General features: G+C 60.4%; 51 protein-coding genes (2 of these 51 cut by a window edge). 25 read left to right on the top strand and 26 right to left on the bottom strand.

Features of this window, described 5'->3' with window-relative positions; translation table 11 throughout:
- Positions 1–1053 carry the 5' portion of a methionine--tRNA ligase gene (gene metG / locus AC06G5_RS24580; protein ID WP_413426126.1) on the bottom strand. 999 nt of this gene lie to the left of the window's left edge, so 1053 of the gene's 2052 nt are visible here — the first part of the coding sequence; the start codon lies at positions 1051–1053; the stop codon falls past the left edge of the window.
- Positions 1054–1235: 182 nt separating this feature from the next.
- Between metG and apbC the strand changes: the two genes are divergently transcribed.
- The gene (gene apbC, locus AC06G5_RS24575; RefSeq protein WP_413428922.1) at positions 1236–2330 is read left to right on the top strand and encodes an iron-sulfur cluster carrier protein ApbC; all 1095 of its coding nucleotides are present in this window, start codon (positions 1236–1238) and stop codon (positions 2328–2330) included.
- Positions 2331–2464: 134 nt separating this feature from the next.
- On the opposite strand, the gene AC06G5_RS24570 is transcribed toward apbC, so the two are convergent.
- Positions 2465–3223 (bottom strand): SDR family oxidoreductase, encoded by a 759-nt coding sequence (locus AC06G5_RS24570; protein WP_413427918.1) that lies wholly within the window; start codon positions 3221–3223, stop codon positions 2465–2467.
- 165 nt (positions 3224–3388) lie between these two features.
- Here AC06G5_RS24570 and AC06G5_RS24565 point away from each other — a divergent pair, with 165 nt between their 5' ends.
- The 4 genes from AC06G5_RS24565 to groL all read left to right on the top strand — a co-directional run bounded on the left by AC06G5_RS24565 (position 3389) and on the right by groL (position 6901).
- Positions 3389–4120 carry a HugZ family pyridoxamine 5'-phosphate oxidase gene (locus AC06G5_RS24565; RefSeq protein ID WP_057396773.1) on the top strand — a complete coding sequence of 244 codons (732 nt, stop codon included), beginning with the start codon at positions 3389–3391 and terminating at the stop codon, positions 4118–4120.
- 66 nt (positions 4121–4186) lie between these two features.
- Positions 4187–4663, top strand: a complete 477-nt coding sequence (locus AC06G5_RS24560; RefSeq protein ID WP_108228577.1) for an FxsA family protein — start codon at positions 4187–4189, stop codon at positions 4661–4663.
- A gap of 248 nt (positions 4664–4911) precedes the next feature.
- Positions 4912–5205, top strand: coding sequence for a co-chaperone GroES (locus tag AC06G5_RS24555; protein ID WP_007985847.1), 294 nt, complete (start codon positions 4912–4914; stop codon positions 5203–5205).
- 49 nt (positions 5206–5254) lie between these two features.
- Entirely contained in the window at positions 5255–6901 is a 1647-nt protein-coding gene (gene groL, locus AC06G5_RS24550; protein ID WP_413427917.1) for a chaperonin GroEL, read from the top strand.
- A gap of 243 nt (positions 6902–7144) precedes the next feature.
- Here the strand turns inward: groL and AC06G5_RS24545 are convergent, their stop codons facing one another.
- Together AC06G5_RS24545 and AC06G5_RS24540 are read right to left on the bottom strand one after the other, a co-directional pair.
- Complete coding sequence (locus AC06G5_RS24545) at positions 7145–7888, bottom strand: phosphatase PAP2 family protein (protein ID WP_413427916.1); 744 nt, start codon at positions 7886–7888, stop codon at positions 7145–7147.
- Between the two features lie 54 nt (positions 7889–7942).
- Positions 7943–9892: an LTA synthase family protein gene (locus AC06G5_RS24540; protein WP_413427915.1), complete on the bottom strand. Its 1950-nt coding sequence runs from the start codon at positions 9890–9892 to the stop codon at positions 7943–7945.
- 202 nt (positions 9893–10094) lie between these two features.
- On the opposite strand from AC06G5_RS24540, the gene colR reads away from it, so the two are divergent.
- The 5 genes from colR (at position 10095) to AC06G5_RS24515 (ending at position 13813) form a co-directional block, all read left to right on the top strand.
- Entirely contained in the window at positions 10095–10778 is a 684-nt protein-coding gene (colR, locus tag AC06G5_RS24535) for a two-component system response regulator ColR (RefSeq protein ID WP_007985839.1), read from the top strand.
- On the top strand, positions 10768–12042 hold the full coding sequence (locus AC06G5_RS24530; protein WP_413427914.1) for a sensor histidine kinase: 1275 nt from the start codon (positions 10768–10770) through the stop codon (positions 12040–12042). Before colR ends, AC06G5_RS24530 begins: the two co-directional genes overlap by 11 nt.
- A gap of 154 nt (positions 12043–12196) precedes the next feature.
- Positions 12197–12865 carry a class I SAM-dependent methyltransferase gene (locus tag AC06G5_RS24525; RefSeq protein WP_413427913.1) on the top strand — a complete coding sequence of 223 codons (669 nt, stop codon included), beginning with the start codon at positions 12197–12199 and terminating at the stop codon, positions 12863–12865.
- 4 nt (positions 12866–12869) lie between these two features.
- On the top strand, positions 12870–13583 hold the full coding sequence (locus AC06G5_RS24520) for a lipopolysaccharide kinase InaA family protein (protein ID WP_008018518.1): 714 nt from the start codon (positions 12870–12872) through the stop codon (positions 13581–13583).
- A gap of 2 nt (positions 13584–13585) precedes the next feature.
- Positions 13586–13813 carry a hypothetical protein gene (locus AC06G5_RS24515; protein ID WP_413427912.1) on the top strand — a complete coding sequence of 76 codons (228 nt, stop codon included), beginning with the start codon at positions 13586–13588 and terminating at the stop codon, positions 13811–13813.
- Positions 13814–14009: 196 nt separating this feature from the next.
- Here the strand turns inward: AC06G5_RS24515 and AC06G5_RS24510 are convergent, their stop codons facing one another.
- From AC06G5_RS24510 to AC06G5_RS24480, 7 genes are all read right to left on the bottom strand, one after another.
- Positions 14010–17036, bottom strand: a complete 3027-nt coding sequence (locus tag AC06G5_RS24510) for a multidrug efflux RND transporter permease subunit (protein WP_413427911.1) — start codon at positions 17034–17036, stop codon at positions 14010–14012.
- A 13-nt stretch (positions 17037–17049) separates the two neighbouring features.
- Complete coding sequence (locus AC06G5_RS24505; protein ID WP_413427910.1) at positions 17050–18198, bottom strand: efflux RND transporter periplasmic adaptor subunit; 1149 nt, start codon at positions 18196–18198, stop codon at positions 17050–17052.
- Between the two features lie 201 nt (positions 18199–18399).
- Positions 18400–19500 carry a DUF1513 domain-containing protein gene (locus AC06G5_RS24500; protein ID WP_480458501.1) on the bottom strand — a complete coding sequence of 367 codons (1101 nt, stop codon included), beginning with the start codon at positions 19498–19500 and terminating at the stop codon, positions 18400–18402.
- 14 nt (positions 19501–19514) lie between these two features.
- Positions 19515–20579 carry an imelysin family protein gene (locus tag AC06G5_RS24495; RefSeq protein ID WP_413704076.1) on the bottom strand — a complete coding sequence of 355 codons (1065 nt, stop codon included), beginning with the start codon at positions 20577–20579 and terminating at the stop codon, positions 19515–19517.
- Positions 20580–20606: 27 nt separating this feature from the next.
- A complete protein-coding gene (locus tag AC06G5_RS24490) occupies positions 20607–22034 on the bottom strand; it encodes a di-heme oxidoreductase family protein (RefSeq protein WP_413427907.1) in 1428 nt (475 codons plus the stop codon).
- A 290-nt stretch (positions 22035–22324) separates the two neighbouring features.
- Complete coding sequence (locus AC06G5_RS24485) at positions 22325–23680, bottom strand: imelysin family protein (protein WP_413427906.1); 1356 nt, start codon at positions 23678–23680, stop codon at positions 22325–22327.
- Between the two features lie 255 nt (positions 23681–23935).
- Positions 23936–25987 carry a putative bifunctional diguanylate cyclase/phosphodiesterase gene (locus tag AC06G5_RS24480; protein ID WP_413427905.1) on the bottom strand — a complete coding sequence of 684 codons (2052 nt, stop codon included), beginning with the start codon at positions 25985–25987 and terminating at the stop codon, positions 23936–23938.
- Positions 25988–27122: 1135 nt separating this feature from the next.
- Between AC06G5_RS24480 and AC06G5_RS24475 the strand changes: the two genes are divergently transcribed.
- Positions 27123–27386: a DUF6124 family protein gene (locus AC06G5_RS24475; protein ID WP_413425185.1), complete on the top strand. Its 264-nt coding sequence runs from the start codon at positions 27123–27125 to the stop codon at positions 27384–27386.
- A gap of 178 nt (positions 27387–27564) precedes the next feature.
- Here the strand turns inward: AC06G5_RS24475 and AC06G5_RS24470 are convergent, their stop codons facing one another.
- The 3 genes from AC06G5_RS24470 to AC06G5_RS24460 form a co-directional block, all read right to left on the bottom strand.
- Positions 27565–28161 (bottom strand): superoxide dismutase, encoded by a 597-nt coding sequence (locus AC06G5_RS24470; RefSeq protein ID WP_007986065.1) that lies wholly within the window; start codon positions 28159–28161, stop codon positions 27565–27567.
- Positions 28162–28325: 164 nt separating this feature from the next.
- On the bottom strand, positions 28326–28928 hold the full coding sequence (locus AC06G5_RS24465) for a LysE/ArgO family amino acid transporter (RefSeq protein ID WP_413425187.1): 603 nt from the start codon (positions 28926–28928) through the stop codon (positions 28326–28328).
- Positions 28929–28934: 6 nt separating this feature from the next.
- Positions 28935–29336, bottom strand: a complete 402-nt coding sequence (locus tag AC06G5_RS24460; RefSeq protein WP_413425189.1) for an ACT domain-containing protein — start codon at positions 29334–29336, stop codon at positions 28935–28937.
- Between the two features lie 96 nt (positions 29337–29432).
- On the opposite strand from AC06G5_RS24460, the gene AC06G5_RS24455 reads away from it, so the two are divergent.
- From AC06G5_RS24455 to AC06G5_RS24445, 3 genes are all read left to right on the top strand, one after another.
- On the top strand, positions 29433–30326 hold the full coding sequence (locus tag AC06G5_RS24455; protein ID WP_413425191.1) for a LysR family transcriptional regulator ArgP: 894 nt from the start codon (positions 29433–29435) through the stop codon (positions 30324–30326).
- A gap of 54 nt (positions 30327–30380) precedes the next feature.
- Positions 30381–31373 carry an NAD-dependent epimerase/dehydratase family protein gene (locus AC06G5_RS24450; protein WP_480458498.1) on the top strand — a complete coding sequence of 331 codons (993 nt, stop codon included), beginning with the start codon at positions 30381–30383 and terminating at the stop codon, positions 31371–31373.
- Between the two features lie 116 nt (positions 31374–31489).
- Positions 31490–32362 (top strand): ATPase, encoded by an 873-nt coding sequence (locus AC06G5_RS24445; protein WP_480458496.1) that lies wholly within the window; start codon positions 31490–31492, stop codon positions 32360–32362.
- Between the two features lie 220 nt (positions 32363–32582).
- Here AC06G5_RS24445 and AC06G5_RS24440 read toward each other — a convergent pair whose 3' ends face one another.
- Together AC06G5_RS24440 and pobA are read right to left on the bottom strand one after the other, a co-directional pair.
- Positions 32583–34100, bottom strand: a complete 1518-nt coding sequence (locus AC06G5_RS24440) for an MDR family MFS transporter (RefSeq protein WP_413704080.1) — start codon at positions 34098–34100, stop codon at positions 32583–32585.
- Between the two features lie 78 nt (positions 34101–34178).
- Complete coding sequence (gene pobA, locus AC06G5_RS24435) at positions 34179–35363, bottom strand: 4-hydroxybenzoate 3-monooxygenase (RefSeq protein WP_413425268.1); 1185 nt, start codon at positions 35361–35363, stop codon at positions 34179–34181.
- 190 nt (positions 35364–35553) lie between these two features.
- Here pobA and AC06G5_RS24430 point away from each other — a divergent pair, with 190 nt between their 5' ends.
- Positions 35554–36450, top strand: coding sequence for a helix-turn-helix domain-containing protein (locus tag AC06G5_RS24430; RefSeq protein WP_413425199.1), 897 nt, complete (start codon positions 35554–35556; stop codon positions 36448–36450).
- A 9-nt stretch (positions 36451–36459) separates the two neighbouring features.
- Here AC06G5_RS24430 and AC06G5_RS24425 read toward each other — a convergent pair whose 3' ends face one another.
- The gene (locus AC06G5_RS24425; protein ID WP_413425201.1) at positions 36460–36636 is read right to left on the bottom strand and encodes a hypothetical protein; all 177 of its coding nucleotides are present in this window, start codon (positions 36634–36636) and stop codon (positions 36460–36462) included.
- Between the two features lie 208 nt (positions 36637–36844).
- Entirely contained in the window at positions 36845–37750 is a 906-nt protein-coding gene (locus AC06G5_RS24420) for a LysR family transcriptional regulator (RefSeq protein ID WP_480458494.1), read from the bottom strand.
- A 224-nt stretch (positions 37751–37974) separates the two neighbouring features.
- On the opposite strand from AC06G5_RS24420, the gene AC06G5_RS24415 reads away from it, so the two are divergent.
- Both AC06G5_RS24415 and AC06G5_RS24410 read left to right on the top strand, forming a co-directional pair.
- Complete coding sequence (locus tag AC06G5_RS24415) at positions 37975–38853, top strand: MBL fold metallo-hydrolase (protein ID WP_480458492.1); 879 nt, start codon at positions 37975–37977, stop codon at positions 38851–38853.
- A gap of 33 nt (positions 38854–38886) precedes the next feature.
- Positions 38887–39501, top strand: coding sequence for an NAD(P)-dependent oxidoreductase (locus tag AC06G5_RS24410; protein WP_413425207.1), 615 nt, complete (start codon positions 38887–38889; stop codon positions 39499–39501).
- A gap of 124 nt (positions 39502–39625) precedes the next feature.
- Here the strand turns inward: AC06G5_RS24410 and AC06G5_RS24405 are convergent, their stop codons facing one another.
- Positions 39626–40507, bottom strand: a complete 882-nt coding sequence (locus AC06G5_RS24405) for a LysR substrate-binding domain-containing protein (protein ID WP_413425209.1) — start codon at positions 40505–40507, stop codon at positions 39626–39628.
- Positions 40508–40666: 159 nt separating this feature from the next.
- Between AC06G5_RS24405 and AC06G5_RS24400 the strand changes: the two genes are divergently transcribed.
- From AC06G5_RS24400 to AC06G5_RS24375, 6 genes are all read left to right on the top strand, one after another.
- Positions 40667–42304 (top strand): 5-guanidino-2-oxopentanoate decarboxylase, encoded by a 1638-nt coding sequence (locus AC06G5_RS24400; protein ID WP_413425211.1) that lies wholly within the window; start codon positions 40667–40669, stop codon positions 42302–42304.
- Positions 42301–43749, top strand: a complete 1449-nt coding sequence (locus tag AC06G5_RS24395) for an aldehyde dehydrogenase family protein (protein WP_413704085.1) — start codon at positions 42301–42303, stop codon at positions 43747–43749. The genes AC06G5_RS24400 and AC06G5_RS24395 overlap by 4 nt, the downstream gene beginning before the upstream one ends.
- Before the next feature lie 304 nt (positions 43750–44053).
- Complete coding sequence (locus tag AC06G5_RS24390; RefSeq protein ID WP_413704086.1) at positions 44054–45157, top strand: extracellular solute-binding protein; 1104 nt, start codon at positions 44054–44056, stop codon at positions 45155–45157.
- Between the two features lie 166 nt (positions 45158–45323).
- Entirely contained in the window at positions 45324–46232 is a 909-nt protein-coding gene (locus tag AC06G5_RS24385; protein ID WP_057396286.1) for an ABC transporter permease, read from the top strand.
- Entirely contained in the window at positions 46229–47077 is an 849-nt protein-coding gene (locus AC06G5_RS24380; RefSeq protein WP_413425216.1) for an ABC transporter permease, read from the top strand. The genes AC06G5_RS24385 and AC06G5_RS24380 overlap by 4 nt, the downstream gene beginning before the upstream one ends.
- Positions 47078–47234: 157 nt before the next feature.
- The gene (locus tag AC06G5_RS24375; RefSeq protein ID WP_413425218.1) at positions 47235–48290 is read left to right on the top strand and encodes an ABC transporter ATP-binding protein; all 1056 of its coding nucleotides are present in this window, start codon (positions 47235–47237) and stop codon (positions 48288–48290) included.
- Positions 48291–48421: 131 nt separating this feature from the next.
- On the opposite strand, the gene AC06G5_RS24370 is transcribed toward AC06G5_RS24375, so the two are convergent.
- Positions 48422–49351 carry an AraC family transcriptional regulator gene (locus AC06G5_RS24370; RefSeq protein WP_413425220.1) on the bottom strand — a complete coding sequence of 310 codons (930 nt, stop codon included), beginning with the start codon at positions 49349–49351 and terminating at the stop codon, positions 48422–48424.
- A 339-nt stretch (positions 49352–49690) separates the two neighbouring features.
- On the opposite strand from AC06G5_RS24370, the gene AC06G5_RS24365 reads away from it, so the two are divergent.
- Positions 49691–50044, top strand: coding sequence for a putative quinol monooxygenase (locus AC06G5_RS24365; protein ID WP_413425222.1), 354 nt, complete (start codon positions 49691–49693; stop codon positions 50042–50044).
- A gap of 41 nt (positions 50045–50085) precedes the next feature.
- Positions 50086–50316, top strand: a complete 231-nt coding sequence (locus AC06G5_RS24360; protein WP_085714463.1) for a hypothetical protein — start codon at positions 50086–50088, stop codon at positions 50314–50316.
- Here the strand turns inward: AC06G5_RS24360 and AC06G5_RS24355 are convergent, their stop codons facing one another.
- The 6 genes from AC06G5_RS24355 to AC06G5_RS24330 all read right to left on the bottom strand — a co-directional run.
- The gene (locus tag AC06G5_RS24355) at positions 50317–50946 is read right to left on the bottom strand and encodes a flavin reductase family protein (protein ID WP_413425224.1); all 630 of its coding nucleotides are present in this window, start codon (positions 50944–50946) and stop codon (positions 50317–50319) included.
- Between the two features lie 237 nt (positions 50947–51183).
- Positions 51184–51375, bottom strand: coding sequence for a hypothetical protein (locus AC06G5_RS24350; protein WP_480458488.1), 192 nt, complete (start codon positions 51373–51375; stop codon positions 51184–51186).
- 225 nt (positions 51376–51600) lie between these two features.
- Entirely contained in the window at positions 51601–52920 is a 1320-nt protein-coding gene (locus tag AC06G5_RS24345; protein WP_413425228.1) for an MFS transporter, read from the bottom strand.
- 314 nt (positions 52921–53234) lie between these two features.
- Positions 53235–54560, bottom strand: a complete 1326-nt coding sequence (locus tag AC06G5_RS24340) for a sigma-54-dependent transcriptional regulator (RefSeq protein WP_413425230.1) — start codon at positions 54558–54560, stop codon at positions 53235–53237.
- Positions 54554–56320 carry an ATP-binding protein gene (locus AC06G5_RS24335; protein ID WP_480458485.1) on the bottom strand — a complete coding sequence of 589 codons (1767 nt, stop codon included), beginning with the start codon at positions 56318–56320 and terminating at the stop codon, positions 54554–54556. The genes AC06G5_RS24340 and AC06G5_RS24335 overlap by 7 nt, the downstream gene beginning before the upstream one ends.
- 229 nt (positions 56321–56549) lie before the next feature.
- A protein-coding gene (locus AC06G5_RS24330) for a SpvB/TcaC N-terminal domain-containing protein (RefSeq protein ID WP_480458483.1) crosses the window boundary here: on the bottom strand, positions 56550–56662 show its end. 4522 nt of this gene lie beyond the right edge of the window; the window shows 113 of its 4635 coding nt (coding positions 4523–4635); its start codon lies beyond the right edge, outside the window; it ends in the stop codon at positions 56550–56552.

The following is a 56662-nucleotide window of genomic DNA, read 5'->3' as shown; positions in this document are numbered from 1 at the left end:
CGGCGACAGGTGATCCAGGTAGGTGCGGGCCTTGATGAAGGTGCCGCGGGACTTGGACATCTTCTGGCCGTTGACGGTCAGGTAGCCGTGCACGTTGATTCCGGTCGGCTTGCGGTAGCCGGCGCCTTCGAGCATGGCTGGCCAGAACAGGGCGTGGAAATTGACGATGTCCTTGCCGATGAAGTGGTACAGCTCGGCGGTGGAGTCCTTGCCCCAGAACGCGTCGAAGTCCAGCTCCGGCGTACGGTTGCACAGGTTCTTGAAGCTCGCCATGTAGCCGATCGGCGCATCCAGCCACACGTAGAAGTACTTGCCCGGCTCGTCGGGAATCTCGAAACCGAAATACGGCGCATCGCGGGAGATGTCCCACTGTTGCAGGCCGGCGTCCAGCCATTCGGCGATCTTGTTGGCCACGGCATCCTGCAGTGTGCCGCTACGGGTCCAGGTCTGCAGCATGGCCTGGAAATCCGGCAGCTTGAAGAAGAAGTGCTGGGAATCCTTGAGCACCGGGGTGGCGCCGGAGATCGCCGACTTCGGATCCTTCAGGTCAGTTGGTGCGTAAGTCGCGCCGCATTTTTCGCAGTTGTCGCCGTACTGGTCTTCGGTGCCGCATTTCGGGCAGGTGCCCTTGATGAAGCGGTCGGCCAGGAACATTTTCTTTTCCGGGTCGAAATACTGGGTGATCGAGCGCGTGGCGATGTGCCCGGCGTCACGCAGCTTCAGGTAGATCTGGCTCGACAGCTCACGGTTTTCTTCGGCGTGAGTGGAGTGGAAGTTGTCGAAGTCCACCAGGAAGTCGGCAAAGTCGGCGCTGTGTTCAGCCTGGACGTTGGCGATCAGTTGTTCCGGGGTGATGCCTTCCTTTTCCGCGCGCAGCATGATGGCCGAACCGTGGGCGTCGTCGGCGCAGACATAGATGCATTGATTGCCGCGGTGCTTCTGGAAGCGCACCCACATATCGGTCTGGATGTATTCCAGCATATGGCCGAGGTGAATCGAACCATTGGCATAGGGCAGGGCGCTGGTGACGAGGATCTTGCGTGGCTCGGACATGGGGCTCGGCTACTTGATGAAACGGAGGTCGGCCACTATAAAGCGCCGGCGCATATTTTTCACCCTGTGAGCCTGTTTCATTGGATGAGTAACGGGTCGATGCAATTTTTTGAGCATCCCGTCGAGCGCTCAGAACAGGTACGATACCCGTCATCTTTCCAGTCCTGTTTTCGGAGTTGCCCATGAGCGCCGTCAATCGCGCAGCGGTGGAAGCCGTCCTTCGCCAATACACCGACCCTTACCTGAACCAGGACCCGGTCAGCGCCGGGTGCGTGCGCAACATCGAGATCCAGGGCGACCGCGTCAGCGTTCAGCTCGAATTGGGTTACGCCGCCGGCCTGTTCAAGAGTGGCTGGGCGCAGATGCTGGAAATGGCCATTCAGGGGTTGGATGGCGTGGCAAGCGCCCGTGTCGAGATCACCAGTGTGATTGCCGCACACAAGGCCCAGGCACAGGTTCCGGGGCTGGCCAATGTCAAGAACGTGGTGGCCGTGGCGTCCGGCAAGGGTGGCGTGGGCAAATCCACCACGGCGGCCAACCTGGCCCTGGCCCTGGCCCGTGAAGGCGCCAAGGTCGGGATTCTCGATGCGGACATCTACGGCCCGAGCCAGGGCATCATGTTCGGCATACCGGAGCGCACCCGTCCCGAGGTCAAGGATCAGAAATGGTTCGTCCCGCTCAAGTCCCATGGCGTGGAAGTGATGTCCATGGCCTTCCTCACCGATGACAACACGCCGATGGTCTGGCGTGGTCCGATGGTCTCCGGCGCCTTGCTGCAATTGGTGACGCAGACTGCGTGGGGCGATCTGGACTACCTGGTCATCGACATGCCGCCAGGCACCGGTGACATCCAGCTGACCCTGGCGCAGAAAGTGCCAGTGGCCGGTGCGGTCATCGTTACCACCCCGCAGGACCTGGCATTGCTGGACGCGCGCAAGGGCGTGGAAATGTTCCGCAAGGTCAACATTCCGGTGCTGGGTGTGGTGGAAAACATGGCGGTGCATATCTGCTCCAATTGCGGACATGCCGAGCATCTGTTCGGTGAGGGTGGTGGCGTCAAGCTGGCCAACCAGTATGGCGTCGAGTTGCTGGCCTCGTTGCCGCTGTCGATGGTCATCCGTGAACAGGCCGATGGCGGCAAGCCAACGGTGATCGCCGAGCCTGACAGCCAGATCGCCATGGTCTATCAGGAACTGGCCCGCCATGTCGGCGCGCGGATCGTGTTGCAGGAAGCGTTGACGCCGGCGATGCCGAACATCAGCGTCAGCGACGATTGATATTCGCCAGATAAACACTGACCAAATGTGGGAGCGGGCTTGCTCGCGGAAGCGGTGTGTCATTCAACCGATAAGTTGACTGATCTATCGCCTTCGCGAGCAAGCCCGCTCCCACATTGGTTTTTGGGTTGGCCTTAGAGACGCAACCCGCCATCCATCTCCAGAATACGGCCGGTGTAGTAGTCGTTCTCAAAGATGTATGCCGCCGAGTGGGCGATCTCTTCAGGTTTGCCCATGCGCTTGAGCGGGATTCCGGCGGTCATTTTTTCCAACGCTTCGGGCTTCATGCCCAGGGTCATTTCGGTTTCGATGAAGCCCGGCGCAATGCCGGCCACGCGAATACCGTAGCGCGCCAGTTCCTTGGCCCAGGTCACGGTCGCGGCGGCGACACCGGCCTTGGCGGCGGAGTAGTTGGTCTGGCCGACGTTGCCGGCGCGGGAAATCGACGAGATATTGATGATCGCGCCGACGTTTTTCAGCTCGACCATCTTCGCCGCGACTTCACGGGTGCACAGGAACACGCCGGTCAGGTTGACGTCGATGACCGCCTGCCACTGGGCCAGGCTCATTTTGGTCATTTCGCCATCCTTGACCTTGAGTAACAGGCCGTCACGCAGGATCCCGGCATTGTTGATCAAGCCATGGATCGCGCCGAAGTCTTCAGCGACCTGGGCAACCATGTGAGTCACTTGCTCTTCGTTGGCCACGTTGCACAGGTAGGCGCGTGCCTCGACACCCTGGGCCTTGCAGGCTGCGACGGCGTCATCGAGTTTTTCCTGGTTCAGGTCCACCAGCGCGAGTTTCGCGCCCAGGCCTGCGAAATACTCGGCCATGGAGCGGCCTAAACCCTGGCAACCGCCAGTGATAATGATTACTTTGTCAGTGAGTTGCATTCGCATGCCCCCGGTAGCAGGTCTGAGTGGTTTCCTTGATGAGAGCCTCTCGATCTGCACCTGATGTGGCCTGGCTGCACATGAGAACTGCCCCCGATGGCGTGCTGGGACTTTCACCAGCAGCTCGTCCGTTTTTATGACGGATTCTATTTAAGGAGTCATAAATTGAGCGTTGAAGCGGCTAAGCATGCACGAGAATTGCTTCTCAAGGAATACCGTGGAGTGCTCTCGACGCACTCCAAATCGATGCCCGGTTTCCCGTTCGGCTCCGTGGTTCCGTACTGCCTGGACGAGCAGGGCCGGCCGCTGATCCTGATCAGCCGCATCGCCCAGCACACCCACAACTTGCAGAAAGACCCGAAATGCTCGCTGTTCGTGGGCGAGCGTGGCGCTGAGGATGTCCAGGCCGTTGGTCGACTGACCTATCTGGCCGAAGCGCAGCAGCTCGAAGACGAAGCCGCCATCGAAGCCGCCTCCGAACGTTACTACCGCTATTTCCCGGAGTCGCAGGGTTATCACAAGGCCCACGATTTCGACTTCTGGGTGCTCAAGCCTGTACGCCACCGGTATATCGGCGGTTTTGGCGCGATTCATTGGGTCAATGACCTGACCCTGGCCAACCCTTTCGCCGGCAAGGTTGAACTGAGCATGGTCGAGCACATGAACGCCGATCACGCCAAGGCCATCGCCCATTATGTCGAGCTGGCCGGGTTGCCGACAAACGTGCCGGCGCAAATGGCCGGTATCGACGCCGAAGGTATGCACCTGCGCATCGGTCAAAGTCTGTACTGGTTGCCGTTTCAAGCGCCTTGTAATACGCCGACACAAGTCCGGGAGGCCTTGGTTTCTCTGGCTCACGCCGAACATTGGCCGAAAAATGAAGTGGCCGACGCTTGAATTCACGAAACGGCGACGTCATCTAAGGTGAACTGGCAAGGCATTCTTGCGTTGAGGAACCATTTGATGCGCCCTTTTTTGTTGCTCTTTCTGCTGTTCCCGGTGTTGGAGCTGTTCGTATTCGTCAAGGTGGCAGGGTCCATCGGGTTTTTCCCGGCCCTGCTGCTGATCATTCTCGGCTCGATGTTCGGTGTGTTCGTGCTGCGCATCGCCGGCCTGGCCACGGCCCTGCGTGCCCGTGAAAGTCTGAGCCGCGGCGAACTGCCGGCCCAGACCATGCTCGAAGGCCTGATGCTGGCGTTGGCCGGTGGCCTGCTGATTCTTCCGGGTTTCATCAGCGATGTGATCGGCCTGTTCATGCTGCTGCCGTTCAGTCGTCGCCTGCTGGCGGGTAAAATGCGCCAGCGCGCCGAAGAGCAGGCGATGCGTCAGCGAGCGTTCGCCGACGACCTGCAGGCACGCGGCGGTCCAGCCCCCCGCGAGCCACTGGGGCGTGAGCCGACAGTGATCGAAGGCGAGTTCGAACACCGAGATACCAAGTAATGGCACTCCACACACGGCACCTTCGGGTGCCGTGTTCGTTTGCGGGGCATCGACCTGAAAATTTTTTCATCGCCGCCCTTGTAATAAGCTTATGCGCCCTTATGTAACGGTCACCGCAAGGTTTCTGGCGAACACGCCAGACAGACTTCCGCGGTTCGCTTGACGAACCGCAACCGGCATCGCCGGCCTTTGTTAAACCCGCCGGGACTACACCGGCCGATGAAAACCACAATTAGGAGAGATCGACAATGAAGCTTCGTCCTCTGCATGACCGCGTCGTCATCCGTCGCAGCGAAGAAGAAAAGAAAACCGCTGGCGGTATCGTCCTGCCAGGTTCGGCTGCTGAAAAAGCCAACAGCGGCGAAATCCTCGCTGTAGGCACCGGCCGCGTACTGGAAAACGGTGAAGTGCGTGCACTGTCCGTGAAAGTGGGCGACAAGGTTGTGTTCGGTCCTTACTCCGGCAGCAACACTGTGAAAGTCGACGGCGAAGACCTGCTGGTAATGAGCGAGAACGAAATCCTCGCTGTTATCGAAGGCTGATACCCCCGTTCATTTTCCGCTACTACAAAGTATTTAAGGAATATCGATCATGGCTGCTAAAGAAGTTCTGTTTGGCGATTCCGCCCGCAAGAAAATGCTCAAAGGCGTTAACGTCCTGGCTGACGCGGTAAAAGCGACCCTGGGCCCGAAAGGCCGTAACGTGATCATCGAGAAGAGCTTCGGCGCTCCGACCATCACCAAGGACGGTGTTTCCGTCGCCAAAGAAATCGAACTCGAAGACCGTTTCGAAAACATGGGTGCGCAGCTGGTCAAAGACGTTGCCTCCCGTGCCAACGATGACGCTGGTGACGGTACTACCACCGCTACCGTTCTGGCTCAGTCGATCGTCAACGAAGGCCTGAAAGCCGTCGCTGCCGGCATGAACCCGATGGACCTCAAGCGCGGCATCGACAAGGCGACCATCGCCATCGTCAAAGAGCTGAAAAACCTGTCCAAGCCATGCGCTGACACCAAGGCTATCGCTCAGGTTGGTACCATCTCCGCCAACTCCGACAACTCCATCGGCGACATCATTGCCGAAGCCATGGAAAAAGTCGGTAAAGAAGGCGTGATCACCGTTGAAGAAGGCTCGGGCCTGGAAAACGAACTGTCGGTTGTTGAAGGCATGCAGTTCGACCGTGGCTACCTGTCCCCGTACTTCGTCAACAAGCCAGAGACCATGGTCGCTGAGCTGGACGGCCCGCTGATCCTGTTGGTCGACAAGAAGATCTCGAACATCCGCGAAATGCTGCCAGTGCTGGAAGCCGTTGCCAAAGCCGGCCGCCCACTGCTGATCGTGGCCGAAGACGTTGAAGGCGAAGCCCTGGCGACTCTGGTTGTGAACAACATGCGTGGCATCGTTAAAGTCGCAGCCGTCAAGGCTCCAGGCTTCGGCGATCGTCGCAAGGCCATGCTGCAGGACATCGCCGTTCTGACCGGCGGTACCGTTATCTCCGAAGAGATCGGCCTGAGCCTGGAAAGCGCAACCCTGGAAAACCTGGGCAGCGCCAAGCGCGTGACCCTGTCCAAGGAAAACACCATCATCGTTGACGGTGCTGGCGTACACGGCGACATCGAAGCACGCATCACTCAGATCCGTGCTCAGGTTGCCGAAACTTCCTCGGACTACGACCGTGAAAAACTGCAAGAGCGTCTGGCCAAGCTGTCCGGCGGCGTTGCAGTGATCAAGGTTGGCGCTGGTTCCGAAGTAGAAATGAAAGAGAAGAAAGCCCGCGTTGAAGACGCCCTGCACGCTACTCGTGCTGCCGTTGAAGAAGGCGTGGTACCTGGCGGTGGCGTTGCGCTGATCCGCGCTCTGCAAACCCTGAACGATCTGAAAGGCGACAACGCTGATCAGGACGTAGGTATCGCTGTTCTGCGTCGTGCCGTTGAAGCACCGCTGCGTCAGATCGCTGCCAACAGCGGTGACGAGCCAAGCGTTGTGGTCAACGAAGTCAAGAGCGGCAAAGGTAACTTCGGTTACAACGCTGCGACTGGCGAATACGGCGACATGATCGAAATGGGTATCCTGGATCCGACCAAGGTCACCCGTTCCGCGCTGCAAGCTGCATCGTCGATCGGCGGTCTGATCCTGACCACCGAAGCCGCTGTTGCTGATGCACCGAAGAAAGACGGCGGTGCTGGCGGCGGTATGCCAGACATGGGCGGTATGGGCGGCATGGGCGGCATGATGTAAGCCAGCCTTACCCCCGTACGAAAAAACCCCGTCTGCGAAAGCAGGCGGGGTTTTTTATTGCCCGGAATCCGAAGCTAACATCGATCCATTGTGGGAGCGGGCTTGCTCCGGGCGGCGTTCCGACGAAGGCGGAGTGTCAGCCGACATGGATGCTGAATGACACTCCGCCTTCGCGAGCAAGCCCGCTCCCACAGGGAACTGCATAAATCCTGTGGGAGCGGGCTTGCCCGCGAAGGCGTCGGCTCAGACGCTGACGGGTTGAGCCTTGGTGACTTTTTCGGACTTGGAGGCCGGTCGATACAGAACGCAGTAATACGACCCCAGGCAAATCAGCCAGCAGAACACCGCTGTCCACACGTTGTGCGAGAAGAAGTGCGCGCCCTGCATCATCCGCCCGATGGAGAACACCGAGCCGAGGGCGAAGGCGAAGACAAACGCTGCGCGCGCCATGCGCGGGCGACGGTCACGCAATACGAAAAACAGGGCAAACAGGGTGAAACCGGTGGCCGCATGGCCGCCGGGCCAGCAACGTCCCGGTTTTTCGGTGTGCGGGCGAGGGCTCAACAGTTCGCTGTACGTCTCGTGACCGCCGAACTGCTCAAGGCTCCAGGGGCATTGCACTGCGGTCACCGCTTTCATGGGCGTGACAAAGGAAGTCGCCAGGCCCAGGGACAGTACCAGGCAACCCAGTTCGCGCTTGAACGGTTTGAGCCTGGCCATGAAGAACGAAGTGATGTAACCGAGTATGGCGAACACCGAAAATGCAATGACTACCTGCTTGGCGCGGGTATGCAGGATGTTTTCCAGGAAGTAACTGTGCCGTCCGATGAAGTCACCCGCGACCGGGTCGTAGAAAAGCTTGGCAAGGTCCATGTCCAGTGAGGTCAGTTCGAGCAACACCAGAGTGATCGCCGCAACGGCGGGAACCCCCAGACACACCCAGAAATTGAGCGGGCGAGGGGCGGGGCGGACAGCAGTTGATGACATGGTGGATCCTGAACAAAGGAAAAAGCCCCGGGGCATCAGCCCGGGGCGATTCGGTTATCGTTCGCCGACTTGACCGGCACCCTCCTTGGGCGCCTTCCAGCCAAGCAGCTGTTGCTTGAAGCCATAACTGGCAGTTTGGTAATAGGTGATTGCGCGGGTAATCAGTGGGTCACTGGCGGTAGACCGGGACTCGCGACTTTCAGTCAGCGCGTCATCGTGACGACGCAAGCCCTGGCGGGGGCTCAAGATCGCCAGGTCCTTGCCGTCGAACAACCCCAGGTGCTGGTAGTTACCGAGCACCACGCGTGGTGGCAGCGGGTTGTCCTGCAACAGGTTACGGCCAAAGAATGTCGATTCATAATCCAGATTGAGCAAACCCAGCAACGTTGGCGCCAGATCGATCTGGCTGGCCAATTGTGCAGTTTCCCGAGCTTCGATCAACTTGGGCGCATAGATGAACAGCGGAATCTGATAGTTGGCGATGGGCAAGTCTTCCTTACCGGCGCTGCCTGCGGTGTGGTCGGCGACAAAGACGAAGATTGTATTGTCAAACCAGGGTTTTTGACGCGCCTGATCGAGAAACTGACCGATGGCGTAGTCGGTGTACTTCACCGCACCGTCACGGCCGTTGCCGGACTTGATGTCGATCCGGTTGTCCGGATAGGTGTAAGGACGATGGTTGGACGTCGTCATCAGTTGCAGCAGGAATGGCTGCTGCCTGGCGTAGTCGGCATCGGCCAGTTTCAGTGTCTGCCTGTAGAGATCTTCGTCGGCCATGCCCCAGGCATTCTTGAAGTGAATCTCCGACTCCTCGACGCTGCTCTGGTCTACAACGCGATAACCGTTGCCGCTGAAGAACGCATTCATGTTGTCGAAGTAACCGCGCCCGCCATAGACAAACACACTGTCGTAGCCCACGGCATTGAGTTGCTGGCCAAGGCTGGCAAAGCCGCTTTCACGACCCACGCGCTTGACGATCGAGCGGCCGGGTGTCGGCGGAATCGCCAGGGTGATGGCTTCCAGGCCGCGGTCGGTGCGGGTGCCGGTGGCGTAGAAATTATTAAAATACAGGCTCTGCTTGCGCAAGGCATCAAGGTAGGGGGTCAGGTTACGGGTGTCACCGTTGCTGCCCATGTACTTGGCGCTGAAGCTTTCAATGGTGACCAGCACGATATTGGGTTTACGCGGTGCGCCCGGGTTATCGATCTGCCGACGAATGTCCTGCGGGTCCTCACCCACGAAGCGGGCATTGGGTTCTGCCAGTTCGGCGCGTATCTGCTGGGCAACCACGGCCGACGGTAGTGTGCTGTAGAACTGCGGGTAGTCCAGTTCGTTGTTGCGGAATGCCGCGAAGAATTGATACGGGCCATTGCTCGCCAGTTCGTTCTGATAGGCGTTGCCGCCTTGGGCGCGCGGGGCGTCCTGGCTGAGCAGTTGCATGCTCAGGCCGGCGACGATCAACAAACCGAGCACATTCAGCAAGCGCCCACGCAGCGGCGGCAACGGTGCATCGAGTGCAGCGTTGAAGGGTTTGCGCAATGCAAGACTCAGGGCCACGGCCAGCACGGCGAGGATGCTCAGCAGCGTGCCGATCGGGTATGACTCAAGCAGGTTGTTCAGTACTTCGTCGGAATACACCAGGTAGTCGACGGCGATGAAGTTGAAGCGCACGCCGAACTCATCCCAGAACAGCCATTCGGCCACCGAGGTGAACAACATCGCGAACAGACTGACCGTCAGCAGCCCCTGAAGGAACCAGCGATGGCCACGAGTGCGCCACAGGGCCGGCGGGCACAGCAACAGGTAGAGGCCCATCGGCAGTGCCGCGTAGGCAATGAAGCCCAGGTCGTAGAGCAGGCCAATGCCGAACACCGACAGGAATCCGCTTCCGGCCTCATCCAGATGCGTCAGGAGCAGGACTGTTCGAGTCAGAAAAAAAATCACCAGCCAGGAGCCGGTCACCAGCAGCAAAAAGCGCATGGGGGCCGTCTTCAAATAGTCCATTTTTTGTATTCCTTGTTATCAAGCGCGTGAGAGTCTCGGCTGATCACTGTAGTCAGCCCGTGAATCGATAGTGAAAAACTTGTTAATCATACCTTTCGGTTGATCGAATTGATTCACCCCTGGCCTTCCCCTAGCCGTGGGCCGCACTTGGCCTTAAGCTGCGCGGGCCATGACGGCCGTTACTGTGGACGGAGAGATACCCATGCGAATTCTATTGGTTGAAGACAACCGCGATATCCTGGCCAACCTGGCCGATTACCTGGGGCTCAAAGGCTATACCGTGGATTGCGCGCAGGATGGTCTGTCTGGCCTGCATCTGGCGGCCACCGAGCACTACGATTTGATCGTGCTCGATATCATGTTGCCCGGTATCGATGGCTACACCTTGTGCAAGCGCCTGCGCGAAGATGCCCGCCGCGAAACGCCGGTGATCATGCTCACGGCCCGTGATCAACTGGATGACCGTCTGCAAGGCTTCAAGTCGGGTGCCGATGATTACCTGATCAAGCCGTTTGCCCTGTCTGAACTGGCGGCCCGTATCGAAGCGGTCATGCGCCGGACCCAGGGCGGCGGGCGGCGGACCTTGCAGGTCGGCGACCTGAGCTATGACCTTGACACCCTGGAAGTCACCCGCGAAGGCCGGTTGCTGAAACTCAACCCGGTCGGCCTGAAGTTGCTGGCCGTGTTGATGCAGAAAAGCCCTCATGTATTGCGCCGTGAAATTCTTGAAGAGGCGCTGTGGGGGGACGACTGCCCGGACAGCGACAGCCTGCGCAGCCATGTCCACCAATTGCGTCAGGTGATCGACAAACCGTTCGCCAAGCCATTGCTGCAAACCGTGCACGGTGTGGGCTATCGCCTGGCCGAGGGCCGTGATGGAGTTTAAGCAGAGCCTTTCTCAACGCATCATCATTGCCTTTGCGCTGATGAGCGCACTGGTGGCCGGTGCCTTTGCCATGGGCATCGTGGCGACCGTGCACCTGGTGGAGGAAAAACTGATTTCGGCGGGTCTGGGCGGCGATCTGCAGCGCCTGTTGCTGATGGACAATGTCGCGGACTGGAGCCATCGACCCGAACCGGACCAATTGTTCTACTTCAGCGGCGGACGGGGTGATTTCAACTTGCCCAAGGATCTGCGGCACCTGGAGCCGGGGTTCCACGAAGTGTTCCGTGAAAACCTGTCGTACCACGCCATGGTCGAAATCGTCGACGGCCGACGTTACGTGCTGTTGCAGGACCAGAGCGACTTCGAAGAGCGCGAGCGGGTGCTGTTTGCCGTGGTGTTGGTGGGTTTCGTACTGAGCCTGGCGCTGGCGGTGTTTCTCGGCTGGGTCCTGGCACGCAAGGTCATGGCGCCGGTGGTGCGGCTGGCCCGCCAGGTACGCCATCGCGATCAACTGCTCGGTTTGGCCCCCCCTTTGGCTCCGGATTATGCCGCCGACGAAGTGGGCGAGTTGGCCGTGGCCTTCGACGCCACCCTCGGGCGCTTGCGTCAGGCCCTGACCCGCGAGCGGTTGTTCACCAGCGACGTCAGCCACGAATTGCGTACACCCCTGATGATATTGGCCAGTTCCTGCGAGTTGCTGCTGGAAAACCCAGGAATCGATCAGCGCGGCCGCGCCCAGGTCGAGCGCATCGCCCGCGCATGCGAAGAAATGCGTGAGCTGGTGCAAACCTTCCTGATGCTGGCCCGTGCCCAGCGCGAAGACGCCAGCATGTCGCCACAGCAGTCCCTGGGCCAGGTGGCCGAGGGCCTGCTCGGTCTGTGGCGCGAGCCCATTGAAAGCAAAGGGTTGAAGCTGATCTTCGAACCGGGCGAGCCTGAGGCCAAGGGCTACAATGCGACGTTTTTGCACGCGGTGATGGGTAACTTGCTGCGCAACGCCTTGCATTACACCGAACAGGGCTTCATCCGCCTGACCCTGACGGGCACGGGCTTTCTGGTCGAAGACAGTGGCGTGGGCATTCCCGAGGAAAAACGCGAGGCGATGTTCGAACCGTTCGTCCGGGGCAACGAAAAGCGCGGGGAAGGGTTGGGCCTGGGACTTTCACTGGTGCAGCGGATCTGTGAAAACCAGGGCTGGAGCGTCAGCCTGACAACCATGGAGCCCAATGGTTGTCGTTTTCAGGTGGAGTTGTCCCGAACCTGATCTGTTGAGTCAGGCGTCCAGCAAACCCTGTCAACTCTGTAAAAGCCTGTAATACTTCCGGGTTTTCCGTAATGAAATTTTCACAAGTGGCTCACCTGACACCGACACCGCGAAACCTAAGGTAGTTGCTATCAGAAGTTCAGGAGACCTGGTGATGGAAGGTCCGATCAAACTCGATTTTTCCGAAAAATACGACGATCAACACGCGCAACGCTATTTGCGCAAACACCAGGAAGGTCTCGGCCGTCGGCTGTCCCATTGGCGTGAAGAACAACTGGCTCGCAAGGCGCTGGCCCTGGTTGGCGAGCCCGGCCTGGTCCTCGACTTGCCGTGCGGTGCAGGGCGTTTCTGGCCCTTGCTGGCGGAAAAAACCAACCGCGTGATCATCGGTGCCGATAACTCGGAGTCCATGCTGAAGGTCGCAACCCAGGCGCAATCCGCCCACGTGGTGAAACGGGTACAGCCCTTGCACACTTCTGCATTCGACATCGCCTTGCCGGACAACGCCGTCGACAGCATTTTTTGCATGCGCTTGCTCCACCACATCGGTGAAGCCGAGCATCGCATGGCCATTTTGCGCGAATTCGAGCGAGTTACCCGTGACAGCGTGATCCTTTCGCTGTGGGTCGATGGCAACTTCAAGGCCTGGAAACGCAAGCGTTCGGAGAAAACCCGTGGGCAGGAAGGTTACCAAAACCGGTTTGTGTTACCGGTCGCTACCGTAGAAAAGGAATTTGAGCAGGCGGGTTTCCGCATCCAGGAACAACTGGACTTTTTGCCGCTCTATGCGATGTGGCGAGTTTACGTATTACGCAAGAGGTAACAGGATGGCAGTGCAGTATGCAGCAGAAACGGAAGTCGCTCCCCAGGATCGCTTCGATTACTTTTGGAATCAGCGCGGTGAATGGGTCGAGGAACCTAACGTCCGTCGCGGCGGGGAAAGCGGCGTTCAACGAGTGATGGGCAGTGATGGTCAGCTGCTCTACGTCAAGCGTCAGACCGGGCATATCCATCGTAGCTGGCAGCACCCTTTCGGGCGGCCGACAGTACTGCGCGAGAGTGCTGCGCTTAACGGTGTCGCCGCGCTTGGCGTACGGGTTCCGCATATCGTTTTCTGCGGCGCGCAGCGTGATCCAGTGCACAAATGGCGTGCCTTGCTGGTCACCAGGTCGCTGGACGGCTTCGAGGAAATCGATCGCTGGTACGCCGGTGGCGGTCGCGAGCGTCATGGTGAAGCCATACATGACCGCGTGCTCAAGGACCTGGCTGAAAACCTGGCGCGCATGCACAAGGGCCGCTGGCAGCACGGTTGCCTTTACGACAAGCACGTATTCGTTCGCGTGACCGGTGAGGGCGAGACGGCCAAGGTCGAAGTGGCCCTGATCGATCTGGAGAAATCCCGACAGCGTTTGACCGCTCATCGCGCAGCGGCCCATGACATGAAGCAGTTGCGTCGCCACTCGTCGTTCAGCGAAGCAGACTGGAAAAAGCTCGTCTACTTTTATGAGACGGCGTTTGGCAGCGCTATCAAGGATTTATAGCGATGAAACTCGAAATTGCACGAGGTTTGTTTCTGGTAGGAGCCTTGGCAGTTGCATCGATCGCGATGGCAGCCTGGGAGCAACCACGCCCCCAGGTTCTCAGCTCGATAAGCGCAGAAGAACATTGTCCGTTGCCGCGGGTTGCGAAGGCATCCGTGGCTACTCGACCCGATCATGATTTGTTGCTGTTCATGTTCGGACTTTCTCAGGGATTGAGGCCGCAGAATTGAACCGATTGAAACCCAAATGAAAGGCCTCGCTGATGCGAGGCCTTTTTTTTGCCCTGATTTCATGTTTCAACGCTGACCTGTGTGGGAGCGGGCTTGCTCGCGAATGCGGCCTGTCATTCAACAACTCTGTTGTCTGACACCCCGCTTTCGTCGGAGCGCCGCCCGGAGCAAGCCCGCTCCCACAGGTTTTTCTGCATCAGGGTTTATCCGGTTTGGCCAGCAAGGTGTAGATGCAGGGCAACACGAACAGGGTGAACAGTGTGCCGATCGACATGCCCGTCGCGATGACCGTGCCGATGTCGAACCGGCTGACCGCGCCAGCACCGGTGGCGATGATCAATGGCACCATGCCGAATACCATCGCCGCGGTGGTCATCAAGACCGGACGCAGGCGGATGGCTGCTGCTTCCTCCACGGCCTCCCGTGCCGTCAGGCCCTTGTCCTTGCGTAGCTGGTTGGCGAACTCGACGATCAGAATGCCGTGCTTGCTGATCAGCCCGATCAACGTCACCAGCCCGACCTGGGTGTAGATGTTCATGCTCGACCAGCCCAGGAACAGCGGAATCAATGCACCGCAGATAGACAGCGGTACGGTGACCAATATCACCAGCGGGTCGCGGAAGCTTTCGAACTGGGCCGCCAGTACCAGGAAAATGACCGCCAATGCCAAGGCAAAGGTGACCCACAGGGCACTGCCTTCCTGAACGTACTGCCTCGATGCGCCGGCGTAGTCGAAGGCAAAACCGGCAGGTGCCTCTTCCCGGGCGATCTGGTGCACGAGGTCGACGGCTTCCCCCATGCTCACCAGCGGCACTCCGGACAGGATGGCCGAGTTGAGTTGCTGGAACTGGTTCAACTGTCGCGGTCGAGCACGGTCGGTGACGGTGATCAGGGTCGACAGCGCCAACAGTTCGCCCTTGGAGTTTTTCACGTAGTAATTGTTCAGCCAGTCCGGATTGTCGCGAAATGGCTGTTCGACCTGGGCAATGACTTTGTAGCTGCGACCTTCAACGGTGAAACGGTTGATCTCGGCTTCACCCAGCAGGGTTGCCAGGGTGCCCCCCAGATCCTGCATGGAAACCCCCATCTGCGCGGCCTTGGCACGGTCGATATCGACCACCACTTCCGGCTTGTCGAAAGCCAGGTCAACGTGGACAAACGCAAACTTGCCGGATTCCTTCGCCCGTTTTTTTACCCGGTCGGCCACCTGCAGCAGCAATTCGTAATCATTGGCGGAGTTGATGACGAACTGGAACGGCACGCCTTCGCCGGTGCCCGGCAGTGATGGCAGGTTGAAACCGAAAATCTGCAACCCCGGGATCTTTTCCAGTTTGGCCTGCACCTCGGGCAGGATCGACATTTGCGTGCGGCTGCGCTCGTTCCACGGCTTGAGCAGGAAACCGCCGATGCCCGATTGCACGCCGTTGAAACCATTGATCTGGAACGACGAGTAGTACTCGGGAAACGCCTTGAAGATCGAGACAAACTCGTCGGTGTAGATGTTCAGGTAGTTGAGGTTGGTCGGTTGCGGGGCATTGGCGATCATGAAAATGATGCCCTGGTCCTCATCCGGTGCCAGCTCCGACTTGGTGAATTTGAGAAGGACCGGAATCAGGCACAACACGATTACAGCGAACACCAATACCACCGGCCGGGTGTTGAGGGTGCCGTGAAGCAGGCTCTGGTAGCGGCGCTTGAGGCTTTCGAAAATCAGGTCCAGGCGATGGGCCAGGCCACTGGGGTTCTCATCGTGGCGCAGCAGGAACGCACACATCATCGGCGACAGGGTCAGGGCGACGATTCCGGAAATCACCACCGCGCCGGCCAGGGTCAGGGCGAACTCCTTGAACAGCGCCCCGGTCAGGCCGGTCAGGAAACCGATCGGTGCGTACACCGCCGCCAGGGTGATGGTCATCGACACCACCGGCATCGCGATTTCCCGGGCGCCTTCAATGGCGGCTTCGAGCGGTGTCTTGCCTTCCTCGATGTGGCGGTGAATGTTTTCCACCACGACGATGGCGTCATCCACCACCAGACCGATGGCCAATACCATCGCCAGCAGGGTGAGCAGGTTGATCGAGTACCCCATCATCTGCATGAAAAACATGACGCCGATCATCGACAGCGGGATGGTCACCACCGGGATCACCACCGAACGCAGGGCCCCGAGGAACAGGAACACCACCACGATCACGATCAGCACCGCTTCAAACAGGGTTTTCACCACTTCGTCGATCGAGGCCTGGATGAACAGGGTGGCGTCGTAGGCGATTTCACCCTTGAGGTTTGGCGGTAGCTGGGCCTCGAGGTCCGGCATGATCTTGCGCACTTCCTTGATCACTTCCAGCGGGTTGGCGCCAGGCGTCGCCTTGATGCCGATATACACCGAAGGAGTGCCACCGAACGAGCTGATGGTGTCGTAGTTTTCCGCGCCCATTTCCACGCGCGCCACATCCCGTAGCAGCACACGGCTGTCGCCTTCGACCTTGAGCGGAATTGCCCCGAAGGCTTCGGCGGACTTGAGTTCAGTATTGGCGTTGATGCTGGTGACCACGTATTCGCCTTTCACCTCGCCGGCAGCCGAAAGGAAGTTGTACTGGCGCACCGCGTTGGTCACATCGCTGGCACTGAGGCCGAAACCCGCGAGCTTCGCCGGGTCCAGCCACAGGCGCATGGCAAATACCTGGTTGCCGAGGATCTCGGCTTCGGCCATGCCGGGCAAGGTCGCCAGTTTCGGCTGGATCACCCGTGACAGGTAATCGGTAATCTGCGGGTTGTTCAATTCCTTGCTGAAGAAGCTCATGTACATCAGCACTGACGCATCGGCAGATTGCTTGCTCAGCACCGGGTCTTCAGCGTCCTGGGGCAGCTGGCTCTTGACCTCGTTGGCCTTGGCCAGCAGTTCGGTAAACAGACGGTCGCTGTTGGAGCCGACGCGTGCGTAGATCGAGATCACCGAAAAGTTCTGGCGACTCACCGAGGTCATGTAGTCGATGCCCTCGGCGCTCGCCAGGCTTTGCTGCATCGGTTGAGTGATATAGCCCTGGATGGTTTCGGCGTTGGCCCCGGGGTAGGCGGTGGTCACCGTGATCAGGGCGTTTTCCATTTGCGGGTACTGGCGCAGCGGCAGCTTGCCCCAGGCCTGGAAGCCCAGCAGCACAATCAGCAGGCTGACTACGGTTGCGAGAACCGGGCGGCGGATGAACGGATCGGTAAATGCCATGGGGATTCCTTGATCAGTCCGCGCGTGGCGGGCTGCTCTGCTCAGCCAGGGTCTTGTCGTCGCTGATGGCAATGCGTGCGCCGTTGTCCAGTTTGAGCTGGCCGGCGGTCACCACTTTGTCGCCGCTCTGCACGCCTTTGGTGATCATCACTTGCCCGTCGCGGCGTTCGCCGGTTTCGACAAAACGCCGCTCGGCGATCAGCACCGGCTGGCCCTTGTCATCCTTTTGCAGGCTGCCATCTTCGGCCTTCTTTGGTACGGCCACGTACACCGAGTTGCCGTAGAGCGTGTAGGTAATCGCGCTTTCCGGTACCACGATGCGCGGTTGCGGGTCGGGCAGGAGCACCTGGAGGCTGGCGAACATGCCTGGCATCAACTTGCCATCGGGGTTGGCCAGGGTGGCGCGGACCTGCACGTTACGGGTGCTGTTCTCGACTTTGGGGTTGATTGCACTGATGGTGCCGGGGTACTCCAGGGTCGGATACGCCGCGACAATGACCCGCACTGGCTGGCCGAGAGCAATCTTCGGCACCGACTGCTCGGGCACGAAAAAGTCGACATACAGGCTACTGAGGTCTTGCAGGGTGGCGATCATGGTGCCGGTGGCCACATAGTCGCCGACGTCCACCTGACGAATGCCGATGGTGCCGCTGAACGGCGCGACGATGCGTTTTTTCTCGAGCGCGGCCCTGAGCTGATTGACCGTGGCCCTGCTCTTTTTCAGGACCGCCGAGAGGCGGTCGAACTCGCCTTTGGAAATGGCCTGGCTGCCGACCAGTTGGCTACCGCGACCGTAATCGAGCTGTGCCAGCCCGAGGTCGGCCAGAGCAGTTTCCAGCAGGGCACTTTCAACGGCGCTGTCGAGACGCAGGAGTGGTTGACCGGCCTTGACCTTTTGCCCTGACTCGAACTGCAAATCGATGACGGTGCCATCGGTCTCCAGGCTCAGGTCCACGCCTTGTAACGCCTTGAGCGTGCCAACAGTAGGCAGGCGGGCTTGCCATGGGCGCTCGGTGGCGGTGGCCACGGCAACGCTGATGGCCGGTCTGGGCGCAGAGAAGCCTTGAACCATCGTGTAGATCGAGAAGGCTTTGTACGCGGCCAGGACCAGCACAATCAGTAGAACAACACCCAACATGATCAGCATGCGGCGACGCAGCATATTCCAGTTCCTTGGAGGAAATCAGGTGAGACAGCGGGGCACATTACCGGGAGTGTAGAGGGTAATCCAACTGCCGTTTTTACAGTTTGTGAGGTATTAGAGAGGCGAAAGCCTGAAAAGATTCGCCGCCTTGGGCCGCGCCTGCCGTGTGTCCGTCACCCGGATACAAGCGCAGCCCAAGGCGGCGATTTTTTCAATGATTCAGGCTATCAGATGCAGATGGTTGTCCCAGAGCCCTGCCGGCAGCTCCAGCGGCTTTGCAATAAGAGTTGTCTGGCGGCAGTCGTAGTAGCGGCAGCGCCCCTGACCCGAGGTCACGACAAATCCATCGGCCACGGCACCGACCCCGGCGCAATCGGGCAGTGGTGCATCCAGGCGTACTTCACCGCTGTCCAGGTCCCAGATGAAAAAGCGGTTGCCCCGCGGTGCAGTCAACGCCACCAGGCGCAAGTCGCTATGTATCGCGACACTGGCGGTGTAGTGCCCCATGGCCTGCAACTGGTGCTCGGGTACCGGGAATGCTACGAAAGGCTGACCGGGACGCTTGATCGCCAACAGCTCCGACGACTCGTGGGCCGCACCCATGAACTGCTGGCTGGCGACGATGGTGCCGTCACTGGCGATGGCGAGATGGCGCACGCTGTTCATCTGCTGGGCGAGGGTTTCCTTGCTCAACAGGGTGCCGTCACGTTGCATCAGGACCAGGCTTGGTTCCATGGCGTTGAGGTTCATCTCCACCCGGCTTTCGGCTTCAGTGCGAATCCCGCCGTTGGCCACCACCAGGGTTTCGCCGTCGGGCATCCACGACACCTGGTGCGGCCCGAGGCCGTGGGTGGAAATTTCACCGCTGTGCACCAGCCGTCCGCCTTCGAATTTATACACACCGAGCAGGCCGCGCCCCGGATCGCTGGTGTCGTTTTCGGTGGCGTACAGCCAGTCGCCGCTGTGGTGAATCACCGCGTGTCCGTAGAAGTGCCGGTTGGGCTGTGACACCACGGTTTGCAGGAGCGCGCCGTCGCGCAGGTCGATCAGGTAGCTCTCGGTACCCGGACGGCGGGCGACAAACAGCGCAATCGGCTGTGTCGGGTGGTTGATGATGTCGTGGCAACGCTGGCCGACCCGGGTGGCGAACACCTGGGTGCCGTCCAGTCGATAACCCACGGCGTAATGCTGGCCATCGGTATCGTCCCGTGCCGAAAGCAACAACGGACTCTTGTCCTTTTGCTTGAACAGCTTCCAGCCGCCCAGCGTCACCGCACCCAGCAACAAACTACCTAATGTCAGAACCTGGCGTCGCAGCATGGAGCTCGCCCTCATCAGTCACCGTCGTTGGCGTTGAAGCCCAGTTGGATGCCCAGCGCCTTGGCCAGATCAGCTTCGTGCAGGCGATGGACGACGTTGAGGCTGTCATACAGCTCGTTGAGCTGCTGGCGACCGGCGTCGTCATTGAGCATTTCGGTCAGCGAACGCTGGTTGCCGGCGAACAGCTTCAGCGAGGCGGCATAGGCCGCATCGATCTTGTCGGCCAACGGTTTATGCTCGCTCGGCAACAGGCTGCGCAGGCCTTTGTTATCCACACCTTCCCAGACGGTTTTGGCGGCCGCGAGGCTGGCTTCGAGGCTGGTCAGGGAAGCCTGGCTACGCCATGCATCGGCCTGGAACGGTTGTGGTACGCCCTTGCTCTGGCGACCCATCGGCGTGCCGAGTTTCTTCTTCAGGGTGTCGATGGCCGTGACTTGCACACGCAGCAGATCGGCGATCGCTTCGTGGGAGTCCGCGTAGCGCTGGTTCGGGAACTTGCTCATTTGCGCGAGCATGCCGTCGGTGTTGTTCCAGGTTTGCAGAATCTCTTCGGCCAATTGCTTCTGGCGTTCGCCAATCGCAACCAATAGCGGGCAATACCTGGCCTTCTGTTCAGCGTTGGCTACGTCAGGCTTGCTGTCGAACAGAATGTATTCGTAGGCCGAGAGGCCCTGTACCACAACGCTGGACTTGGCCAGTGCGGCAGCATCGATCTGCGGCTGGGTGGTGACCAGTTGCTCGACCTGACGGCCGACCAGGTTTTTCTTGTCCGGCCAGAACTGCACTTGCCACGAACGGTTGCCTTCGGCCAACGGCCCGATCAGCAATGGTTGCAGTTCGGCCCAGGCTTTTTGCGCGTGCAGGAAGTCGGCACGGGCGGTTTCCAGGGTTTCCTTGCCTTCGCAATAGGCGAGGGCGCTGACCGCCAATTGACGGTCGGCTTCAACCCAGCGGGTGTAGGTCGGCAGGATCACCGACTTGGCGATGGCCGCCGACGTGACCGCTTGCGGGTCCTGGGGCGAGCAGGCACCCAGGGCGAGTGCGGCAAGGCTGGTGAACAACAGTTTGGGACGGAACATGTCGGGCTCCCGCGAGTGGAATGCGTGTTAAAGGGAATTCAGGAACGCCAGCAACGCGGTGCGCTGCTCGGCATTGAAAGACAAAACCTGTTGCTGCGCCGCTGTCGCTTCGCCGCCATGCCAGAGCACGGCTTCGAGCAAGTTGCGGGCACGGCCGTCGTGCAGGAACTGGGTGTGGCCGCTGACCGCCTGTGTCAGGCCGATGCCCCACAACGGCGGGGTCCGCCATTCGCGGCCGCTGGCCTGGAATTCGCTACGGTTATCGGCCAGGCCGTCGCCCATGTCATGCAGCAGCAGATCGCTGTACGGGCGAATCACTTGATTGGCCAGTTCAGGTTCGGCGGCGTTGGCGGCGGTGGTGTATTTCGGTGTGTGGCAGGACTGGCAACCGGCCTGATAAAACAGGGTCTTGCCGGCCAGCACTTCAGGGGCGTTGACGTCACGACGAGCCGGGACGGCGAGGTTACGGCTGTAGAACAGCACCAGGCTCAGGATGTTATCGCTGACTTCCGGCTCGCCATTCGGGCCGTTGCCACTGGGTGCCTGTTTGCAGGCAATTTGCGCATCCGTGCAGTCATCAAAGGGTCTCAGGCTGGTCGTGAGGCCCATGTCACCCGAAAAAGCGTGAACATTTTGTTGATTGAGGTTCGGTTGTCCGGCTTTCCAGCCAAATCTTCCCAAAACTGTCTTTTGCCGGGCATCGTCCCACACCTGGTTCGGCCGTCCGCTGATGCTGTTGTTCGCCTTTGCCTGTGCTTCTGCGTTGGCCAGGATCGCCTCATCGGGGATCGCTTCGAGCAGGCCCAGGCCAATCATCGGCGGCGCTACACGCGCCGAGAAACGGGTGTCGGGGTGCATCGGGCCGTAGCCCAGCCGGGTGATGTTCAGGCTTGGCTTGCGCAGCTCGACTTCGGTGCCGTCCTTGAAGCGAACCGGCACGGCGGTGTAGTCGACCCGCACCTTGCCTTCGGGGGCCACACCGGGTACGGCCATGTCCTGGAACTGACCGCCGTAGACGGGCTCCGGCACCACGCCGAGCTGTTCGATGACCCTGGCATACTCCGGGGCGTCGGGAATCGACAGGCGTACCAGCATCGACACAGCGTTCGCATCGTCCGGAGTCGGCGGATGGCCGCGGCCGTCCTTGATGTGGCAGCCCTGGCAGGCATTGGTGTTGAACAGTGGGCCAAGGCCATCGCGAGCGGTCGTCGTCGACGGGGCGATCACCCAGGGGCTGCGGAAGAAACTGTTGCCGACGCTGAAATCCACACGCCGTGACGGCGGCAGATTCGCCGAGGGCATCGAAAACGCGTTCTGATCGGTCTTGCGCACAGTCGCACTGCCGCCGGAGCGGGCTTCACCGGGTTCAGCCTGGGTGAATTTCGGCGCGTCATCGCAGGCACTCAGGCCCAATGCCAGAAACAGTGCGGACAAGCGAAGAGGCAGCGGGGGCATCAGACATCCTGAAAGACGAGCAAAACAAGGGCGCAAAGTCTAACAGGGGATGGGAATTTGAATAAGAGGAATTATCGTTTGCTTGATGTGGGGCAGGGTTCATCTGGAAACCACGATCCCCTGTGTAGGAGCGAGCTTGCTCGCGATGAATTCGAAGGCAACGCATTTTTCCAGGCAGCACGCGTCACCGTTCACGTCCATCGCGAGCAAGCTCGCTCCTACAGTGGTCAGTGCTCCGGCCAACAAAAAAGGCGACCCGCAGGTCGCCTTTTTCATTCAGCCAGCGTTGATCAGAATTCGTGATCAGCGTTGTCCGGGTTCAGGTCGTTGATGCCCAGTTTGCCAGCGGCGGCTTCGATCGAACCGGTCTGCTTGACCAGCGACGCGATGGCGTCACGGACGATCTGGTTGCCCGCGGTGTTGCCGGCAGCGATCAACTGGTCGTAGTGCTCACCCTTGTTGGCGTGATCAACCATCAGCTGGATCTTGGCTTCGGTGGCGGCCAGGTCGGCTTTCAGCGCGGTGTCGGCAGCCGGGTCGGCCTTGGCCACCAGGGACGACAGGCTGGCGCCAGTCATTTTGGTGCCGTCGACACGGGTGTATTCACCCAGATACACGTTACGAATGCCCTTGGCATCGTAGAAGTGCGAGTTGTGAGTGTTGTCGCTGAAGCAATCCTGTTCGTCTTCCGGGGAGTTGGCTTCCAGGGAAACCTTCATGCGCTCGCCCGCCAGTTCACCCAGGGACAGGCTGCCCATGCCGAACAGCATTTTGCGCAGGCCGGACTCAGCCGGTTCCGCTTCCAGGGTGGCGCGGTAGTTGTCGGCCACGTTCGGCTTCCAGTTGCCGACCATTTCTTCCAGGTCGCTGACCAGCAGCTGGGTCACGGACTTCAGGTAGGCACGACGACGGTCGTTGTGGCCGCCGGTAGCGCCTTTGCCTTCCAGGTAGTCCGAGGCCGGACGGTTGCCGGCGCCTGGGCCGGTGCCGTTCAGGTCCTGGCCCCAGAGCAGGAATTCGATGGCGTGGTAGCCGGTGGCGACGTTGGCCTCGGAACCGCCCAGCTCGTTCAGGCTGGCGAGTTTTTCCGGGGTGATGTCTTTGACATCGACCTTGTCTTCGCCGATCTGCACTTCAGTGTTGGCGATGATGTTGGCGGTAGCACCCGGGTTGCCAAGGGCGTGTTCGTAGGATTTGTCGACGTAGTCGATCAGGCCTTCGTCCAGCGGCCAGGAGTTCAACTGACCTTCCCAGTCATCAATGATGGTGTTGCCGAAGCGGAACACTTCGCTCTGCAGGTAAGGCACGCGAGCGGCAACCCAGGCAGCCTTGGCGGCTTTCAGAGTGTCGGCGTTCGGCTTGGCGAGGAAGGCGTCGATGGCGGTTTGCAGGGTCTTCGCGGTGGATTCGGCATCGCTGTAGACGGCGAAAACCATGTCGGCGTAGTGAGCGACAACGGCTTTGCCGGCGGCTTCGTCGACTTTACCGGCAGCGGCAGGCGCAGCGGCTGGAGCAGCCGGGGCAGCCGCAGTGCTGGCAGCTGGCGCAGGCGCGGCAGCTTTGTCTTTGTCTTTGCCTTCGCCGCAACCGGCGAGGGAAATAGCGATGGCCAACAGACTGGCGGTAGCCAGAGGCATACGAATCATGGCGAACATCCTGCTTCGATAGAGGGTGGAGTCGTGCTATGCGCACGCAAAACTGCGACATAATGCAAATCTTTCGCATTATGTGTAAAGGGTTGTACCTGGAAATATTTCTTATTCACAGAGTGAGGATCGCAACTCTGTAGGAGCGAGCTCGCTCGCGATGAACCTGAGAACAACGCGCTCATCCAGAATGAGCGCGTTATCGTTCACGACCATCGCGAGCAAGCTCGCTCCTACAGACGGGGCGGGGTTTTTTTACAAAATAGCGGCGTTACTGCGTTGGGCCTGCTTCAGGTACAGACCCAGTTCCCGTGCCGGCAACGGCTTGCTGTAGTGATAGCCCTGACCTTCGTGGCAGCCTTCGGAAATGATGTAGGCCTCTTGCTCGGCGGTTTCCACGCCTTCGGCGATCACCTGCATGCCCAGGCTCTTGCCCAGCTGGATGATGGCGCGAACGATGGTCGCATCGTCGTCGTCATCGAGCAGGTCCTGAACGAAGCTCTTGTCGATCTTGATCTTGTCCAGCGGCAGGCTTTTCAGGTAGCTCAAGGATGAATAGCCGGTTCCGAAGTCATCGATGGCGATCAGCGCGCCGGATCGACGCAGGCTGAGCAGGTGCTGGGCCGCCGTGCTGATGTCTTCCATCAGGCCGGTTTCGGTGACTTCCAGCTCCAGGCTGCGCGGCGGCAGGCGGTACATCTGCAGCAGGTTGTTGACCACCCGGGGCAGTTCGGCGTGGTGCAATTGAACCGTGGACAGGTTTACCGCCATGCGCAGGTCGCTGAAGCCCTGGTCATGCCACTCGCGTAGTTGTTTGCAGGCCTGGTCCAGCACCCATTCGCCGATGGCAATGATGGTGCCGTTCTGTTCGGCCAGCGGGATGAACAGGTCTGGCGGCACCAGGCCGTGCTCGGGATGTTGCCAGCGAATCAGGGCTTCGACGCCCACCACGCGGTTGTCGCGGTAGCTGATCTGCGGCTGGTAGACGAGGTAGAACTGATTGCGGATCAGCGCATCGCGCAGGTCTTTTTCCAGTTCGCGGCGGCGGCGCATTTCGGTGTCGACGCTGGCGATATAGAACTGATAGCGGTTGCGCGAGCGGGTCTTGGCCAGCGTCATGGTCTGCTCGGCCTTTTGCAGCAACTTCTCGGTGCTGTTGCCGTCCTCGGGGAACAGGGTGATGCCGATGGTGGCACGCAGGCGAATCTCCTGATGATCGAGGGCGAACGCCGCCTCCAGATCATCGAGAATGCTTTGCGCCAGTTCGGCGGCTTCATAGGGTTGCTCGATATCGGCCTGGACCAGGGCGAACTGGTCGCCACCGAGGCGGGCAAGGGCTCCCAGGCGACCGCTATGACCGCGCAGGCGATCGGCCAGGGCCAGCAGCAACTGGTCGCCGGTCTGGTAGCTGAACTGCTCGTTGATGCCCTTGAAGTCATCGAGGCCGACACACAACACCGCCACCCGGCGCTGTAGCCTGCCGGCGTCTATGAGGATCTTGTCCAGCTGCTGCTGCAATTGCTGCCGGTTCGGCAGCCCCGTCAGGAAATCGTATTGGGACATGCGCAACAGGCTGTTTTCCGCTTCGTGGCGCAGGTGGGTATTGCGTTCGATGGATTCGAGCAACTGGTTGGCGGTGTTGATCCAGATGCCCAGTTCGTTTTTCTCGTGACCCTTGAGCAGCGGAATCTTGTGTTCGCTGGGACGGTCCGGATTGATTTCCGTGAGGTGCTCGATGATCCGTGACAGCGGCTTGGTCAGCAGCCAGTGATAGACCAGATACAACACCAGCCCCATGGCGAGCGCACGCAGTACGCCGGAGATGAAGATGATCACCGAGCTGATAATGAAACCCTGACCATAGGTGGCGGTATCGAGGGTGATGCTCAGGTCGCCGTAGTACTCGCTGTAAGGCCCGCGACCGACCAGTTGGGTGGTGAAGGTGCGTTCCTTGCCAAGAATCAGGTCGGTCAGCCAGCGACTGTGGGATTGCTGCAACTCACGGGTTTTTTGCGCAAGCATGGCTTCGTTGGGATGGCCGATGGAAGCCTGGCGCACGGCGGCGTCCTGAAACAGGCCTTCGATCACCTGCATACCCATTTCCCGGTCGAGGCTATAGACAGCCTGGGTCGAGGGGTCGCGAAACATGTCGAGGATGCGCTCGGCATCGCTGGCAACAGCCTGACGTGTTTTATAGGCATCGAACACGATCTGCGCGCAGCTCAAGATCACGCCTACGATCAATGCCGACAGGAGTACGACCCGAAGCAACTTCACCGACAAGCTGTTCTTGAGTTCCAGCTTCAAAGGGTTATTCCTTGTTCCGTGCGGGTAGCATCAAGTTGCCATGAGTATTGGCAATCCCGTGATGGCAGTCAAAGGGACAATCATCCTTGGGGGATTTTGCCCGCAGCTTGGCCGATTTGCAGTTGTCTTGACGAGTTTGCCTATTAGCACTGTGTCGGTTGTCGAGTCCTTCAACTTGAGGGGCGGGGTGGAGATATTTTCCTTTTGTTTGATGTTAGTCGGCAGTGGCGGTGGAGCAAGGGGCGGGAGGCTGGTTTCATCTTGGGATATTGGCTTCGTGCGGGTTTTTGGGGGGGCATATCCATTGCTGCGGTAACGGCGGCTGGCGGTTTCGCCCTTACGGCGAGTCCCTTTTGGCAAACGCCCCAAAAGGAACCAAAAGGTCTCGCCCCTTACGTACGGCCCCTCGCTTAGGCTCGGGGTTCCTTCGCTCCGGTATTCATCCGGGGGCATTGCCCTCCGGTCGGCTGCGCTCGACCTGCATGCAATGGGTTCGACTGCGTCGAACGGCGCTGCGCGCCCATCCCCGGATGAACACCTCCGCTCAGCCTGCCGAGGGGGCGGGTGGATCAAGATCAAGAGCGGCAGGCGAGCTAACGCTCGGCCCTGTAGGAGCGAGCTTGCTCGCGATGGACGTTAACGATGACGCGGGCTGCCTGAATGCCCGCGGTGTCCTGGCGTTTTTCGCGAGCTTGCCCGCGAAGACGGCGGGACAGTCGACATTGCACTTTCAGCCACACCCCAACATATCGTTTCCACACGCCCGCGTGGGAGTGCGGCCATGGATGCTCCGCGTTACGTTTTTGGCGTTAGCGCGGTGTAGGAAAGCGCCAGAAGTTTCCCACGCAGTTTTCAGGTTGTCCGTCGGAAGCGGGCTGAATAACCTTTGGTGATCGCTGAAATGCTTCAGCGATCGGGCGTGAGAACCCGCAAGAGAGTGTTAATCCAGCGCCAGTACCACCATAATTGCCGCCAGCTTTTCCGCTGCCAGCAATGCTTTATGGCGGCTGTGTGCGGGCAGACCCAGGTCTGGCCGGATTGCTCTCTTGCCGGTTTCTCACTCCGCACATAGCTGCCACCTCTTCGTCCGCGTGAGAAACGGCGAGAGATGGCTCCAATCGATAAGGAGCATATTTTGGATAAGTTAATCCCCGATCCCCCCAGCAACACCACCAAACCCTACAGCCCCCGCACCATGTTCACGATCGTCCCCGACATGGACACTGAAAGCCTCCTCGCCCACGCCTGTGAATCACTGGCTTCAGCCAATGTCATGGCGAGTGATTTCGCCACCTGCCTGACTGGCCCCCAGCGCAACACGGCGCTGGCTATTGCGCAGATCGTCATGTTGGCGGAGCTGGCGGTGAATCGCGCGCTGGATAACCTCGATCCGCAGTAGTTGGCCGACTGACCGCGTTATCGTTCTTCGCGAGCAAGCCCGCTCCCACAGGTCACCACCGAGCCAGTGGGAGCGGGCTTGCTCGCGAAGGCGGCGCAACGATCGCCACCGTCCCTTTGCTCATATTCCTTCCATAAAAAAACCCGGCAAAAGCCGGGTTTTTTGACTGGCATCGAGCTTAAGCGGTGAAGGTTTTGCCTTCGAACTGCTCAGCCACGAATTTCCAGTTGACCAGGTTCCAGAACGCTTCGACATACTTCGGACGCAGGTTGCGGTAGTCGATGTAGTAAGCGTGTTCCCAGACGTCGCAGGTCAGCAGCGGGGTGTCGCCGTTGGTCAGCGGGTTGCCGGCGCCGATGGTGCTGGCCAGGGCCAGGGAACCGTCAGCCTTCTTCACCAGCCAGCCCCAACCGGAACCGAAGGTGCCGATGGAAGTCTTGCTGAACTCTTCCTTGAACTTGTCGAACGAACCGAAAGCCGCGTTGATGGCTTCAGCCAGTGCGCCGGTTGGTTGGCCGCCGGCGTTTGGCGCCAGGCAGTTCCAGTAGAAAGTGTGGTTCCAGACCTGAGCGGCGTTGTTGAAGATACCGCCCGAGGAAGTCTTGACGATTTCTTCCAGGGTCTTGCCTTCGAACTCGGTGCCTGGCACCAGGTTGTTCAGGTTCACGACGTAGGTGTTGTGGTGCTTGTCGTGGTGGTATTCCAGGGTTTCCTTGGAAATGTGCGGCTGCAGGGCGTCGTGTGCGTAAGGCAGCGGCGGCAATTCGAAAGCCATGATGATTCTCCTAATCAGGTCAGTTGCGGTGAGCGCAAGGCCGATCACGGGCGGCCAGACAAGCGCCGGGGAGTTTGTACTCTTTGCGGCGCAGGGAGTCGGATCATAGCACCGGGGGGGCGGCATAACCACGCAACAACTGTGTGGAATAGAGGTTGTGCGAATCAGATGGCCGCGATCAACTGGAACGCTACGGCAAACATCATCACCGCCACCAGCAGATCGAGAATTCGCCAGGTACCTGGGCGGGCGAGCCACGGTGCCAGCCAAGCCGCACCGAGCGCCAGGGTGAAGAACCACAGCAGCGAGGCACTGGCCGCGCCCACGACATAAGCGCCCGGTTCGGTTTGTTGTGCGCCCAGGGAGCCGATCAGCAAAACGGTGTCCAGGTAAACGTGCGGGTTGAGCAACGTCACCGCCAGTGCACTGAGCATTACCGCCCGCAGCGAGCGTACGGTCTGGCTTTCGCCCTGCTCAAGGCTCTGTTTCGAAAAGGCCCGGCGCAGTGCCTGGCTGCCGTACCACAACAGAAACGCTGCGCCGCCCCAGCGGGCAATCGCCAACAGTGTCGGATTTTGTGCCAGTACCGTCGCCAGTCCGAATACCCCGGCCGCCACCAACAGGGCGTCGCAGGCCACGCAGAGGGCCGCTACCGGCAAGTGATGTTCACGTCGCAGGCTTTGCGCCAGGACAAACGCATTCTGGGTGCCGATCGCCATGATCAGGCCGAAGGCCACGAGCAGCCCGTTCATATAACTTTGCCACATGATTGCTTACTCCGCGTTGGCTGCCAGGTCCCGCAGTACTTGCAGGGCGCGGTCGGCGTCGGCCTGGCCGACAAACAAATGGTCGTGGTAGTAGCCGGCAATCACGTTGCAGCTGATGCCGGCCTTGCCCAATGCCGTGGCGAACGCGGCGGTCAGGCCGACCGCTTCGAGGGCCGAATGCACGTTCAAGGTGATCCAGGCGGCGATGTAGTCGAAGCTGAATCCGGCTTTTTCGGCACGGGAACGTTCGAGAATCACCGTCAGGCCTTCCTGCTCGCGGAAGCTGCCGACAACCTCCAGGTCCGCAGGCAATTTGCCGTCGCGCAGGGTGCAGAACACATATTCGCCAGCGTTGAGTTGCGGGCTCATGCTGCGCAGCAGCGTTGCCAATGATGTTTCGCCAGCCATGTGGGTGATCCTTGTTCAAGAGTTCTTGCTGGTCATTGTCCTTGCGAAGGTTGTATAAGAAAAACAAATCATGCTGATCGCTCATTAGGAAAACTGATGTTCGACTATAAATTGCTTTCCGCCCTGGCCGCCGTCGTCGAACAGGCCGGTTTTGAACGGGCGGCCCAGGTGCTGGGCCTTTCGCAATCGGCGATTTCCCAGCGCATCAAGCTGCTGGAAGCACGGGTTGGCCAACCGGTGCTCGTGCGTGCCACGCCGCCAACGCCGACGGAAATCGGTCGACGGTTGCTCAACCACGTGCAACAGGTGCGATTGCTTGAACGGGATTTGCAAAGCCTGGTGCCGGCGCTGGATGAAGAGGGCCTGCCGGAGCGCCTGCGGATCGCCCTGAACGCCGACAGCCTGGCCACTTGGTGGGCGCAAGCCGTGGGAGCATTTTGCGCGGAGCAGCATCTGTTGATGGACCTGGTGGTCGAAGACCAGACCGTGGGCCTCAAGCGCATGCGCGCCGGTGAAGTGGCGGCCTGTGTCTGCGCCAGCGAGCGTCCGGTGGCGGGCGCGCGCAGCGTGCTGCTGGGGGCGATGCGTTACCGTGCGCTGGCCAGCCCCGCCTTTATTGCCCGGCATTTTCCGCAAGGCGTACGTGCCGATCAGTTGGCCCGAAGCCCGGCGTTGGTGTTTGGCCCGGACGATTTCCTGCAGCATCGTTATCTGGCGTCCCTCGGCGTCGAGGGTGGTTTCGAACACCATTTATGCCCGTCGTCGGAAGGCTTTATCCGTCTGACGGAAGCCGGGTTGGGCTGGGGTCTGGTTCCGGAACTGCAGGTACGCGAGCAACTTGAAAGGGGGATATTGCAGGAACTGCTGCCAGATAAGCCAATCGATGTGCCGCTGTACTGGCATCATTGGCGTAATGGCGGGCAGTTGCTGGGGCTGCTCACCGATCAATTGGTACGCGCCTCGAAGCAATGGCTGGTGCCCTTGGACTGACGCGCAGCGTCAAGACCTCACGTAATACGCAAAACGAAATATTCGGAGCAATTCATGAAGATTCTGGTTACCGGCGCAAGCGGCTTCATCGGCGGGCGCTTTGCGCGTTTTGCCCTGGAGCAGGGCCTGGACGTGCGGGTCAACGGTCGCCGGGCCGAGAGTGTGGAGCATCTGGTGCGCCGCGGAGCCGAGTTCGTCCAGGGCGATTTGAGCGACCCGGAGCTGGCACGCGAACTGTGTTCGGACGTCGAGGCCGTGGTGCATTGCGCCGGTGCCGTGGGTTTATGGGGACGTTATCAGGATTTCCATCAGGGCAACGTCCAGGTCACCGAGAACGTGGTCGAAGCCTGCCTGAAACAACGGGTTCGGCGCCTGGTGCATTTGTCGTCGCCGTCGATCTACTTCGATGGTCGCGATCACCTGGCCTTGACCGAAGAGCAGGTGCCCAAGCGCTTCAAACACCCCTATGCCGCCACCAAGTACCTGGCCGAGCAAAAAGTCTTCGGTGCCCAGGAGTTCGGTCTGGAAACCCTGGCCCTGCGCCCGCGTTTCGTCACCGGGGCCGGCGACATGAGCATCTTCCCGCGCCTGTTGAACATGCAGCGCAAGGGGCGCCTGGCGATCATCGGCAACGGTCTGAACAAAGTCGATTTCACCAGTGTGCAAAACCTCAACGAGGTGTTGCTCAGCAGTTTGCTGGCCAGCGGTTCCGCGCTGGGCAAGGTGTACAACATCAGCAATGGCGCGCCGGTGCCGTTGTGGGACGTGGTCAATTACGTCATGCGCAACATGGAAGTCCCACAGGTCACCCGCTACCGTTCCTACGGCCTGGCTTACAGCGTGGCGGCGCTCAACGAGGGTGTGTGCAAGTTGTGGCCGGGGCGTCCCGAACCGACACTGTCGCGTCTGGGCATGCAGGTCATGAACAAAAATTTCACCCTGGACATCAACCGCGCCCGGCATTATCTGGATTACGATCCCAAGGTCAGCCTCTGGACCGCGCTCGATGAATTCTGTGGCTGGTGGAAGGCTCAGGATGTTCGCTGACGTTCGCTTAACCCCCCTTACTGAACCGGATACAGGGCTTCAGGGTCAATGGTTACGGCTGTGGGGTTTATACTGCGCGGCATAAAGCCATTATGTGATTGACTAAGGTTGACTCAATGTCCATGCGTAACGATGCCAACGACGACTTCGATGATGTACCGAGCCTGCGTGCAGACGTTCTCGATGACGATTTTCCGCCCACTGCCCGCACGGCCGTGCAATCGCGCACGACGCCGGTGGTGAAGGTCAAGGCGGCGGGTACCGGTGCCCTGTGGGCATTGGTCGGGGCGTTGTTCTTCGCATTCGCGGGCCTGGGCTGGTGGAGCTTTCAGCAGATTTCCCTGATGGAACAGCAACTGGTGGCGACCCAGGAGAGCTTTGCGCGAATCAGTGAAGAAGCGGCAGGGCGCCTGCAGGATATTTCCGGAAAGGTTGTTGCCAGCCAGACCAGTGTCACCACCGACAGCGAGGCCCTGAAGCTGCAAATCCGCCAGCTGGAAAGCAAACTCCAGGACCAGAACGCCCAGCAGCAAGGTGTTGCCGGCCAGGCCTCGGACCTGGACAAGCGACTGGCGCAAATGACTGCGCAATCCACAGAGCTGGACAAACGTCTGGCGCAGTTGACTGCCCAGAACAACGAACATCAGACAGCCAATACTCAGTTGCAGGCCCAGGTCAAAGCCTTGAACGCTGAATTGGCCGCCCTGAAAAGTGCCCCGTCCGACTCGGAAAAACTCGATGCACAGCTGAAGAGCCTGGGCGCCGATATCACCGCGCTGAAGAAACAAGGCAACCCGAGCGCTGCCATCGAGCGTCTCGAGCAAGACATGATCGTGCTCAAGAGCGAGCAGGACAACCGTCCGGCGGTCACACAGGGCTCGAGCAATACCGCCGAGTTCGATGCGTTCCGCAGCCAGGTCACCCGCAACATCAATACCCTCCAGGCGCAGATCCAGAACCTTCAGCAGCAACTGCGCGCCCGGCAGTAATGTAGAGCGCAAGCATGTCGACTATCAGCGCGTCGGCCAGAGGACTCTGAGGAAGGTCGGGTACTTTCTGGTGCCGGTCGGGTATTACAGCCCTTGAATCGTAGTGACTGTCAGATCGCCTTCGCGAGCAAGCCCGCTCCCACATTAGACCGAGTTCTTCATGAGTACGCGGTCTAATGTGGGAGCGGGCTTGCTCGCGAATACAGGCGACGCGGTCTACCTAGCGAACCTTGTCCTCGCGCCCGCGCAACAGCATGTTCGGCATGACAATCGCTGCCGCCAGCCCCAGCAACGACACCATCGCGCTGACCGTCAGCAAGTGCCGGAACGTCAACAGCAACTCGGCACGCAAGGCGTCCTGCGCGTCACCCGGTGCGGCGTTCAAGCCGTCGAGCAGCACATTGCCTGAACTGCCCTCGACGATCAGTGACGAGCCGGCCAGGTGCGCAAAACTTGAGCCCTGCAACAACGCCAACAGCAGCGCCGACATCAACGCCACACCCACGGCACCACCCAGCGAACGGAAGAGGTTGGTGGTGCTGGTGGCGACGCCGATGTCCCGTTGCTCCACCGAGTTCTGCGTGCCGACCAATGACGTCGGGAACTGCATGCCGGAGGAAATCCCGCAGAGCAACATGAACAGGCTGCTCACGACGAATGCCTGCGGTGGGCTGAACGCCATGCCAATAATTGCGATGGGCATCAGCGCAGCGCCGGTGAGGATCATCGGTTTGTAGCGTCCGGTCACGGAAGTGCGGCGGCCGGCGAAATACGCGCCAATCGGCAAGCCCATGGCCAGCGGCAACAGATGCAGGGCGGCACTGTCGGCACCAGCGCCGGTCACGCTCTGGAAGCGCAATGGCATCAGCACAATCAGCGAGATGGCCTGGAAACTGGTGAAAAAAATCGTGCACCAGCACAGGATCGCATTACGGTTGGCGAACAGATGCATGGGCAGCAAGGGCTCCCGTGCCCGCCGCTCGTGAACGACAAACAGCCCCAGCACCAGCACCGCACACGCGAGCAACGCCAGCACTTCGGGGCTGCGCCAGGAATGGCCCTGACCGACCTGCGTGATACCCAGCAACAACGCCGTCAGCCCGATGATCATCAACACGGTGCCCAGGTAATCGATAACCGGTTTGCGTTGCGGAATCGGCAGGCCGACCAGTGTGCGATTAGCCACCAGCCAGGCGCCCAGGCCCAGCGGCAGGTTGATCAGGAACACCCAGCGCCAGGACAGGTATTCGGTCATGTAACCGCCGAGCACCGGGCCGGCCACACTGGCCACTGCATACATGCTGCTGAAATAGCCCTGATACCGGCCGCGCTCCCGTGGCGGCACGATGTCACCGATGATCGCCTGGCTTACCGAAATCATCCCGCCGGCCCCGATACCCTGGAAGATTCGCGCCAGTACCAGTTGCTCCATGCTCTGTGCCATGCCGCAGAACACCGACGCCAGGGTGAACAGGCCCATGCCGAACAGCATCAGCTTGCGCCGCCCGTACAGGTCGCCCAGTTTGCCGTAGATCGGCACCGCCACGGTCATGGCCACCATGTAGCCGGAAATCACCCAGGCCAGCAGGCTGACGTCCTTGAACTGCGCGGAAATGGCCGGCATCGAAACGGCGACGATGGTCTGGTCCAGCGCCCCGAGAAAAATCGCCAGCATCAAGGCGATCAGCACGCTGCGGATGGCGGGTTTGGGCGTTTCAGGCTGGCGGAGATTGGTCACGGGAAAACCTGCGGGCAGTGATTGACCCGCAAGAGGCAAGGCGAGCGGGAATGCTCGCCAGTGTAAGTCGGTAGGAAGCTATTCGATAGCCTCATAAGGAAGCCCGACGTAGTTTTCTGCGATGGTTTTTCGACCCGCCTCGGAGTCGATGAAATATTCCAGCTCCGATTCGGCAATGCGCTGGCTGAAGGCATCGTGGTCGTCGAAACGGTGCAACATCGAAGTCATCCACCAGGAGAAACGCTCCGCCTTCCACACCCTGCGCAGACAAATTTCGGAGTACTTCTCCAGCAAATCGACGCGATCTTCGCGGTAAACCTTGAGCAGAATGTTGAACAGGGTACTGACATCACTGGCTGCCAGATTCAGGCCCTTGGCACCAGTCGGCGGGACGATGTGCGCGGCATCGCCGACCAGGAACATCCGCCCGTACTGCATCGGTTCGACCACGAAGCTGCGCAGCGGCGCGATGCTCTTTTCGATGGACGGCCCCGTGACCAGTCTGTCCGCCAACGCTTGCGGCAATCGTGACTTGAGTTCGTCCCAGAAGCGTTGGTCCGACCAGTTTTCGACATGATCGCTGGTGGGCACCTGGAGGTAATAACGGGTGCGTGTCGACGAACGCATGCTGCACAGGGCGAAACCGCGCTCATGGCGGGCGTAGACCAGCTCATCGTGGACCGGCGGGGTATCGGCCAGAATCCCCAGCCAGCCGAAGGGATAGATCCGTTCGAAGATTTTCAGGCTGTCGGCGGGAATCGATTGCCGCGCCACTCCATGGAAGCCGTCGCAACCGGCGATGTAGTCGCAATCGACTCGCCAGGTCTCACCGTCCTTTTCAAAAGTGACAAACGCTTCATCGGTTTTCAGGCCGTGGGGGACGACGTTTTCGGCTTGATAAATCGTCTGCGCGCCGGCCTCCCGACGAGCGGCCATCAGGTCGCGGGTGACTTCGGTCTGGCCGTAGACCATCACGGTTTTGCCACCCGTCAGGGCGTGCAGATCGATGTGTACCCGGCGCCCGTCGAGGGCCAGTTCAAAGCCGCCATGCACCAGTCCCTCGGCGTCCATGCGCTGGTTTACGCCGGCCTGACGCAACAGCTCTACCATGCCTTGCTCAAGCACGCCGGCACGGATTCGGCCGAGTACATAGTCCGGGGTCTGACGTTCTAGAATGAGGGTGTCGATGCCGGCGTTGTGCAGCAATTGGCCGAGCAACAAGCCTGAAGGGCCGGCACCAATGATAGCGACCTGGGTTTTCAGTGTTTTCATTGTTTTTATGACTCGCAAGCTTCACGCGACCAGGGCCGGTGAGTGATTTTTATGGATCGAGTGCTTGCATTTTTCCCTTGCGAGTCTGTCAATTGAAGGTGAAAACTGAGCCGATAGCTGTACATTCTGCCAATCGGTGCGATTATCGCCCGTCATCTATTCCGAGGCCTGGATTGAAGTGATGAACAAGCCTGACCTGCCTTCGATTCCGGTGTTCAAGCTCTACGGTGAAAGCCTGGATTGGCCGACCCCGGACTTGCTGCACTGTGAAACCATTTCCAAACGCAGTAGCGAACATCATTGGGAAATCAAACCCCACCGCCACGCTGATTTGTGCCAGTTGCTCTTCGTATTCAAAGGTCAGGCAGAGCTTGAAATCGAAGGCCAGCGTACGCAACTGGTGGAACCGGCGATCCAGATCCTGCCACCGCTGTCAGTGCATGGCTTTCGTTTTTCCGAGGACGTGGAAGGCTTTGTCGTGACCCTCGCCGCGCCGTTGATCGCCCACCTGCAGATGCAACTGGGGCAATCGGTCAATGCCCTGGCACAGGCCGAAAGTTACCCGGCAGGCAAGGACGCCGAGTACCTCAACAGCCTGTTCAGTGCCTTGCAGAACGAGTACACCAGCCATCAACCGGCGCGGGAAATGCTCATGCATTCGCTGGTCAGTGTGATCATGGTGTGGGTCAGCCGCCAGGTGATCCAGCGTCGCACCGCCATGGCGCGACCGCAGCGGGCCCGGGAATATCTCAACGGCTTTATTCAGCTGGTGGAAGAGACCTATCGCCAGCACGTCAAGGTCGAGGACCTGGCACACCGGCTGGGGATTTCCGTGTCCCACCTCAACGGCACTTGTCGTGAGCTGGCGGGGCAACCGGCGTTGCAGATCGTGCACGAACGGCAGTTGCTGGAGGCCAAGCGTTTGCTGACCTACACCAGCATGACCATTTATGAAATGTCCGACGTGTTGGGGTTTTCCGATCCGACCAATTTCACGCGCCTGTTCCGGCGTCGTGTGGGGATTTCGCCCAAGGCGTTCCGCGACCGCTTGAAAGCCGATCAGGGCAACGAAGCCTGACCCCCTTCGTTACCGGAGGGCATCGAGGGTGGCGTTGTGGGGAACGCAGTGCTCGAAGTTGCAGGTTGCGTAATCACGGGGCAGGTTGCGCAATTGCTCGACGCGCCAGGCTGCAGCGCCATAAAGCCCGAGCGTGACCGCGCAGGTGATGAAGATCGCGAGGTATCTTCTCGTTTTGATGTTCATGGCGTTGACCTCTGAACGAATACCTTTCGGTATTACTTTGAGCATAGGTCAGCGCCTGTGAGTTACCAGCCATGACACGCCATTCAGACCACTGATGACTTCCACTTGTGGGAGCGGGCTTGCTCGCGAAGGCGATATTTCATGCGCAAAATTTGCATTGGATGTACCGACCTCTTCGCGAGCAAGCCCGCTCCCACAAGTGATCCGGTTACAGGCCGATATCCCATTGTGGTTCTTCCGGAAATCTAAGCACCAGAAAATCCAACAAGCTGCGCAATGCCGCCGGCATGTGCTTGCGCGATGCATACACCGCATACACGTTCATTTTCCGGGGTTCGGCCATCGGCAGCAGGCGAATCAATTCGCCGCTGTGGATGTGTACGCCGGCCTGGTACGTGGGCAGCATCGACACCCCGGCGCCGGCGAGCGTTGCGCGCAAAAGCGTGCTGGCCTCGTTGGCGCTGATGTTGCCCTGCACCGGTACTGAAACCTGTTCGCCGTCCTGCTCGAAATGCCAGAGGCTTTTGCCGAAGTAGGAATGGGTCAGGCAGTTGTGCAGGCTCAGGTCCTCGACCCGTTGCGGTGCCGGGTGCTCGCGCAGGTAAGCGGGGGACGCGCAGATCACCGAGCGACAAACCGTAAGGCGACGGGCGATCAGGTTCGGGTCCAGGTCGTTGCTGGTGCGGATCGCCAGGTCGATGCGCTCATCCACCAGGTTCACGGTGCGATCGAGCATCTGCATGTCGATGCTGACGCCGGGGTAGCGTCGCACATAGGCGACCATGGCATCGGCCAGTTGCGCCTGGCCGAAGGAGGTGCTGACGCTGATCCGCAGCAGGCCGCGCGGTGCGTCATCCGGTTCGCTGACGGCGGCTTGCATGTCGCTGGACAAATCGAGCATCTGCCGGCAGCGGGGCAGGATTTCGGTGCCGGCGGCGGTCAGGCTCAATTTGCGTGTGGTGCGGTGCATCAGGCGTGCGCCGACCCAGTCTTCCAGTTCCGCCAGATACCGCGATACCACCGGCCGTGACAGCTCCAGATGATCGGCGGCGGCCGACTGGCTGCCGAGGTCGACCACCGTGACGAACACGCGCATTGCTTGAAGACGATCCATGATTTGCCCGCTTTCAGAAACAAACTATGTTCAAGCATCGCATTTTTTGTACTGAGTCAGGCAACTAAGCTCTGTTCCTCTGTAGGAGCGAGCTTGCTCGCGATGGACTCGAAGACGCCGCGTATAACCGGTATCCCGCGTTATCGTTAACGACCATCGCGAGCAAGCTCGCTCCTACAAAAAGGGCATTCGCCTAGCTAGGCATTCGGACAACGGAGCAACAGATGATCGGATTCACCATTCTCAAGCGTGTTTTGCTGGCAAGCGCCGCCCTCGGTTTTGCCGCCCATGCCAGCGCCTCGACCCTGACGCTGGATGTCTACAACCCTGGCGAAAAAGCCATCTTCCCGGTGACCTCGGTGCTGGTCAGCGGCGAAAAGGAAGCGATTCTGGTGGATGCGCAATTCGGCAAGTCCCAGGCCGAACAGGTGGTGGAAAAAATCCGCGCCAGCGGCAAGCAGCTGACCACCATCTACATCAGTCACGGTGACCCGGACTACTACTTCGGCCTCGATACCCTGACGGCCGCGTTCCCCAAGGCCAGGGTCCTTGCTTCGCAGCCGACCGTTGACCACATCCAGCAAACCGTCGACGGCAAACTGGCATTCTGGGGCCCGAAAATGGGTGCCGATGTGCCGGCCAAAACCATCGTGCCGGACGTGCTCAAGGGCGACAGCCTGATCCTCGAAGGGCAGAAGCTGCAGGTGGTGGGTCTTGAGGGCCCGCAGCCGGATCGCAGCTTCGTGTGGATTCCATCGATCAAGGCCGTAGTCGGGGGTGTCGTGGTGGCGCAAAACATCCACGTGTGGATGGCTGACACCCAAACGCCACAGTCCCATGCCGATTGGTTGGCTACGCTGCATTCCATTGAAACCCTGAAACCGCAGACCGTGGTGCCGGGTCATTACCTGGGCGACAGCACGGGTTCATTGGCCTCTGTGCAGTTCACCGCCGACTACATCAAGGCCTTCGATGAAGAAACCGCCAAGGCCAAGGATTCTGCCGCACTGATCGCCGCGATGAAAAAACGCTTCCCGACCTTGGGCGACGAAAGCTCTCTTGAGCTGAGCGCCCAGGTCGCGAAGGGCGAGATGAAGTGGTAACCCATTGAGCTACCCAACCTGTTGGAGAATGTCATGAGCAAAATCGCAATCATCGGGGCCACCGGTCGTGCCGGTAGCCAATTGCTGGAAGAGGCCTTGCGTCGCGGCCACAGCGTTACCGCGATCGCCCGCAACACGGCGAAAATCGGTCAGCGTGACGGTGTGGTCAGCAAAGATGTCGATGCCCTCGATGCCGCGGCCCTGCAAGCAGCCGTCGCCGGTCATGATGTGGTGATCAGCGCCGCGCATTTCTCGACGTTGCCGGCGAGTGCCGTTACCGGGCCGGTGAAAAAGGCTGGGGTCAATCGCTTGCTGGTGGTGGGCGGTGCGGGGTCGCTGTTGTTGCCGGATGGCACTCGGGTGATCGATAGCAAAGGCTTCCCTGAGGCTTACAAGGCAGAGGCCAGCGCCGGTGCCGAATTCCTCGCAAACTTGCGTGAAGAGCGGGATCTGGAGTGGACCTTCTTGTCGCCATCGGCCGAATTTGTCGAGGGCGAGCGCACGGGCAAGTTCCGCGTCGGCAAGGACGATTTGCTGGTGAGCAGCGCAGGGCGCAGCTGGATTACCTTTGCCGACTACGCGATCGCGATGCTCGATGAAGTGGAAGCACCGAAGCATTCGCGGCAGCGGTTTACGGTCGGTTATTGAAGATCACTGATCTCCTGTAGGAGCGAGCTCGCTCGCGATGATCGCCAACGATAACGCTGGGAACCTGATACCCCGCGGTATTCTCAGGTTCATCGCGAGCGAGCTCGCTCCTACAAGGTATTGTTCAGCGCGATTGTGCCTGCTCCACCAGCCAGCCCATCAATTCGCGCAACTTCGGCGAAGGCCCGGGTTTTTCGGGGAATACCAGGTAATACGCCAGCCCGGTTGTCACCTTCAATTCGAATGGCATGACCAGCCGCCCGGCGTTCAGGTCATCGCCGATCAGCGACCAGTCGCCAATCGCCACCCCCGTTCCCTGGGACGCCATCGACATCGCCAGGTCCAGTGTTTCGAAATGCTGACCCTTGCCGACATTGCTCAACTGTACATCCGCGGCTTTCAACCAGGCCTTCCAGTCCCGTTCATCGCGGGTCGGATGCAACAGCAGGTGTTGTTGCAGATCGGCTGGAGTCTGCAGGGGCATCGGGCCTTCGAGCATCGGCCTGGAACACACCGGCGTGAGTTGTTCATCGAAGAGCTTTTGCGACATCAATGAATCGTCCGGCGGTGCGCCGTACATCACCGCCGCATCGAACTGCTCGCGATGAAAATCCACGCCGTGCTTGACTGTGGTGGTCAGTTCCACCGGCACGTCCGGACGCTCCCTTTGCCATTGCAACAGACGCGGCAGCAACCAGCGCATGACGCAGGTCGGAGCCTTGAGCTGCAGGGTTTCGCGCTTCTCGCCGATCTGCTCCACCGCCTCGTCGATCAGGCCGAAAATCTGCTGGACCCGCGGCAGCCATTCCCGTCCTTCGGCTGTCAGGTCCAGGCCTCGCGCCTGACGGATGAACAATTCATAACCCAGAAAATCTTCCAGCCCGGCGATCTGCCGACTCACCGCGCCCTGGGTGATAAACAGCTGTTCGGCAGCACGGGTGAAATTGCAGCACTGCGCGGTAATCAGGAATGTGTGCAGTGCCGGCAGGGGAGGCAGTCGTTTCATTGGGATCCAAGGTATGACGTGAGGACATGGCTAGTATGACTTTTTATCCATTGTTGCGGCTATGTGTCGCCCGTTCCAATGAGGCCATTCCCGGGCCTGCGAATCCATCATAAACACAGCGCATGCCCGGCGTCTCAAACGAACAAGAAGGGCAATGACATGGCGACGTGTGGCGAAGTATTGGTCAAGTTACTCGAAAACTACGGAGTCGAGCAGGTGTTCGGCATTCCGGGGGTTCATACCGTGGAGTTGTATCGCGGGCTGGCCCGTTCGAGCATCAACCACGTCACGCCGCGCCATGAACAGGGCGCCGGCTTCATGGCCGACGGCTACGCCCGCACCAGCGGCAAACCTGGTGTGTGTTTCATCATCACCGGCCCAGGCATGACCAACATCACCACCGCCATGGGCCAGGCCTACGCCGATTCGATCCCGATGCTGGTGATCTCCAGCGTGCAATCGCGCAGCCAGTTGGGCGGCGGTCGCGGCAAGCTGCATGAGCTGCCGAACCAGGGCGCATTGTGCGCCGGTGTCGCGGCCTTCTCCCACACCCTGATGTCGGCATCGGAATTGCCGGGCGTGCTGGCTCGCGCCTTTGCGCTGTTCCAGGCTGGCCGTCCGCGTCCGGTACACATTGAGATTCCGCTGGATGTGTTGGTTGAAGACGCCGACGACCTGCTGACCAGCCTGCCGGTCAACATCGACCGCGCCGGTGCTTCGCCGAGCGCCGTGTCGCGCATGACCGATTTGCTGGCCGGCGCCAAGCGTCCGCTGATTCTCGCCGGCGGCGGTGCAATCGACGCGGCGGCCGAGCTGACCGAGCTGGCCGAGCTGCTGGACGCACCGGTAGCCCTGACCATCAATGCCAAGGGCATGCTCGCCTCCGGCCACCCGCTGCTGATCGGTTCGACCCAGAGCCTGGTCGCCACCCGTGCGCTGGTCGCCGAGGCCGATGTGGTACTGGCCATCGGCACCGAGCTGGCCGAGACCGACTACGACGTGACCTTCGCCGGTGGCTTCGAGATTCCAGGCCAGCTGCTGCGCGTGGACATCGACCCGGACCAGACCGTGCGCAACTACCCGCCGCACGTGGCATTGGTGGCCGACTCGCGCAACGCCGCCCAGGCCTTGCTCAGCGCCTTGTCGCACAAATCCCTGGCCGAGCGCCGCAACGATTGGGGGCAAGTACGCGCCGCTCGTCTGCGTGAAGACCTGGCCGCTACCTGGGACGCACCGACCCTGGCCCAGACCCGTTTCCTGGAAACCGTGCTGCACGAACTGCCGGACGCCGTGTTCGTCGGCGATTCGACCCAGCCGGTGTACACCGGCAACCTGACCTTCAACCCGGAGCGTCCGCGCCGCTGGTTCAACTCGTCCACTGGTTACGGCACTCTCGGTTACGCCTTGCCTGCGGCCATTGGTGCCTGGCTCGGCGGCAGCGTTGAAAACGGCGCTCGTCCTCCCGTGGTGTGCCTGATCGGCGACGGCGGCCTGCAGTTCACCCTGCCGGAACTGGCCAGTGCCGTTGAAGCGCGCACCCCGGTGATCGTGCTGCTGTGGAATAACCAGGGCTACGAAGAGATCAAGAAATACATGGTCAACCGCGCCATCGAGCCGGTCGGCGTGGACATCTACACCCCGGACTTCATCGGAGTGGCCAAAGCATTGGGTTGCGCGGCCGAAGCCGTCAGCAGTGTCGAGCAATTGCGCGGCGCCTTGCGCGTGGCCACCGATCGCCAGGGTCCGACCCTGATTGAAATCGATCAGGCCGAATGGATGCAGGCGGTGTCGAAATGAGTTTCCCGACTACCCTGGATGGCCTGTACATCAACGGCCAATGGTCGGCGGGCAATGAACACCTGCGTGTCATCAACCCGGCGACCGAAGCCCTGTTGACCACGGTGAACGGTGGCGATGAACGCGCGGTCGATCAAGCCGTGAGCGCGGCGACCCAGGCGTTCGCCGCCTGGTCGAAAACCACGGGCGCCGAACGCGCTGCCATCCTGCGCAAAATCGCCGCGGGCGTGCAGGCCAATCGCGAAAAACTGATGCACTTGCAGTCGAGCAACAACGGCAAGCCGCAGTTCGAAGCCGCGATCGACGTCGATGACGTGATCGCCACGTTCGAGTATTACGCCGGTCTGGCCGAAGGCCTGGACGCGAAACAGGACAGTGCCATTGAGCTGCCGAGCGACGACTTCAGCGCTCGCTTGCGCCGTGAGCCGTGCGGTGTGGTTGGTCTGATCGTGCCGTGGAACTTCCCGATGGTCACCACCGCGTGGAAACTCGCCCCGGCCCTGGCCGCCGGTTGCTGCGTGGTGCTCAAGCCTTCGGAAGTGACGCCGCTGCCGGAACTGGAACTGGCGGCAATCATCGCGCAAGCCGGTGTGCCGGCGGGTGTCTTCAACCTGGTGTGCGGCACCGGCCTGGCAGTTGGCGCTCCGCTGTCGGCTGACCCACGCATCGCCAAAGTGTCGTTCACCGGCAGCAATGCGGTCGGCGTGCAGGTCATGCAACGTGCGGCGGAAACCGTCAAGGGCGTGAGCCTGGAACTGGGCGGCAAATCTTCGCTGCTGGTACTGGCCGATGCCGATATCGACCTGGCGGTGGACGTGGCTTGCGGCGGCGGTTTCTTCAACGCCGGGCAAATGTGTTCCGCCACCAGCCGTGTGCTGGTCGCCAATGAGCTGGCCGACGAGTTCCTGACCCGTGTGAAAGCCCGTGCCGAAGCGATTCGCGTGGCCGACCCGTTCGACCCGAACGTGGAAATGGGCGCCCTGGTCAATCAGGCGCAGTACCAGCGCGTGCTCGGTCACATCGATCGTGGTTTGAGTGCCGGCGCCAAACTGGTTTGCGGTGGAAATCGCCCGGCCGACCTGCCGCGCGGATATTTTTTGCAGCCGACAGTCTTCACCGAAGTGCCCCTCGACAGTGCGCTGTGGAATGAAGAGATTTTCGGCCCGGTGATCTGCGTGCGCAGTTTCGCCTCTGAAGCCGAAGCGATTGCCTTGGCTAACGACAGTCAGTTTGGCCTGGTCGCCAGTGTGGTGACGCGCAATGCCGAGACCGCCGACCGCGTCGCCAACGCGTTGCAGGCGGGGCTTGTGTGGATCAACGCACCGCAGGTGATCTTCCCGCAGACCGCCTGGGGCGGCTACAAGCAGAGCAGCATCGGCCGCGAATTGGGGCCGTGGGGCTTGCAGGCTTTCCAGGAAATCAAACACGTGATTCGGGCCGTCTGACGCCTGGCACTGTGTAGGAGCGAGCTTGCTCGCGATGGACGCATGGACGACACGGGCTGTCTGATGCCCCGCATTATCGTTGACGTCCATCGCGAGCAAGCTCGCTCCCACAAGGAAAAGGAGGCATGCGCTGACGTCATGGCTTCAATGAGTTTTTATCGATAGTCAGGTGTTTTACACGACCTCAGGATGAACTCGCTGGCTCAGCCAAGCCCCCGAAAACACAGGGGCTAAAGCTGATCCAGCCGCGCGGATGCAACAGTTTCGACCAGCCTCATACCTACAAAAACAAAGGGAGTCCGTAATGGGCGAGCATGATCTGAACAGACGTCAATTCATCAAGACCGTGGGCGTAGCCTCGGTTGCAGCAGCGGCCATGAGCATGCCGTTCATCAAGGCCAATGCCAGCGATACACGTTTTGCCGGCAAGACCCTGCGTTTGCTGACCTGGTCCGATGACACCGGCCTGGCTGCACTGCGCAACATCGCCGCGACGTTCGAAGACAAGTACGGTTGCAAGGTTATCGCTGACCGCACCGGCAGTACCTCGGAAATGGTCGCCAAGCTCAAGGCCGGCGGTGATCGTCCGCAATACGACATCATCACCCTTGCAGGCGTCGGCGCCGAAGGTCTGGCCGCCGCCAACCTGCTGGAAAAACCCGACCTCAACCGCATTCCCAACCTCGTCGATGTACCGGAAAAGTACCGCACCGGCGCCAATGGCCACGGTATCGGTTACCTGCTGTGGTGCAACAGCCTGGTCTACAGCACCCGCACCCAGAAACAAGCGCCAGACAGCTACGCGGCCCTGTGGGACCCGGAGGTGGCCCCGAACATCTTCCTGCCGCCGCCGAACTGGACCGAGGCCATGGACCTGATCATCATCGCCGCCAAACTGGCCGGTGGTGACGAGCACAACATCGAACCGGGCTTCAAGAAACTCGCCGAGCTGAAAGATCGTGTGGTGACGCTGGGTGAAAACCCGAACCAGATCGCCGAACTGTTCCGCACCGGTTCCCTGGACATGGGCGGTCTGTACGCTCCAGCGTTCTTCCCGAAACAGATCCGCGATCCGAACTACGGCCTGGGCGCCACGTTCGGCATGAAGGAAGGTTTCTACACCGACCTGATGCTGTCGGTGATGCCGAAGAACCGTCCGGGCGATACCGATATGGCCTACGCCTTCATCAACCACTCTCTGGACCCACTGGTGCAGGGCAAGATGGCTGAAGACATCTACAACGGCCCGGTCAACGCCAAGGCGATCATCTCCGCCGAAGCACGCAAGAGTCCGTACATCCTCACGCCGGAGCAGATTGCCGAGAAGGCGATCATGCACGACAACGCCTTCCTGGCGACTGTGCATGACCAGTGGATTCGTCGTTACACGGAAATCTTTTCTTCCTGATCTGTAGGAGCGAGCTAGCTCGCGATGGATGTTAACGATGACGAGGGCTGCCTGAATGAACGTGGCGCCCTCACTTCCTTCGCGAGCTAGCTCGCTCCTACAGGGGATCGGGGTTTACACCCCGCTTCCGTGTGCCATTGATCTTCCATTGACGAGACCCTTTGCTATGGAACACCAACCTCTGACCCATCCGGTGAGTGCCGCCCCCGTGCGCGCTGCTCAGGGTGTTTCGCCAACGGCGCGCGCCTGGTTTTTCCTTTCGCCGTCGATGCTGTTTCTTGGCGTACTGATTGCCGCCAGCCTGCTGGTACTGCGCATGAGCGTGGGCACCAAGGGCGCGGAATGGTCCGGCTTCAGCCTGGCCAGTTACGCCCAGTTGCTGGAACCCTATTACCTCAAATCGCTGATGCTGACCCTGCGCCTGGCGCTGATCAGCGCGGTGATCGCAGTGATTCTGGCGATCCCGGTGGCCTACACCATGTCGCGCCTGACCTCGCCGTTCGTGCGACGGATCTTCCTTGCGGCGGTGCTGCTGCCCTTGCTGGTCAACCTGCTGCTGCAAAGCTACGGCTGGCTGGTGATCCTCGGTCCCGGCGGCATGCTCAACCAGACCCTGATGGGCCTGGGCCTGATCAAGCGCCCGATCATGCTGTTGTACAACCAGAACGGCGTGTTGATGGGCCTGGTGCAAACCGCCTTCCCGCTGGCCGTGTTGCCGATTGCCAGCGCCATGCGCGGTGTCGCTCGCAGCTATGAAGAGGCCGCCGCCACCCTCGGCGCCAGTCGCTTGCAGGTATTCCGCCAGGTGGTATTGCCGATGAGTCTGCCGGGGATCATTACCGGTGCGACCCTGGTGTTCGCCTACAACGCCAGCAGTTTTGTGGTGCCGTTGCTGCTCGGTGGCCGGCGCGTGCCGATGCTGGCGGTGATGGTGCATGACCAGATCGCCCCGCTGATGAACTGGCCCGCCGCATCCGCTGCCGGTGTGGTGCTGATCGTTACCACCCTGGCGATCATGACCCTGTCCGAATACATCACTGGCCGTCGTCGCCGCATGCTGGAGGCTTCGCAATGAGTACCCTGATCAAGAAGCGCCAGTCACTGTTGCCGGGTGATACCGGCAAGTTTGCCGGCATCCTCTCGGGCTTCATCCTGCTGTTGGCGGTGTTGCCGATCCTGACCATGATCGTGATGTCGTTCAGCGGCGCGTCGAACCTCGACTTCCCGCCGAGCAGCTACAGCCTGCAATGGTACAAAGCCGCCTGGCACACCTTTGTGTCACCGGACGCCAGCGACGTCCTGAGCCTCGGCCAGGCCATGAGCACCAGCCTGCTGGTGTCGTGCCTGACCATGATCTTCGCCACGCTGATCGCGGTGCCGGCGGCCTACGCGCTGACCCGTTGCGAGTTCCGCGGCAAGGCCGTGGCGCTGCAACTGATGTCGTTGCCACTGGTGTTCCCGATGGTGGTGTTGGGCCTGGCATTGCTGCTGGTGTTCGACAGCCTGCCGTTCCACATGACTACCTCGCGCCTGGTGATTGCCCACGTGATCCTCGCATTGCCGTTCGTGGTGAAGAACTGCACGGCGGCGATGCTCTCCATCGGCAGCGAAGTCGAGGAGGCCGCGCAGATGCTCGGCGCTTCACCGCTGCGGGCGATTGTCGATGTGGTGGTGCCGTTGATGAAGTCGGGGATCCTGGCGGGCATGCTGCTGGCGTTCATCGTCTCGTTCAACGAGTTCACCGTGACCTACTTCCTCTACACCATCGATGTGATGACCGTGCCGATCTGGATGTACAGCCGCACCGTGTCTTCGCTCGACCCAACCGTATTTTCGTTTGCCGTGCTGATCGTGCTGATCGACTTCGTCCTGATCTGGGCGCTGGAGAAGTTAGTCGGCGAAGGTGGCGTTTCGTTCTAGCTTCTGCCCGGAGGTGCCTGCGCTCGATCATGCTGCGTTAAAAGTCAGCTCAGAATGCTCATTGACTAAAGTCAACTCCGCTTCTTCGCAGACTTTTGCCTTGCCTGATCATCGCTCGGCGACCTCCAGACAGAACCTTATTTTTGAGGTGATTCTTATGTCTGGTCTGATTCTGGAAAACGTCGAGAAACATTACGGCTCGGCCTGCGCGGTAACGGATGTGAACCTGCATTTGCCCGAGGGCAAGCTGGTGTGTTTCCTCGGCCCTTCGGGCTGTGGCAAAACCACGTTGCTGCGCATGATTGCCGGCCTTGAAAGCCTGACCGGCGGCGAGATCCGCCTGGACGGTGAAGACATCGGCAACACCCCGGCGCACCTGCGCAACTTCGGCATGGTGTTCCAGTCCCTGGCACTGTTCCCGCACATGACCGTGGGCGAGAACATCGCCTATCCGCTGAAACTGCGCGGGGTCGGCAAGGCCGATCAGCAGAAGCGGGTGGTGGAATTGCTGGAACTGATCCAGCTGCAACCGATGATCAATCGTCCGGTGGCCAAGCTCTCCGGCGGCCAGCGTCAGCGCGTGGCGATTGCCCGGGCGATTGCCTCGCACCCGAAGATCCTGCTGCTCGACGAACCGTTGTCGGCGCTGGACGCCAAGCTGCGCGAGTCGATGCAGGTGGAAATCCGTCAACTGCAACAACGCCTGAACATCACCACCATCATGGTGACCCACGACCAGCGCGAGGCCATGACCATGGCCGATATCGTGGTGGTGCTGGGTGAACATCGGGTGCAGCAAGTGGGCACGCCGATTGAAATCTACCGGCACCCGGCCAATGAGTTCGTCGCCGATTTCATCGGCTCGGGCAACATCTTCCCGGCCACGGCGCTGGGCAACGGCAAGGTCTGCCTGCCGGGTGGCGATGCGCTGCAAGTGCCGATCTGCACGAGTATTGCGGCAGGGGAGAAGTTGAAGATGCTGATTCGTCCTGAAGACCTGCAACTGTCGGCACCCCAGGCGACCGCAGGCAACCGCTTGCTGGGCAAGGTGACGTTCGTGCGCGATATCGGCGCGACCATCGAGACCACGGTGGAGTGTTCCGGGGTGTCGTTTACCGCGCTGAGCACACCATGTCAGGGCTTCGGCCTGAGCATCGGGCATCCGGTGTCGGTGACGTTGCCGGCGGAGGCTTGCCGGGTACTCGGGGCCTGATCCGGATTTGATGTTGGCCTTGCTGGCCTTATCGCTGGCAAGCCAGCTCCTACAGGGTATGTGGCGTTCACAGAACCTGTGGGAGCGGGCTTGCTCGCGAAGGGGTCAGCAGCCACACCAAAAATTCCGGATCAGACTGACAACCGCAACCGCGCCAGATCCCTTAACGGCGGCGCGCCGAACAACCGGCTGTACTCCCGGCTGAACTGCGAAGGGCTTTCATAGCCGACGCGATACCCCGCCGCCGAAGCCTCCAGCCCTTCGGCCAGCATCAGCCGCCGCGCTTCCTGCAGGCGAAGCTGCTTTTGATATTGCAACGGACTCATCGCCGTCATCGCCTTGAAACGGTGATGCAGCGTCGACACGCTCAGGTTCACTTCCTTCGCCAGATCATCGATGCGCAACGGCTGCTCGAAGTTGCCGTTGAGCCATTTGATCGCCTGGCTGATGCGATGGCTTTGACTGTTGGCGATGGCGATTTCGTACAGCCGATGCCCCTGTTTGCTGCGCAACAGTCGATAGAGGATCTCCCGGCGAATCAGCGGCGCGAGCATGGCGATGTCTTTGGGCGTGTCCAGTAGTCGTGCCAGACGCAGCACCGCATCAAGCATGGCGGTGTCGAGTCGTTCGACATACAGCCCGCGCCCGGTCGGCCGGGTGGGTACGCCGAGGGGGCCGGCGTCGGCGATCAATGCAGTGATTTCCGCCGGGTCGATGTCCAGGCGCAAGGCCAGGATCGGTTCCTCGGCCGAGACATCCACCACCCGTCCACTCAGCGGCATCGAGACCGAGACCACCAGGTAGTTCAACGGGTCGTAGTTGAAGTACTCGTTGGCCAACTGAACTTCCTTGCGTCCCTGAGCCATGATGCACAGCGCCGGTTGCGCGAGCACCGGGGCGAACTCGTGGGACTGGCTGTGGCGTGACATGAACAGCGAGGCGATGGCCGTGGCATAACTGCCGTCTTCGGCGGTGTTACGGCGGATGATCGCCGCCAGTTCCGCGCGCTGCTTTTCCATGTCGGTGTCCAGCGGGGCTTGAAAGTGATCGGGCGACGACATGCGAGGCATCCTCGGCAAGGCAGGGTGGGAATGGAGCAGAGCATAAGTTTGTGCAAGTGACAGTGGTAGACACATCCTGCCGGATGCTTGCCTGATTCTGCCTGGGCTCGACCGGCGGTATTAACACTAGAGCCTTGCACCGGAAAAACTTGCTTGAAACTCGTATGGCAGAACCGTGACAGGGTTTTACCGCTTGTTACAGGCTTCCCATGCAGTTTCGCAGGATTGTGCAACGCACCGGCAGGAATCGACTAACGAGACCGGCGTCGCGGCCCTTAACCTTTGATCCTGTCGCAGCCCGTCCCCCGGCTGCCTCGCGACTCCCCGGGAGGGTTGAACATGTCCAAGCAAATCCCCGTCAGTCATATGGCCTTCGTTCGAGCGCGCGCCGGGCGCTCGGTGGAACTTGGTGTGCGCCTCAGTGCCCTGATCGAGCCGTCCCGCGCAGCGCCGGGCTGCCTGAGTTTTGCCTTGCAGCATTCGCAGTGCGATCCGGATCTGTGGCTGGTGTCCGGTTTCTGGAGCAATCAACAGGCCATGACCGCGTACTTCAGCACGCCGGCGATGGAGGTTTTTGCCGAGCTGGTGCAGGACCTGGTGGTCAATAGCCTGGATTTCCATACCTTCAAGGATGTGTCGGCGGCGCAGGCCCTCGGTCAGTCCGCAGTGGCGGTACACAAACTGGCCGGTTGAGGGTTTAATGACAGCATTCTCAACCAGCCAGGATTCGCGACATGGCACGTAAAGCCTTTGAACACTTTGAAGCTGTTTCCGCTGTAGTACCGGGCGAGGGTGGTTACCACGCCGCTATCGCCGTCAAAGCGCTGGGTGGTTCCGGCGCCCCGCGTTTTCACAAAGTGCTGGAAGGCCAGGTCTTCAAGACCGCCCACGAGGCCGATGATGCGGCCGCCAAGGAGCTGACCCGCCTCAAGGACGTCAAGGAAAACACCGACCTGCTCTGGTGATCACTTCACCGCCCCCGGGCGGTACATCTTGAACAACGCCTCAGGCCCCAGCTGGAAATAATCCGCTGGCCCGCCGCCGCGCAGAATCGGTTCTGCCGCGGCGGTGTCGTATATCCCATCCTTCAACAACCATTTGGCGATATGCACGGCGACCACTTCGCCGAGGATCAGCCAGCTCGGCACCACATTGCCGTCCGCCCGTTGCAACTGGATGATCTGCGTGACCTTGCACTCGAACGACACCGGGCTTTCGGCCACTCGTGGCACCTGAATCACCTTCGAGGCAACGGTCGTCAGTCCGGCCAGTTCGAATTCGTTGACCTCAGGCCCGACCATGGCGCAGCTCTGGTTCATCTGCTCGGCCAGCGGCCGCGTGGCCAGGTTCCAGACGAATTCACCGGTCTGTTCGATGTTGTTCAGGCTGTCTTTGCGCCCGACGCTGGAAAAACCGATGATCGGCGGAATGTAGTTGAAGGCGTTGAAGAAGCTGTAGGGCGCCAGGTTCAAACGGCCTTCGGCATTCTGTGAAGAGATCCAGCCAATGGGGCGTGGGCCGACGATGGCGTTGAACGGATCGTGGGGCAGGCCGTGGCCGTTGGCGGGTTCGTAGAAGTGGATGTCGTCGGGCATTGGAGAGAATTTCCGGAGCGGGCTGGAGACGCTCATGGTGCAAGCACGCGCCGCAGATTTCCAGCCGGATTCAGCACTTGAGGTGATGAGGTCAAATGTGGGAGCGGGCTTGCTCGCGAATGCGTCGGCACATCCAGCATCAATGTGACTGATACACCGCTTTCGCGAGCAAGCCCGCTCCCACAGGTTCCATGGTTGACCCGAATACTTCTACGTCCCCCCAATTCCCCTCCACAATCAGCCGATACTTTCAGCGGAACCGGTTTTATCGAAGCCATCGGCGGCATAGGTGCCCGAACGGGCGTGCTCGATGGCAGCGCTGGTGCCGGCACCGTAGGAGGCCGAACCGGTTTTGTCGTAACCGTCGGCTGCAAAGGCATTGGCAGCCAGCACGGAAAGGGTCAGGGCAAGGATCAGTCGGGTTTTCATGACAGGTACTCCAGGTACGTTCGCAATGGGTTCGTTCAGATGCTCTTTCGAGGCCTGTAACGGATATACGTGCGTCCTGTTCATCTGGATGCACTCAGGCGCAGGGTGCGGCCGGTGAATTAACCGATGATTATCTTGCTGGAGGGGGGAGACGAATGGTGGCCTTCGCGAGGTCGCTCGCGAAGGCTCATGGCACTCACCGTTGCAGTGAGTGCCGGTGGACGGTCAGTCCGTCACGATCCGCGAATGCTTGCGGGTGTCTTTCATGGTGACGTACACCAGCAACGACACGGCAATACACGCGGTGACATACCAGTAGTAACCGGTTTCCATGCCGATGCTCTTGAACCACAGCGCGATGTATTCGGCGGTGCCGCCGAAGATCGATACGGTCAGTGCGTATGGCAGGCCCACGCCCAGGGCGCGAATCTCGGTCGGGAACAGTTCGGCTTTCACCACGGCGTTGATCGAGGTATAGCCGCTGACGATGATCAGCGCCGCCATGATCAGGAAGAACGCGCCCCACCAGGTCGTAACGGTGTGCAGGGTGGTGAGGATCGGCACGGTGAACAGGGTCCCGAGGATACCGAAGGCAATCAGGATCGGCCGGCGACCGATTTTATCCGACAGCCCGCCGATGACCGGTTGCAGGCACATGAACAGGAACAGCGTGGCGGCGGAAATGGTGGTGGAGTCGGAAATGCTCATGCCGACGGTGTTCACCAGGTATTTCTGCATGTACGTGGTGTAGGTGTAGAACGCCAGGGTACCGCCCATGGTCAGGCCGACCACGGTCATCAGTTCCTTGGGGTGACGCAGCAAGGTGCGCATCGCGCTTTCCTTGGCTTTCTCTTTTTTGGTGAACGACTCGGTCTCTTCCATGCCGCGACGCAGGTACAACGCAACCACGGCACACAGCGCGCCGATGGCGAACGGGATGCGCCAGCCCCAGGCGTAGAGCTCTTCGGTGGTCAGCAGTTGTTGCAGCACGATCAGCACTGCCAAAGCGATGAGCTGGCCGGAGATCAGGGTCACGTACTGGAAGCTGGAGTAGAAGCCGCGACGCTCCTTGGTCGCCATTTCGCTCAGGTAAGTGGCGGAGGTGCCGTATTCGCCACCCACCGACAGGCCTTGCAGCAAGCGCGCGAACACCAGCAGTATCGGCGCGCCGATGCCAATGACTTCGTAGCTTGGGCTCAAGGCGATCAGCAGCGAGCCGAAGCACATCAGGTACACCGAGGCCATCAGGGCCTTTTTGCGCCCGACCTTGTCGGCATACAGGCCCATCAGCCAGCCACCGATTGGACGCATCAGGAAGCCCACGGCGAAGATCGCGGCGGTGTTGAGCAGTTGGGCGGTGGTGTCGCCTTTGGGGAAGAAAGTCTTGGCGAAGTACAGGGAGAAGGCGGCATAGACGTACCAGTCGTACCACTCGACCATGTTGCCGACGGAACCGCTGAAGATCGATTTGATGCGACTGGAAGTGGTTCTTTCTTTGGCCGGTACGGCAGCCGACCCAAGCGGCAGGGAGTTGGAGTTATCCATTGAAGGATCCTTCATTTAATTGTTTTTGTGGAGCGCGATGAAACGCAGCCTGCCTGGGCTATAGCAGGAGCTGTGCCAACGGGGAGAGGGCCGGTTTAGAGGGGGGAGGGTGTTTCAGTGAGCGGAAATCCGCTTATCTGTGGTTGGTGGTGGGCGGAAAGTTGCTTATTCGGGCTCCTGGGTTTGTATCGCCTGTACCGGCCTCTTCGCGAGCAAGCCCGCTCTCACAATTGATCTGAGACGTACACAAATCTTGTGTTCACTGGAGATCCACTGTGGGAGCGGGCTTGCTCGCGAAGAGGCCAGTTCAGGCGCTACAAAAACATCTCCCGACTCAACCCATGCCGCTGCATCTTTTCATTGAAGGTCCGGCGCGGCAGCTGCAGTTCTTCGAGCACCGCCTTCACATCACCCTTGTGCCGGGTCAACGCCGCACGCAGGCATTGCGCCTCAAACGCTTCCTGCTGCGCCGCCAGTGACTGGCCGGGCTCGATGCCCAGGGGCTCCGGCTCGCCGAGCCCCAATACCTGACGTTCGGCGACGTTCGCCAGTTCGCGCACATTGCCCGGCCAGTCGTGGCTCAATAGATGGCTCAGCTGTGGACCGCTCAACGGTGGCAAGGTCCGCCCCAGGCGTTCGGCAGCGTTGCGGGCAAACGACTCGTAGAGCAACGGGATGTCCTCGCGCCGGTCGCGCAGCGGCGGCAAGCGCAGCTCGGCGACGTTCAAACGATAGGCCAGGTCTTCGCGAAAACGTCCGGCCCGCGCTTCGTCGAGCAGGTCCGGTTTGGTCGCGGCGATGATGCGCAAATCCACGCGGATGCTCTGGTTCGACCCCAGTCGCTCAAGCTTTTGCTCCTGCAACACCCGCAGCAGTTTCACCTGCTGGGCCAGCGGCATGCTTTCGATTTCATCGAGAAACAGTGTGCCGCCGTCGGCGTACTCCAGTTTGCCAATGCGCTTGCCGGACGCCCCGGTGAACGCGCCGCTCTCGTGACCGAACAGCTCGGCCTCGAACAATTGCTCGGGGATGGCCGCGCAGTTGAGTGCGACAAAGGGCTTGTCGGCCCGGGGCCCGAAGTCGTGCAGGCAACGCGCAACCAGTTCCTTGCCGCTGCCGGTTTCACCGCGAATCAGCACGTTGACCGGCAGTGCTGCCAGGTCCAGCACCTGCCGCCGCAGGGTCTGCAAACCCCGGGACACGCCGAGCAGCGTGGCATCCAGTTTGGCGCGGTTGTCCGCCTGCTCGTGCAGCGCACGGTTTTCCAGCACCAGCCGGCGCTTGTCGAGGGCGCGGCGCAGGCTGCCAAGCAGGGTTTCCGGGCTGAAGGGTTTTTCGAGGAAATCGTAGGCACCGTCGCGCATGGCCTCGACGGCCATCGGTACATCGCCGTGGCCGGTCAACAGGATCACCGGCAAATCGGCATCCCGGCGTTGCACCTCGGCCAGCAGTTCCAGGCCGGTCATGCCGGGCATGCGCACATCGCTGAGAATCACCCCGGCAAAGTGCCTGGGCAATTGCGCCAGGCATTCATCGGCGCGGCTGAACAGCTGCACCTCGAAACCCGACAGGCTCAACCATTGCTCAACGGCACTGCGGATGCTGCTTTCGTCGTCGACCACCATCACTGAGTTCAGCATGGTTCATGCACCTCCAGGTCGATGGGCAAGGTCATGGTAAACACGGCACCTTTGTCATGATTGGCGGCACTCAGGCGCCCGCCGGATTCGTGAACGATGGCAAACGATACGGCCAGGCCGATGCCGAGGCCATCGCCCACCGGTTTGGTGGTGAAGAACGGATCGAAGACCTTGGACAGGTTCTCTTCGGCGATACCGCCACCATTGTCTTTCACGCTCAGGCGCCACAATTGCTCGTCGGCTTCCAGGCGGATTTCCAGGCGTTTGCAGGGTTTGTCCTGCATCGCATCGAGGGCGTTGCGCAGCAGATTGATCAGCACCTGTTCCAGACGAATCGCATCGCCGCGCACCCAGGCCGGACGGGTCAGGTGCAACACCGTGCTGACCTGTTCGTCGCGCAACCTTGTGTCGAGCAGTTGCAGCGACTGGTCCACCACCGCCGCCAGGTCCAGGCGTTCGCGCAGACCGCTGGGGCTCTTGCGGGCGAAGGTTTTCAGGTGGCCGGTGAGGGCCGCCATGCGGGTGAGCATCTCATCCACCGGCTTGAGCGCCTTGTAGGCGTCGTCGACGCGGCCGTTGTCGAGCAGCAGGCGCAAGGTCGCCAGCTGCATGCGCTGGGCGGTGAGGGGCTGGTTGATCTCATGGGCCAGGGCGGCGGACATCTGCCCCAGCGCCGCGAGTTTGGCCGACTGCACCAGGCCTTCCTGGGCGGTGCGCAGGTCGCGGGTGCGCTCTTCTACCAGTCGTTCGAGTTCTTCGCGACTGCGCTGGCGCATTTTCGCCAGGCGCCAGCGCTGGTTGAGAAACAGCAGCAGGAACACCAGGGTCAGCCATAGCCCGGCCGCGGCGAGCGCCGCATTGCGGCTGTCTTCGAAGGCGACTTGCGGGCGACGCAGCAGGTGCAGGGTCCAGCCCTCGGCACTCAGCGGCAGGGATTCCCACAGGTAATCCGCCTTGCCGTCCGGACCATCGACCCGAGCCAGGTCACTGTTGTCGTCGAAGCGCCGCAACGATTGAAACTCAAGCGGCGTCAGGGGCTGTTTATCGTACTGGCGGGTGGTCTTGAGTTCGGCATGATCGCTATCGCTCAGCGGCTTGAGCAGGCGGTAGCGCCAGCCCGGCTGGTTGGCGATGAAGATGATCCCGCGCGCATCGCTGACCAGCAGCGTATCGCTGCCCTGACGCCACTCGCGCTCCAGTTCGGGAAATTCCAGTTTCACCACCATGGCGCCAAGGAACTGGCCATCGTCATCGCTGACCGCACTGGAGAGGAAGTAACCGGGAATCCCGCTGGTCACGCCTACCGCGTAAAAACGCCCGGTGCCCTGGGTGCGGGTCTGGTTGAAGTAAGGGCGGAACGCGTAGTTGTGACCGACATAACTGCTGGGCAGGCGCCAGTTGCTGGCCGCAATGGCCAAGCCGTTGCGGTCGAGCAATTCCAGGGTCGAAGATTGGGCCGCGCCGTTGATCTTTTCCAGTTTGCGGTTCAACGCATCCTGCTGCTCGGGGCTCACCGCCCCCCTGAGCGCCGAGCGCAATTCCGGGTCCAGCGCCAGCACGGCGGGCAGGGCACGGTAACGTTCGATCAAGGTATGCAGGGACGTGGCGTACAGCGCCAATTGCTGATTGGCGCGGGCGGCGTCTTCGACCATTGACTGACGCACGGAGTGGCGCACGGCCAGGGTCGCGGCGATGGCGGCGCCGGCGATGATCAACAGGGTGTAGAGCGCCAGGCGCAGGGTTCGGGAGGTCGGGAGCATCGAACGGAAATCGGACAAAAGATAAGAGGCGCAAGATAGCATGCGGACTATCTTGCGCCAGATCTCATCTCACTGTGCCCTGGTGAATATCTTGAGCTTTCAATCGCTCATTTTTTTGCACATTTGTTCCACTTCGGTCTCAAGGCACGAAGGTAAGCCACTTGCCGTACCACTATGCCACGACCGTCGGTAGCAGCCAGCGCTGGCGTATGGCGGTGGATGTTTGCGCTCAATGGATTGTCCAGATGGATTGCCGTTGTGCGGGTGGCGGATCAAACAAGTCGTTTTCGTCAAACGCAATGGTGTACCAGGTGCGATAGCGTTGTTCCCGACGCAACGGTT

The sequence above is a fragment of the Pseudomonas sp. WT-JTC genome (assembly GCF_056711565.1).
Note: the sequence above shows the minus strand (reverse complement) of the source record. Positions and strands in the feature narration are given on the sequence as shown.

What these genes read in the sequence shown, in the direction of transcription:
- apbC (WP_413428922.1), top strand. Translation starts at nt 1,236, where the DNA reads ATGAGCGCCGTCAATCGCGCAGCGGTGGAAGCCGTCCTTCGCCAATAC.
- AC06G5_RS24570 (WP_413427918.1), bottom strand. Translation starts at nt 3,223, where the DNA reads ATGCAACTCACTGACAAAGTAATCATTATCACTGGCGGTTGCCAGGGT.
- AC06G5_RS24560 (WP_108228577.1), top strand. Translation starts at nt 4,187, where the DNA reads ATGCGCCCTTTTTTGTTGCTCTTTCTGCTGTTCCCGGTGTTGGAGCTG.
- AC06G5_RS24555 (WP_007985847.1), top strand. Translation starts at nt 4,912, where the DNA reads ATGAAGCTTCGTCCTCTGCATGACCGCGTCGTCATCCGTCGCAGCGAA.
- groL (WP_413427917.1), top strand. Translation starts at nt 5,255, where the DNA reads ATGGCTGCTAAAGAAGTTCTGTTTGGCGATTCCGCCCGCAAGAAAATG.
- AC06G5_RS24545 (WP_413427916.1), bottom strand. Translation starts at nt 7,888, where the DNA reads ATGTCATCAACTGCTGTCCGCCCCGCCCCTCGCCCGCTCAATTTCTGG.
- AC06G5_RS24540 (WP_413427915.1), bottom strand. Translation starts at nt 9,892, where the DNA reads ATGGACTATTTGAAGACGGCCCCCATGCGCTTTTTGCTGCTGGTGACC.
- colR (WP_007985839.1), top strand. Translation starts at nt 10,095, where the DNA reads ATGCGAATTCTATTGGTTGAAGACAACCGCGATATCCTGGCCAACCTG.
- AC06G5_RS24530 (WP_413427914.1), top strand. Translation starts at nt 10,768, where the DNA reads ATGGAGTTTAAGCAGAGCCTTTCTCAACGCATCATCATTGCCTTTGCG.
- AC06G5_RS24525 (WP_413427913.1), top strand. Translation starts at nt 12,197, where the DNA reads ATGGAAGGTCCGATCAAACTCGATTTTTCCGAAAAATACGACGATCAA.
- AC06G5_RS24520 (WP_008018518.1), top strand. Translation starts at nt 12,870, where the DNA reads ATGGCAGTGCAGTATGCAGCAGAAACGGAAGTCGCTCCCCAGGATCGC.
- AC06G5_RS24515 (WP_413427912.1), top strand. Translation starts at nt 13,586, where the DNA reads ATGAAACTCGAAATTGCACGAGGTTTGTTTCTGGTAGGAGCCTTGGCA.
- AC06G5_RS24510 (WP_413427911.1), bottom strand. Translation starts at nt 17,036, where the DNA reads ATGGCATTTACCGATCCGTTCATCCGCCGCCCGGTTCTCGCAACCGTA.
- AC06G5_RS24505 (WP_413427910.1), bottom strand. Translation starts at nt 18,198, where the DNA reads ATGCTGCGTCGCCGCATGCTGATCATGTTGGGTGTTGTTCTACTGATT.
- AC06G5_RS24500 (WP_480458501.1), bottom strand. Translation starts at nt 19,500, where the DNA reads ATGCTGCGACGCCAGGTTCTGACATTAGGTAGTTTGTTGCTGGGTGCG.
- AC06G5_RS24495 (WP_413704076.1), bottom strand. Translation starts at nt 20,579, where the DNA reads ATGTTCCGTCCCAAACTGTTGTTCACCAGCCTTGCCGCACTCGCCCTG.
- AC06G5_RS24490 (WP_413427907.1), bottom strand. Translation starts at nt 22,034, where the DNA reads ATGCCCCCGCTGCCTCTTCGCTTGTCCGCACTGTTTCTGGCATTGGGC.
- AC06G5_RS24485 (WP_413427906.1), bottom strand. Translation starts at nt 23,680, where the DNA reads ATGATTCGTATGCCTCTGGCTACCGCCAGTCTGTTGGCCATCGCTATT.
- AC06G5_RS24470 (WP_007986065.1), bottom strand. Translation starts at nt 28,161, where the DNA reads ATGGCTTTCGAATTGCCGCCGCTGCCTTACGCACACGACGCCCTGCAG.
- AC06G5_RS24465 (WP_413425187.1), bottom strand. Translation starts at nt 28,928, where the DNA reads ATGTGGCAAAGTTATATGAACGGGCTGCTCGTGGCCTTCGGCCTGATC.
- AC06G5_RS24460 (WP_413425189.1), bottom strand. Translation starts at nt 29,336, where the DNA reads ATGGCTGGCGAAACATCATTGGCAACGCTGCTGCGCAGCATGAGCCCG.
- AC06G5_RS24455 (WP_413425191.1), top strand. Translation starts at nt 29,433, where the DNA reads ATGTTCGACTATAAATTGCTTTCCGCCCTGGCCGCCGTCGTCGAACAG.
- AC06G5_RS24450 (WP_480458498.1), top strand. Translation starts at nt 30,381, where the DNA reads ATGAAGATTCTGGTTACCGGCGCAAGCGGCTTCATCGGCGGGCGCTTT.
- AC06G5_RS24445 (WP_480458496.1), top strand. Translation starts at nt 31,490, where the DNA reads ATGTCCATGCGTAACGATGCCAACGACGACTTCGATGATGTACCGAGC.
- AC06G5_RS24430 (WP_413425199.1), top strand. Translation starts at nt 35,554, where the DNA reads ATGAACAAGCCTGACCTGCCTTCGATTCCGGTGTTCAAGCTCTACGGT.
- AC06G5_RS24425 (WP_413425201.1), bottom strand. Translation starts at nt 36,636, where the DNA reads ATGAACATCAAAACGAGAAGATACCTCGCGATCTTCATCACCTGCGCG.
- AC06G5_RS24420 (WP_480458494.1), bottom strand. Translation starts at nt 37,750, where the DNA reads ATGGATCGTCTTCAAGCAATGCGCGTGTTCGTCACGGTGGTCGACCTC.
- AC06G5_RS24415 (WP_480458492.1), top strand. Translation starts at nt 37,975, where the DNA reads ATGATCGGATTCACCATTCTCAAGCGTGTTTTGCTGGCAAGCGCCGCC.
- AC06G5_RS24410 (WP_413425207.1), top strand. Translation starts at nt 38,887, where the DNA reads ATGAGCAAAATCGCAATCATCGGGGCCACCGGTCGTGCCGGTAGCCAA.
- AC06G5_RS24405 (WP_413425209.1), bottom strand. Translation starts at nt 40,507, where the DNA reads ATGAAACGACTGCCTCCCCTGCCGGCACTGCACACATTCCTGATTACC.
- AC06G5_RS24400 (WP_413425211.1), top strand. Translation starts at nt 40,667, where the DNA reads ATGGCGACGTGTGGCGAAGTATTGGTCAAGTTACTCGAAAACTACGGA.
- AC06G5_RS24395 (WP_413704085.1), top strand. Translation starts at nt 42,301, where the DNA reads ATGAGTTTCCCGACTACCCTGGATGGCCTGTACATCAACGGCCAATGG.
- AC06G5_RS24390 (WP_413704086.1), top strand. Translation starts at nt 44,054, where the DNA reads ATGGGCGAGCATGATCTGAACAGACGTCAATTCATCAAGACCGTGGGC.
- AC06G5_RS24385 (WP_057396286.1), top strand. Translation starts at nt 45,324, where the DNA reads ATGGAACACCAACCTCTGACCCATCCGGTGAGTGCCGCCCCCGTGCGC.
- AC06G5_RS24380 (WP_413425216.1), top strand. Translation starts at nt 46,229, where the DNA reads ATGAGTACCCTGATCAAGAAGCGCCAGTCACTGTTGCCGGGTGATACC.
- AC06G5_RS24375 (WP_413425218.1), top strand. Translation starts at nt 47,235, where the DNA reads ATGTCTGGTCTGATTCTGGAAAACGTCGAGAAACATTACGGCTCGGCC.
- AC06G5_RS24370 (WP_413425220.1), bottom strand. Translation starts at nt 49,351, where the DNA reads ATGTCGTCGCCCGATCACTTTCAAGCCCCGCTGGACACCGACATGGAA.
- AC06G5_RS24365 (WP_413425222.1), top strand. Translation starts at nt 49,691, where the DNA reads ATGTCCAAGCAAATCCCCGTCAGTCATATGGCCTTCGTTCGAGCGCGC.
- AC06G5_RS24360 (WP_085714463.1), top strand. Translation starts at nt 50,086, where the DNA reads ATGGCACGTAAAGCCTTTGAACACTTTGAAGCTGTTTCCGCTGTAGTA.
- AC06G5_RS24355 (WP_413425224.1), bottom strand. Translation starts at nt 50,946, where the DNA reads ATGCCCGACGACATCCACTTCTACGAACCCGCCAACGGCCACGGCCTG.
- AC06G5_RS24350 (WP_480458488.1), bottom strand. Translation starts at nt 51,375, where the DNA reads ATGAAAACCCGACTGATCCTTGCCCTGACCCTTTCCGTGCTGGCTGCC.
- AC06G5_RS24345 (WP_413425228.1), bottom strand. Translation starts at nt 52,920, where the DNA reads ATGGATAACTCCAACTCCCTGCCGCTTGGGTCGGCTGCCGTACCGGCC.
- AC06G5_RS24340 (WP_413425230.1), bottom strand. Translation starts at nt 54,560, where the DNA reads ATGCTGAACTCAGTGATGGTGGTCGACGACGAAAGCAGCATCCGCAGT.
- AC06G5_RS24335 (WP_480458485.1), bottom strand. Translation starts at nt 56,320, where the DNA reads ATGCTCCCGACCTCCCGAACCCTGCGCCTGGCGCTCTACACCCTGTTG.